Genomic DNA, 57,671 nt, shown 5'->3' with positions numbered 1-57,671 from the left:
CGCGCGACTTCGCGAGGTCGGTGACGACGAGCTCCATGTATGCGCAGCGGAGAATATCCGGCGCGGGAACCGAGGGGGTGGGGACCGGGTTGTCGGTCACGATCGGGGCTTCTTTGGTGACGTAGAAGCCGGAGGAGGTCTTCTCGCGACCCTTGAGTTCAGACATGCGTTGTCCTTTCTGATGGCCGGTTGGCGCGCTCGCCGCGGAGCGCGCCAGCCGGAATCTGTTGGTGTTGGCTGTGAGCCGTTACTTGCTGGGGCCCGCGCCGAACTTCGGCGAGTGCGCCTCGTTGAGCGTGATGTGCACGGCCTGCTGGTCGGTGTAGAAATCGATCGAGCGGTAGCCGCCTTCGTGGCCGAGACCCGATGCCTTCACGCCGCCGAACGGGGTGCGCAGGTCGCGCACGTTGTTCGAGTTCAGCCAGACCATGCCGGCCTCGACTGACTGGGAGAAGTTGTGGGCGCGCTTGAGATCCGAGGTCCAGATGTAGGCGGCGAGGCCGTACTTCGTGTTGTTCGCGAGCTCGAGTGCCTCCTCGTCGGTGTCGAACGGGGTGATCGCGACGACCGGCCCGAAGATCTCCTCCTGGAAGATGCGCGCGTCGGGCGCGACGTCAGCGAACACGGTCGGGGAGACGAAGTTGCCGACGGGGAAGCCCTCGGGGCGGCCGCCGCCAGCGACGAGGCGGCCCTCGGTCTTGCCGATCTCGACGTAGCTCATCACCTTCGCGTAGTGCTCGGGGTGCACGAGCGCGCCGACCTCGGTTGCGGGGTCAGACGGCAGGCCGACAACAACGTTCTTCGCGCGCTCGGCGTAGCGCTCGACGAACTCGTCGTAGATCGAACGCTCGACGAGGATGCGGCTGCCGGCGGTGCAACGCTCGCCGTTCAGGCTAAACACGCCGAACACGGTGGCGTCGAGGGCCGATTCGAGATCCGCATCCGCGAACACGACCGCCGGGCTCTTTCCGCCAAGCTCCATCGAGAGGCCCTTGAGGTACGGGGCCGCGTTGCCGAAGATGAGCGAGCCGGTGCTCGACTCACCCGTGAACGAGATGAGCGGCACCTCGGGGTGCTTGACGAGCGCGTCGCCAGCCTCCTCGCCGAGTCCGTTCACGAGGTTGAAGACGCCGTCGGGCACGCCGGCCTCGCGGAAGATCTCGCCCCAGAGCGACGCCGACAGCGGCGTGAACTCGGCGGGCTTGAGCACGACGGTGTTGCCGGTCGCGAGCGCGGGGCCAAGCTTCCACGACTCGAGCATGAACGGCGTGTTCCACGGCGTGATGAGGCCCGCGACGCCGATCGGCTTGCGGTTCACGTAGTTGATCTGGCGGCCGGGCACCTTGAAGGTGTCGTCGTGCTGCGCGACGATGAGGTCGGCGAAGAAGCGGAAGTTCTCGGCCGCGCGGCGTGCCTGGCCCTTTGCCTGCGTGATCGGCAGGCCCGAGTCGAAGCTCTCGAGCTCGGCGAGCTGCGCGTCACGCGACTCGACGATGTCGGCGATCTTGTGCAGGATGCGCGAGCGCTCGCGCGGCACCATCTTCGGCCACGGGCCGTCGGTGAAGGCGCGGCGGGCCGCAGCGACCGCGAGATCAATGTCGGCCTGCTGGCCGGCAGACGCGCGGATGTAGGTCTCGTTCGTGACGGGATCGAGGACGTCGAACTCCTCGCCGCCGACCGAGTCGACGAACTTGCCGTCGATGAAGTGGCGGATCTTGTCGGGAATGCCTGCGGGAATGTTCTGAGTCATGCTGTCGCCTCCGTTGGTCTGGGTGCTTGAATCTGGCTGATGTGTGGGTCTGTGAGGGGAGCTACGCGGCCGAGGCCGGGTGCTTCTGCTCGTCGGTGTGCGCGAGCACGGCGTCGAGGGTCTTCGTGCGGTGCTCGCGGGCGGCGAGTTCGATGTCGAGCGGGGACGCGCCCTGCTCGATGAGGGTGAGGATCCGCTCGTGCTCCTCGACCGACTCGCTCGCGCGGCCCGGCACGAAGCTGAACGAGGAGTTGCGGAGCACCTTCATGCGGCTCCAACCGCGGTGCACGAGGTCGAGAATGTGCGGGTTCGGGCACGTCTCGAAGAGCACGCTGTGGAACTCGAGGTTGAGCTCCGTGAAGCGCTGCGGGTCGAACGCCGAGAGCGACTCCCGCATCGTCTCGTTCACCGCGCGGGCGCGGGCGACCTGATCCGCCGTGATGAACGGGGCGGCGAGCCCCGTCGCCGATCCCTCGACGAGCGCGAGCGTCTGCATCGTGTGCAGGTACTCGGTCTCTTTCACGAGCGAGACCTGCGCGCCGACGTTGCGCTCGAAGGTAACGAGCTGCTCGGCCTCAAGGCGGCGGATCGCCTCGCGCACCGGCACCACCGACATATCGAGCTCGGAGGCGATCGGTGCGAGCACGAGGCGATGGCCGGGCATGTACTGGCCGGCGTCGATCCGCCCCCTGATGAGGCGGTAGGCCCGCTCCGACTTCGACTCTGCAGACACCGTTACGCCCTGCCGGTCTCGGTGCTTGCTGCAGTCCCGCTCGCGAGCTCTGCGTTGTAGCGGGCGCGCCACTCGGCGTTCATCGGGAATAGGCCGTCGACGGCGTGGCCTTCGGCAACGCGATCCGCAACCCAGCCATCCTCGACCTCCTGCGCGGCCGCCTCGGCTGCGACCTCGGCGAGCAGGAACGGCGGGATCACAATCACGCCGTCACGGTCGCCCATGATGATGTCGCCCGGCTGCACCGCGGCACCGCCGCACGCGATGGTGACGTCGGTCTCCCACGGCACGTGGCGGCGGCCGAGCACGCTCGGGTGCGCGCCCTGCGAGAAGACGGGGATGTCGAACTGCTGCACGGCCGCGAAGTCGCGCACGCCGCCGTCGGTGACGACGCCTGCCGCCCCGCGCACCTGCGCACGCAGCGCGAGCACGTCGCCGACAGTGCCGGTCGAGGGGACGCCGCGCGCCTCAACGACGAGGATCTCGCCCGGGTTCACGGTGTCGAACGCGCGCTTCTGCGCGTTGAAGCCGCCCGCGTGCTCCTTGAACAGGTCAGGGCGGAACGGGATGAACCGCAGCGTCTTCGCGGTACCGAGGATCGCGTCGCCCTCGTGGTTCGGGTACACGCCGTCGATGAAGATCTCGGTGTAGCCGCGCTTGCGCAGGGCCGCTGAGACTGTCGCGACGGCGACCCCCGCGAGCTGCTCGCGGATTTCGTCGGTGAGGGGGCCGGCGGTCGCTGCGGCAGTTCCCGCTGCGGCTGCGTCTGCTGCTTCGGTTGCGAGGTCCGTCGCATGGCCCGCCGCGCGTGCCGCGGCGAGATCCTGCTCGCTGCCCCACGCCTCGACCTGCTGCGCTTCGCTCAGCGTCGGGGTGTTGCCGTAGTCACCGAACTCGGTCTCGCCCTGCGTGACCGTCGTGACGAGGCGGCCCGTGGTCGGTGCGCCCTCGACGTTCGGCGCGTCGACCTCGACCTCGATCACGTCGCCGGGGAGCACCACGGAGGATCCCGCGGGGGTGCCGGTGAGGATCACGTCGCCTGGCTCGAGCGTCATGTGCTGCGAGAGGTCAGCGACGAGCTGGCCGAAGGGGAACTTGAGCGTGTCGCTCGTGTCTTCTTGCACGAGTTCGCCGTTTACCCAGGTGCGCACGCGCCAGTCGCCCTCGCCGATGCCCTCGGTCGGGATCGTCGCCGGGCCGATCGGGGTGAAGCCGTCGCCGCCCTTGTTGCGCACGTTCGAGCCCTTGTCGGCCGCGCGGAGGTCGTAGAGGCCGAGGTCGTTTGCTGCGGTGACCTGCGAGACGTAGTCCCAGCCGTCCTCCGGGGAGACCCAGCGTGCCTCTTCGCCGATGACGAGGGCGATCTCGCCCTCGAACGCGAGGAGCTCGGTGCCGGCGGGGCGCTCAACGGTGCCGCCGGTCGGTGCCAGCGAGGAGGCCGGCTTGAAGAAGTAGGAGGGGAACTCCGGGGTGCGGCCGCGCTGGTTGATGCGCGAGGGATAGTTCAGGTGGACAGCAATGATCTTGCCGGGGGTGTCGATTCCGAATGTGGGTTCGCTACCGTGCGTCATGACTACCTCGTCTCTTCTTTGTATTTCATATCGTATACGATCCATCGGGCGATGGGAAGTGTGGATCCTGTGCCTTCGCTGGGCTAGCCCGCCCGCCAGCCCGCCCGCCCCCAGCCAGCCAGCCCGCCCGCCGCTCAGGTCATGGCGACTCAGCGAGGTCATGGCTTCCCGGCGGTACAAAAGCCATGACCTCACTGAAAGCATGGCTGGTGAGCAGCGCGGGGTGCAGCACAGGGGGCGGCACGGGGTGCAGCGCGGGGTGCAGCACAGGGCACAGGGCGCAGGGCACGGGGTGCGGGGTGCGGCGCGGCAGGGCTTCGCCGGGGCTAGTAGCTTGCGCGGGGGGTGGGCTGGTCCGCAGTGTGCTGCGGGATGAACTGATCCACGAGGGCCTCGGTCGCGCGGGCGAGGATCGCGACATCGGCGCCCACCGCCACGAAGTTCGCGCCTGCCTCGATGTAGCGCTCGGCCTGCTCGGGCGCGAACGCGTTCACGCCAACAGGCTTCCCAGCGGCACGCGCCGCCGAGATGACGTGGAGCACCGCATCGATGACCGCGGGGTGCGACTGCTGCCCGAGCAGCCCCATCGACGCAGACAGGTCAGAGGGGCCGACGAAGATTGCGTCGACACCGTCAACGGCGAGGATCCGCGAAACATCACTCACCGCCGCCGCGCTCTCGATCTGCACGGTCAGGCTGATGGTCTCGTTGGCGCGAGCGAGATAGTTCTCCACCCGATTCCAGCGGGCTGAGCGGGCGAGCGCCGACCCGACGCCACGGACACCCTCGGGGGCGTAGCGCGTTGCGCGGACGATCTCCGTGGCCTGCTCGGCGGAGTCCACCATCGGCACGAGGAGGTTCTGCACGCCGATGTCGAGGTACTGCTTAATGGTGACGGTGTCGCCTGACGGTGCCCGCACGAGCGGCGCCACCGGGTACGCGCTCATCGCGTGGAGCTGCGCGAGCAGCGACTCGAGACCGTTTGGGGAGTGTTCGGCGTCGAGCAGTACCCAGTCGCAGCCGCTGCCGGCCACGATTTCGGCGGTGACTGAACTGCCAGCGGAGGCCCACAGGCCGATCAGTGGGCGGTCGGCCGCGGCGAGGCGCTCGCGGAAGGTCGGCGGAAGCTCTAGACGAATTGGCATGTGACTGACCCCAGCTCGTTGTAGTCGGCGTGGATCGTGTCGCCACGCTCCACCCACATTGGCTTCGTGAATGACCCCGCGAGGATAATCTCGCCCGCCTCGAGTGACTGGCCGTGCTGCGCGAGCTTGTTCGCGAGCCAGGCGACACCGAGCGCCGGGTGGCCGAGAACGGCCCCGGCGACGCCGGAATCTTCAATGGTCTGGTTGCGATACAGCAATGCGGGCACCCAGCTGAGGTCGACCGCGTCGACCTTCACGGGCCGGCCCCCAAGCACCATCGCGCCCATGGCGGCGTTGTCGCTGATCGTGTCGACGATCGTGCGGCCCTCGAGCTCGAGGTGGGAGTTGAGGATCTCGAGCGCTGGCACCACGTACGCCGTCGCGTCGAGCACGTCGAAGATCGACACGTTGGGCCCGGCAAGCGGCTTCGACAGTACGAAGGCGAGCTCGACCTCGACGCGCACGTTCGAGAACCTATCGAACTCGAGTGTCGCGCCCGATTCGAACACCATGTCGTCGTGGATGACTCCATAGTCGGGCTCGGAGATGCCGGTTGCGACCTGCATCACCTTCGAGGTAAGCCCGATCTTGTGGCCCACGAGGCGCGCGCCGTTCGCGATGCGGCGATCCGACCACTCTTTCTGGATCGCGTACGAGTCTTCAATGACCATGTCAGGGAACCGTGAGGTGAGCTTCGGCAGCACCGCGCGGTCGCGGTCGGCCTGCACGAGTTCTTCGGCTATGGATGCGATCTGAGAGGGGTCGAGCACGTGGCCTCCGCTTCGTTGGGGGTGTGGATCGGGGATCTGGCGAGGCGCGCAGTGTCCACGCGGGGCGCGCGCTCGATCGCCTCATCAGATCGTATACGATCCGACTGGGCGTGCGCTAGCGTGTCTCGGTGATGCCGAGTAAGTGGCGTACCTGATCGTGAGGAAGCGCGTAGCGGATCGCGCCATTGATCCCGACCATCGTGTCTGAAGCGAGCATCGCATTCACGATGGCCTCCTCGGTGGCTTCGATCGCGGCGTAGAACAGCGGATCGATGCGGTCGTTGCTCAATGCTGTGACGGGGTAGGTGACGGGAGCAGCGCTGCCGCTGAAAGTCGGCGGGATGCCACCGCCGGTCGAGAAGCACAGGGCGAGGTCCCCGCTCCCGTTCTCGCCAGCTCCACCAAGCCTGGCAATGCCGAGTGTGGCGCGCTGCGCGAGCCGGGCGCACTGATGCGGGAGGAGTGGGGCGTCGGTCGCGACGATCACGATGATTGACCCGCTGCCCTCGGGGAATCCCGTGGCGAACCGCGCGTCGGGAACCTCCGAGCCGCCGGTCTCCGCGTCGCTCGGGAGCGTGATGCGTGGGCCGATGAGTGTGCCGTCGATGGAGAACCTGTCGCGGCGTCCGTGATTCGCCTGCACCAAGACTCCGACGGTAAAGCCGCCGTCGTGTGTATTCACCACGCGGGAGGCCGTGCCGATGCCGCCCTTGAAGCCGTGGGCGACCATGCCCGTGCCGCTCCCGACGCTGCCCTCGGCGACGTGACCGCCGTGCGCGCTGTCGATCGCCGCGAAGACGTGCTCGGGCTTCACGTGGAAGCCGTTGAGGTCGTTGAGGGCGCCATCCCACGTCTCGGCGACCACTGGCAGTGACCAATACTCTTTCCCCGCTGGCTGCAGCCCCACCTCGTGGGCGACAAGAGCGTCGCGCACCACTCCGACACTGTGGGTGTTCGTGAGCCCGATGTAACTCGTGAGCTGGCCGGACTCTCGGATGAGCTCGAGGCCGGTCATTTCACCGTTGCCATTGAGCCGGTGCGGAGCCGCAAAGAGTGGCTGCCTCCAGGGCTCCTCGCCGGGGATGACGACGGTGACGCCGGTGCGCACGGGGCCTGAGCCCTGCACGAGTGGGCCATCGCCAGAAATGAGGGTGGTGTGCCCGACCCGTACTCCCGCCACATCAGTGATGGCGTTGTGCGGACCATTCGGCATCGATCCCATGTGGAGGCCCAGGTCTCGGGCCTTCCTGCCCGAGGGTGCTCCGTTGGCTGCGGGGAGGGGTGTTGAGGTCACAGGGTCCTTTCGGGCGATCAGGCAGGGCGTTGGCTGGTGGACCCAGTCTGCGTGAAAGGACTCTCAGGATCAATGCTTGCTGATGTTCCTTTGCGTATACCCCGAGGGTGTAGACTGATACGATGCCCTCTTCCGAGAACCCCGCGCCCGAGTCCGCAGACGAAACCATCGCTGCCGAGACCGCAACCGCTGACGCGCAGACTGAGACGCCAGAAGCGACTCCCGAGACTGCTCCTGTGACTGCTCCCGAAACTTCATCCGATTCATCTAACGATTCAGCTCCCGCGGCCGAGGCCGCTGCGGCTGAGCCCGCAGCAGCTGAGCCTGCTGCCACCGAGCTTGCTGCGGCCGAGCCCGCTGCAGAGAAGCCGGCTCCCGACGCTGACCGCGTGACCTTTGCAGACCTGGGCCTCGCGCCCAAGGTGCTCGAGGCGATCACCGCCGTTGGGTTCGAGACCCCGTCCGCCATTCAGGCTGCGACGATCCCGACCCTGCTCGAGGGGCGCGACGTTGTCGGCCTCGCGCAGACGGGTACCGGCAAGACCGCGGCGTTCGCGCTGCCGATCCTCTCGCGCATCGTGCCGGGGCAGGGTGTCCCGCAGGCACTCGTGCTCGCGCCGACCCGTGAGCTCGCGCTCCAGGTGTGTGAGGCTTTCGAGAGCTTTGCCTCGAAGCTTCCCGAGGTGCACCTCCTCCCCGTCTACGGCGGCCAGGCATACGGCCAGCAGCTCTCGGCGCTTCGCCGCGGCGTTGACATCGTCGTGGGCACCCCCGGGCGCATCATGGATCACCTCAAGCGCGGCTCGCTCGACCTCACGCAGATCAAGTACCTCGTGCTTGACGAGGCCGACGAAATGCTGAAGATGGGCTTCGCGGAAGACGTCGAGACGATCCTCGCCGACACCCCGAAGACCAAGCAGGTCGCGCTCTTCTCGGCAACCATGCCGAACCAGATCCGCCGCATCTCGCAGCAGTACCTCAACGACCCCCGCGAGGTGAAGATTGCGGGCAAGACGCAGACTTCCTCGAACATCACCCAGCGCTACCTCGTTGTGTCGTACATGCAGAAGCTCGATGCGCTCACCCGCATCTTCGAGGTCGAGGACTTCGACGGCATGATCGTCTTCACCCGCACCCGCGGTGACTCCGAGCAGGTCGCTGAGAAGCTGCGCGCTCGTGGCTACTCGGCAGCCGCGATCAACGGCGACGTGCCGCAGAACGTGCGCGAGCGCACCGTGCAGGCACTGAAGGACGGCACCCTCGACATCCTCGTCGCGACCGACGTTGCCGCACGTGGTCTCGACGTTGAGCGCATCAGCCACGTCGTCAACTACGACCTGCCGATCGATACCGAGTCGTACGTGCACCGCATCGGCCGTACCGGCCGCGCCGGCCGCTCGGGCGACGCGATCAGCTTCGTGACGCCGCGCGAGCGCCGCATGCTCGGTGCCATCGAGAAGGCGACCAAGCAGACGCTCACGCAGATGCAGCTGCCCCGCATCGACGAGGTGAACGCAACGCGTCTCACCCGCTTCGACGACGCGATCACCGCGGCGCTCGGCGAGACCAAGCGCATTGAGCGCTTCCGTGACATCATCGACCACTACGTGCGTCACCATGATGTTCCCGAAGCTGACGTCGCCGCTGCGCTCGCAGTCGTATCGCAGGGCAAGACCCCGCTGCTGCTTGACGAGGCCGACGACCAGAAGTTTGCTCGCGACCGCCAGCAGGCGACCCGCTTCCTTGAGGACAGCGGCGACCGTGGCGGGCGCGACGATCGCGGTGGCCGCGAGAAGCGTGAGCCCCGCGAGCAGCGCAGCGACCTGCAGATGTACCGCATCGAGGTCGGGCGTCGCCAGAAGATTCAGCCGGGCCAGATCATCGGCGCGATCGCGAACGAGGGTGGCCTCACCCGCGGTGACTTCGGACGCATCCAGGTGCGCGACGACTTCTCGCTCGTCGAGCTGCCTAAGGGCCTCTCGGAGTCGACGATGTCGGCGCTCGCAGCAACCCGCATCAGCGGCAAGCTCATCGAGCTCAAGCCTGACACCGGCGGCGCAGGCCGCGGCGGCTACGACCGCGGTGGAGATCGCGGCGGCGACCGTGGCGGACGCGGCGGGTACGACCGGAACGATCGCGGTGGCGATCGCGGCGGGTACCGTGGCGGCAGCGACCGCGGTGGTTCGGGCGGCTACGGTGGCAACCGTGACGATCGTGGCGGCGACCGCGGTGGATACCGTGGCGGCAGTGACCGCGGTGGATCGGGCGGCTACGGTGGTAACCGTGACGATCGCGGCGGCGACCGCGGTGGATACCGTGGCGGCAGCGACCGCGGTGGGTCCGGTGGCTACGGCGGCAACCGTGATGACCGCGGTGGCTTCGGCGGAAGCGACCGCGCCGACGGCAAGCGCAAGCCCCGCTGGTAATTAGCGTCAGCAACAAGCAAGGCCCCGGCCTCCGTAAGGAGTCCGGGGCCTTGCTGTTTCATCGACTCTACCCGTCGGCCACGGGGCTCAGGCGGCCCACGCGGCTCAGGCGGCTCACGCGGCTCACGCGGCTCAGACGGCTCACGCGGCTCAGGCGGTGCCCGCCCCGAGCCGTGCCGCGGCCCCCTGCAGCGCCTCGACGATGCGGCGGATCATGTCGTCGGTGATGCGGGCCGCCGGGCCTGACACCGAGAGCGCCGCAGGCGGCACCGCGCCCGGCACGGCCACCGCGATACAGCGCACGCCCACCTCGCGTTCCCCCTCGTCGAGCGCGTAGCCGCGCCGCCGGGTGTCGCGCAGTTCGGCGAGCAGCGCTGAGGTTGAGGTGATGGTGGTGTCCGTGAAGCGGGGGAGGCCCGTGAGCTCGGCGATCTCCCGCACGCGCGCCTCGCTGAGTGTGGCGAGCATCGCCTTCCCGGCGCCGGCGGAGTGGGGGAGGACGCGCCTGCCGACCTCGGTGAACATGCGCATCTGGTGCCGGGAGGGCTGCTGCGCGACGTACACCGCCATCGAGCCGTCGAGGATCACGAGGTTTGCCGTCTCCTGCGAGAGCTCTTCGAGTTCGTTGAGGAGCGGCTGCGCGCGCGCCGCGAGCTGGGGGGCTGCGCGGTTTCCGAGCGCGATGAGGCCGGGGCCGAGCCCGTAGCTGCGCGCGGCGGTTTGGCGCGCATAGCCGAGGCCCTGCAGCGTCTTCAGCAGGCGGTGGGCGGTGGGCTGGGCGAGGCCGGTGGCGGCCGCGAGGTCGGCGAGCGGGAGCTCCGACCCCGCCTCCGCGATGGCCTCGAGGAGCGCAAACGCGCGCGCGACCGACTGCACAGTGCCCTCTGCTGCGGTGGGAGAAATGCTCATGATTCCACAATACGGAACTAGCATTCCAAAACCAAGGGCAGTTCCCTACAGTGGGAATCGTGACCCGCTCGTGCGGGCCACCAGAATTTCCGAGCGAAGGATCCCTCCCCATGACCCACATCGAAGACCGCGCAGGCCTCGCCGTCGCCCAGCCCATCATCGAGTTCGCGGAGCAGACGCTCGCCGCCGACGGGCGCGACACTGCCGAATTCTGGGGAGGCGTCGCAGACATCGTGCGCGATCTCACGCCCGAAAATGAGGCCCTGCTCGCGAGGCGCGATGCGTTGCAGGAGCAGATCGACGCCTATCACGCGGAGCAGCCGGGCCAGCCGGATCCCGCGCACTACCGCGCATTCCTCGAAGAGATCGGCTACCTCGAGCCAGAGCCTGACGCAGTGCACGCCGATCCCGCGAACGTCGACCGCGAGATCGCCGAGCTCGCCGGCCCACAGCTCGTCGTGCCGCTCCTCAACGCCCGCTTCGCGCTCAACGCGGTGAACGCCCGCTGGGGCTCGCTGTACGACGCCCTCTACGGCACCGACGCGATCTCCCGCGAGGGCGAGCTTGCTCCGGGCACGGGCTACAACCAGGCCCGCGGCGCGGAGGTCATCGCTGAGGGCCGAAGGATCCTCGACGCCCACGCCCCGCTCGCCCGCGGTTCGCACACCGACGCGACCGGCTACACGGTCGAGGGCGGCGCGCTCGCGGTATCGCTCACGAACGGTGAGACGACCGCTCTTGCCGACCCCGCTGCGTTCGCCGGCTACCGCGGTGCTCCGGCGGCACCCGATCGCGTGTTGCTCGTGCACAACGGCCTGCACATCGACATCGTGATCGACCGCACGGGCACCAACGGCCAGACCGACGCCGCGGGCATCAACGACATCGAGCTCGAGTCGGCGCTCACGACGATCATGGACCTCGAGGACTCGGTCGCGGCCGTCGACGCCGACGATAAGGCGCTCGGCTACCGCAACTGGCGCGGCCTCATGGACGGCACGCTCGAGGAGCAGGTCACCAAGGGCGGCAAGACCTTCACCCGCGCGGCGAACCCCGACCGCGAGTACACGTCGCCCGACGGCGACACGCTCACGCTGCCCGGCCGCTCGCTCTTGTTCGTGCGCAACGTGGGCCACCTCATGCGCACGCCCGCAGTGCACGACGCGAACGGGGCAGAGGTGTTCGAGGGAATCCTCGACGCGATCATGACCGCAGTTGGCTCGCTCGCCGAGCTGCGCGGCGCCGCGCAGGGCCGCAACTCGCGCGAGGGATCGATGTACATCGTGAAGCCCAAGATGCACGGCTCTGCCGAGGTTGCCTTCGCGGCGAAGCTGTTCGCGCGCGTCGAGGCGCTGCTCGATCTCCCCGCGAACACGCTGAAGATCGGCATTATGGACGAGGAGCGCCGCACGTCTGCAAACCTCGCCGCGTGCATCAACGCCGCACGCGACCGCGTCGTGTTCATCAACACGGGCTTCCTTGATCGCACGGGCGACGAGATCCACACCTCGATGCGCGCGGGCGCGATGCTCCCGAAGGGGGCGATCCGCGAGCAGCCGTGGCTGCCGACCTACGAGGCGCGCAACGTCGCGATCGGCGTCGCGAGCGGCCTCGACGGCCGCGCGCAGATCGGCAAGGGGATGTGGGCGATGCCCGACCTCATGGCCGCGATGCTCGAGCAGAAGATCGGGCACGTCCGCGCTGGTGCCTCGACCGCGTGGGTGCCGTCGCCGACTGCCGCAACGCTGCACGCGCTGCACTACCACCAGGTCGACGCCTTCGCCGCGCGCCGGGGGCTGCCCGAGCTTGCCGCCGACAGCCTCGGCACGCTGCTCACGATCCCGCTCGCGACCGAAGGCTCGCTCACCCCCGAGGTCGTTGCGACCGAGGTCGAGAACAACGTGCAGTCGATCCTCGGCTACGTGGTGCGGTGGGTGGATCAGGGCGTCGGCTGCTCGAAGGTGCCCGATATCCACGATGTCGGACTCATGGAGGATCGCGCCACCTTGCGCATCTCGAGCCAGCTGCTCGCGAACTGGCTCATGCACGGCGTCATCACTGAGGCCGAGATCGACGCGGCGCTCGCAAAGTGCGCGGTCATCGTGGACCGGCAGAACGCTGCAGACGCGACCTACGAGCCGCTCGCCGGTGGCACCGGCACCGCATACGAGGCGGCCCGCAGGCTCATTCTTGACGGTGCGACGCAGCCGAACGGCTACACCGAGCCGCTGCTGCACGCGCTGCGCCTGCGAAAGAAGGCGGAGCTCGCGGGCTAATTTCCTGCCCCGTAACGCACGGGAGCCCCCGCGGTGAGTGGATCACCGCGGGGGCTCCCGTGTGTGCGCTGAGCTGCTGCGTGCTGTGCTGCCGCTTTTCAGGGCTGCCGCGTCGCAGCCGGAGCTAGCCGCTGATGACGTGCTGGTTCGCGACCGCCTTGAGGCCCTCGACGCCGAACTCGCGGCCGTACCCCGACTGCTTGATCCCGCCGAACGGAATCATGGGGTGCAGGCCGCCATGCGAGTTGATCCACGTCGTGCCGGCCTCGAGCCGCGCGGCGACCTCGAGGGCCTTCGCGCGGTCGCTCGACCACACCGACGAGCCGAGACCGACCTCGACCTCGTTCGCGAGCCGCACCGCCTCGTCGACGTCGGAGTAGCGGATGATCGGCAGGGCCGGGCCGAACTGCTCCTCGAGCACGAGCTCCTGGTGCGGGTCGATGTCGGCAATGAGCGTCGCAGGGTAGAAGAACCCGACGGCCTCGCGGTCGGGGGTGCCGCCGGTCACGACGCGCGCGCCCGAGGCCTTCGCCGACTCGACCAGGCGATCCACCACATCGAACTGGGCCTGGTTCTGCAGGGGGCCCAGCAGGTTCTGCTCGTCGAGCCCGACCCCCATCGGGGTGGCCTCGGCGACCTTCGCGAGCTCCTCGACGACCGCGTCGTAGATGGAGTCGTGCACGTACAGCCGCTTGAGCGCCGCGCACGTCTGGCCGGTGTTGATGAACGCGCCCCAGAACAGATCGTTCGCGATCGCCTGCGGGTCGGCGTCGGGGAGCACGATGCCCGCGTCGTTGCCGCCGAGCTCGAGCGTGAGCCGGGTGAGGTTCGGTACGGATGCCTCGACGATGCCCTTACCGACCTTCGTCGATCCCGTGAACATGATCTTGCCGATCTTCGGGCTGCGAGCGAGTGCGTCACCGACCGAGCGGCCGGGTCCCGGCACGATGTTCAGCACGCCCTCGGGGAGCACCGTGTTCATGACCTGCACGAGCGCGAGCACGGACAGTGTCGTCGTTTCGGCGGGTTTGATGACGACCGTGTTGCCCATGCGCAGCGACGGCGCGATCTGCCAGATCGAGATCATCATCGGCCAGTTCCACGGCGAGATCGCGCCGACGACACCGATCGGGCGATAGTGCATCTCGGCGTAGCCAGACTCGTCGTCGACGACAACCTCTGGTGCGAGCGGGGTGGCTGCCGCGGCGCGGGTCCAGGCGACGCAGCCGCCGACCTCGAAGCGGGCGTTCGGGCCGTTGAGCGGCTTGCCCTGCTCGCGCGACAGCAGCTCGGCAAGCGGTTCGGCATGCGCCTCGATCGCGTCGGCGGCGAGGTTCAGGTACTCCGAGCGCTTCGCCTCAGGCAGCGCCGCCCACGCCTTCTGGGCGGCCTCGGCGCGGTCGATGGCGGCCTCGAGCGCCGCGACATCCTGTACCGGGGCGACGCCGATGAGCTCGCCGGTGGCGGGGTCACAGACCTCGCGGGTGTGCTCTCCGGTTGTTCCTGCTGGCGCGGTGACGGCGGCGAGTAGGGTGTCGTAGCTCATTGATTGCTCCTCTTCGAAAAGATTCGTGTTCGGCCCCAGGCTATGCGGGGCACCTGTAGATGATGTGATCTGGGTGTGGGCGGATCAGCCGAGCTGCTTGCCGCAGCTGCAGTTCGCGCCACCGCAGCGGCAGGCGTCTCCGGCGCAGCAGCCGCAGCCGCCGGCCGCGCAACACCCGCCGGCGCTGTCGCCCGAAGTGCCCGATGCGCACGAGGCGCTCGCGCGGGCGTCGGCCGGGAGGTTCATCGCGGGGTTCTGGTCGAGGAAGCCGTGCGGCTTAAACCAGAAGCCCGAGTAGTCGACGGGCATGATCGGCCAGTCCTCGGTGCGCGGAATGTGCGTCGGGCCGAAGGAGTGCCAGAGCACAATGTCCTCGCCGTCGAGCGAGCGGTCGGCCGCCGTCCACGCCGGCAGGCCGTCGCCCGGCTGCCGCGAGTTCGGGGCGAAGCCAGCAGGGTACAGCTCCTCGGCGTCGTACTGGGTGCCCCAGAGGTGCTTCGTCGCGAACGCCGCGCGGCCGTGCACGGTCGCCTCCGGCTGCGCGGCGAGCAGCATCTTGCCCTCGGGAATGAGCCAGTACGCGGTCGGCTTGCCGACGTAGTTCGTGCGGTGCGCCGAGCGGACCTCCCACACGCGCGAGGCGAGCCCGTTCGCGATCCGCTGCGCCTCGAGCTCGCTCGTGAGCTGCGTGTTCGTCCAGGTAAACGCGTTGCCGTAGGGGTTCTCGGGGCCGGTCGGGATGCCGGCCGCCTCGATCTCGTGCAGCGTGTTGTCCTCACCGTCGATTGCGACGTCGATGCGTGCGCAGAAAATGTGCTGGTGCACGGGGGTGAAGATGCCCGGTGCGATCTCGGGCCCGTGCGGATCCTCACTGCCCGGGATCCCGGCACCCGCGAACACGATGCCTGTCGCCTTCGCCTCCATCTGGATCGAGCCGTCGAGGTAGAAGTACCAGAAGAAGCCGTAGTCGTAGTTGCCGATCGTCGTGAAGTAGCTCACCACGAGGCGGCGGCTGCGGCGGGTCTCGGCGTTGCCGGCGAGGTCCGTGTGCTTCCAGAGGATCCCGTAGTCCTCCTCGTGCATGCACACTGCCTGCGGGATGACGACCGGGTTGCCGTGGTCGTCGGGCACGAACGCGTCGAAGTAGTGGATCACGCCGAGGCAGTCGCAGCCGAGCGCGAGTGAGTTCGCGTTCTTGCCGAGCAGGTACTCGCCGGCGTCGAAGTAGCTGATCCAGTGCCTGCTCACCGAGGTGTCGCCGTACGGCACCACCATTTCGGGGACGCTTGCGCGGGTCGCGACCGAGCGATCCTCATCGCCATCGCGCCAGGTCACCTGGTTGAGGACGAGGCCCTCCTGCTGGTTGAAGCCGACCCGGAACTTCCAGTTCTCCCACTGCACCAGGCTGCCATCGACCGAGAACGACGGGCCCTCGGGCTGCGTGATTTCGATGGGCTTCAGTGAAGTGCGTGCTGGGCCCTGCACGTCCAGCGTGTAGTTGCCGTGCTGCTGCGGGACCGGGATATCGCCCTCGTCGTCGAGCTTGAACACGCGGCGCTCGGTGAGGTCGACGTGCGCGACGAGCCCCTCGATCGGGTGCGCCCACGGGCTGTCGCTCTCCGAGAACCGGAGGTAGGTGTGCGAGCGGATGATCCGCTTGCCGACCTCGTCTTCGCGGTCGAAGAAGCCCGGCGCGAGCGGCGAACAGAACGCGAGCTCCATGTGCTCCTCGAGCCCGCGGCGGCGCATCGCAGCCTGCCACTCGGGGGAGGCCTTCACGATCTGGGCGGCGTCGTCGTACTCCTCGAACAGGTACTGCGGCTGGCCGTACGGCGCCGATCCCGTGTCGAGCACGGTGAGCGAGTCGATCTCGCCGCGGCTCACCGACACGATCGCCTCCGAGGAGACCCCCGTCGTCCGATCGAGCAGGGTTACCCTGATGCGGCGATCCAGTGCGTCGCCCTCACGCCAGGCGGCCAAGACATCCTTCGGCGGATCGACGGGCAGCATTCGCGGCACGCGTGTGTGCTCCGTGAAATGGCCCGCGTCGGCAAGCAGCTGACGGGCGGCCGCGATCTCATCACCGGTCAGCGGATCCAGCGGGTGCCGTGCCTCGGCAGGGGTCGTGACCCGCTTGCCGTGCGTGTGCGTGGCATCGGGGGTATGAGAGTCGTGAACGTGCGTCATTGAATCGTCCTTGTCGCCGTTGAAAGATGGTGAACCACCCTGAGTATCGCTGGCGCTGCCGCCGGGAGTCTTGCACGAGGGCGCATCCCAGTTGACTCGCGGTGACCGAAGCGTCGCTAGCCTGCGCGCAGCTCGCTCGGCGAGACCCCGTACGTCGCCTTGAACACGCGACTGAAGTGCGCCGCGTCGCTGAAGCCCCAGCGCGCTGCGATGGCCGCGGCGGTGCGGCCGCTGAGTGCGGGATCGAGGAGATCGGCGCGGGATCGCTCGAGCCTGCGCTCACGGATGCGACTCGACACCGTCGTCCCAGCCTCGCGGAAAAGTACATGGAGGTGCCGCTTCGAGATGAAGTGCGCATCCGCGATGCTTCCGGGGGAGAGGTCGGGCGCACCGAGGTGTTCGTCGATGTGCTCATAGATGCGTTGCAGGAGCAGTTGGTGCGGATCCCGCTGCGCGGCCGAGGCATCGAGCACCTCGGCGCAGAGCGTGCTGATGAGATCGAGGCTCGTGTGCGCGAGCTTCGTGCGCACCCCCGCGGTGAGCGGATCCAGCTGGGCGGGAAACTGGGAAATGAAGCCCGCGATCACCGGCGCAAGGCCGCCGTGCTCGTGGCTGAGCGAGGCAGCCGAGAGTTGCTCAGTGAGGGAGACGGGGAGATCGAGTCGATCCTTGGAGAACATAACGATGAGTGAGCGAAACTCCTCGTCAAAGCCCAGCGTGTACGGTCTCGACGTGTCGTAGATTGCGAGATCACCGGGGCGCAGCAGCAGCTCGCGGCCGTCCTGCACGAGGTGGCCGGTGCCCGCGAGCATGAGGCTGAGCTTGTAGTAGCCGGAGCCGCCCGCGGCGATCGTCGCAGCGGTGCGCTCCACGATGTGCGGGGCCGCGTCGACCTCGGTGAACGTGATACCGTCGGCGGCAATTGAGGTCATGCACGCGCCGAACGCCGCACCGCGATCTCGGTGCTCCCGTGTCACCTCGAGCGGCACGAACGAGTCCGTCACCTGACCTCGAAACGCGCCGAGGCTCTCCGCTAGGTTCTGCCCCATCATGGCCACAGACTACATCGAATTGCTCCGAAACCAAGTCGCTGTGCGGAACCGCAGTGGGGCCCGGGGCGAGTCGGGGGTGCTTCGCGCGGGTGCCGCTCTCGGGCGCGGCACACCGTCGCAGCACCCGGGTGCCACCCCTGCGGAAGCAGGTACACACATTGCGTTATTTCTGTTGCAGCTCGGCGGAAACCGTGTGTTTCGTGTATTGTGATTCCCGAGCTGTGGTGTTCAAATACCGCACACGCTGTTCATTAAACGACAAAGGAGTCTCCTGGGTATGTCTTCCCCTACTGCTGCGCCCACATCGCAGCGCGAACTGCGGCGGGTTGCGGCCGCGACCGTCATTGGCACCACCATCGAGTGGTACGACTTCTTCCTCTACGCGAGTGCGGCTGGGCTCGTCTTCGCTGAGCTCTTCTTTAAGCCCGCCGGCGGCCAGGCCGGCACCATCATCGCCTTCGCCACCGTCGGCGTGAGCTTCCTCTTCCGCCCCCTCGGAGCGTTCCTCGCCGGCCACTTCGGTGACCGCATCGGGCGCAAGGCGATCCTCGTCGTCACCCTCATTCTCATGGGCGTCGCGACAACCCTCATCGGGGTGCTACCGACCTACGAGCAGGTCGGGATCCTCGCGCCGATCCTCCTCATGCTGCTGCGCATCCTCCAGGGGCTCTCGACCGGTGGCGAGTGGGGCGGCGCCGTCCTCATGGCCGTTGAGCACTCGCCCGAGGGCCAGCGCGGCCGCATGGGTGCCTTCCCGCAGATCGGCGTGCCGATCGGCCTGTTGCTCGCCTCGGGCATGCTCGCGCTCATGACCGGCGTCATCTCGCCGGGCGCGGCATTCCTTGAGTGGGGCTGGCGCGTACCGTTCCTGCTGAGCTTCGTGCTCATCATCGTCGGCCTCGTTGTGCGCCGCTCGGTCGAGGAGAGCCCGGTGTTCACCGAGATCTCGGAGCGCAAGGAGCAGACGAAGGTTCCCGTCGTCCAGCTGTTCAAGAAGCACTGGCTGCTCGTCATTCTCGCCGCGCTCACCTTCGCCGGCAACAACGCTGCAGGCTACATGACCACGGGTGGATACATCCAGAACTACGCCACCACCCCCGTCGCTGACGGTGGGCATGTGGGCATGGAGCGCACCCCCGTGCTGCTCGCGGTCGCGGCGGCTTCGATCGTGTGGCTCATCATGACATTCCTCGCAGGCGTGATCTCAGACAAGATCGGCCGCAAGAAGACGTACATCGCCGGGTGGATCGCGTTCCTTGCCGTCGTGTTCATCCTGTTCCCGCTCGTGAATACCGGAAACGTGTGGCTGCTCTTCCTCGGCCTCTCGCTCTTCGCGATCGGCAACGGGCTCACCTATGGGCAGCAGGCGGCGTACTTTGCCGAGCTCTTCCCGGCTTCGATCCGCTTCTCGGGCGTCTCGATCACCTACGCGATCGGTGCGATCATCGGCGGCGCATTCGCGCCCATGATCTCGACCTGGCTCGTCGCCGAGACCGGCACCTCGACGTCCGTCGCGATCTACATCGCGATCGTCATGGTGGTGGCCTTCGTCGCGACGCTGCTGCTGCGCGACCGCACGGACATCCCGCTCGGCCCCGAGCACGAAGAGCTCCAGCAGCGCGGCCACTTCATCTGGGAGAAGCCGGCCGTCTAGCGCCTCTGGCCCCCGCGCCCCGATTCGGCGCTCACTTGATATGTCCTCAGCGAGGTTAGGCCTTTTCCGCAGCGAAAAGCACCTGACCTCGCTGAGGACATACTGTTTCAGCGGCGCTTTGCGAGTGGTTTGGGAGCTGGGGCGGAGCTCGCCTGCGTAGGTGGGAGCGCAGCGACCGCGGCAGCGCAGAGGGTCGCTGCGGACGAATCCCCCTACGCCGACTCAGGGGAGGGCCGCGAGGAACCTTGTAGTCGCGGGACTGTGGACCAAGCTCGGCGTCCCGGGGAAGGTTACGCCGTGGGCGCTGAGGTGGGTGGCGAAGCGGTCGAGTGTGAGCACCTCGGGTACTCCCCAGCGGATGCATCGCATTCCGGTCGTTCCGGCGATCCAGTCCTGTCTGCGCTTTTCTTGGTAAACGATCTCTTCGGCTGAGGAACTGCCCACGAGCTCGCCGCTCGTGTACTTTGCTTTTCCATCGCACTCACCCCAGAACCCCAACTCGGGGAGCACGAAGTCGAGGCGGAGCTCCCCCTCCGCCTGGGCGGGTACTGGCACTTGTAGCTCGGGTACGAGCCCGAGCTGCAAGAACCGCAGCCTACTGAGCGATTCAAGGGGCAACTCCGCGCGGGGGTCAGCGAGTTCCGCGAGGGCCCGAACGGCCCGCACTCCTGAGTATCCGGGCATCGCCTCGGTACGCCGCTGCAGGCGGTCTTGCCAGCCCCGCCACACGGCGTCGCCTGCGCGGCGACGGGCGTTTGTGGCTCGGTGCAGGTGGGCATCCGCGCACGCGAGCGCAATCGGAAACGCGTCGCTTCTCGCGAGGTCCACGAGTGTCAGCTCCGTGCTGGTGACCGTGAAGTCTCCAACCCTCGTCGTGTCCTGCATGGACAGCGCCGAGATATGCCGGCGAAGCACACGTGTGGAAGTGGTGTCGGTGCCCCTGGCGACGGTGGTATGCACCCGCACCGGATCCTGCTCCGTGGGGCTCAGCCAGCCCGACCATGCGGGGAGTCCGTGGAGCACAGCAGCGCTGCGATGCGAGAACACCGGCGGTACCTCCGCCGCGTGGTGAGCAGCGTGCATCGCGAGAGCGTGACGGGCCTCGGGGAGTGCCGTGTCCCAGCAATCGCGCGGAACATAGCTCCCTGCCCTGATTCGAATGAGTTGGCCGGAGCGTTCCATCGCCGTAATTCGACGGTCGCCCAAGCCGGAGCGCTCAAGATCCCGCCGACTCAAGACATGCGTCGCCGCGGATTCGAAGAGAGCGCTGACGTCCATGCTGGGAGTGTGCCACGCCAAGCGCGTCTCCGGGAGAGGAAGCTGCAGATTGTGGATAACTCACGGCGTGGGAGAGCGGAGCTCCCCACGAGCGGAGCTCCCCACGAGCGGAGGTCACTCGACATCACTTCCGCGAGGTCGGGAGTGTTTTGCTGCAAAACATCCCCGACCTCGCTGAAAGCATGTCTGTCGAGCGACCCGGGAGGGGTGGAATGTAAGAGCTAGTGGGCCGACACCTCGAGGCCGTTCACCTTTTGCACCTCGCGCTGGTAGTCAGCGACGACGGTGCCCGAGACGCGCAGATCGAGGAGGATCGTGCCGCGTGAGCCCGCGGCGACCCAGGCCTCGAGCGCGCCCAGGTCTGCGAGCGAGCGCACGACCACGCCCTCGGCCCCGAGCGCCGACGCGACGCCCGCGAAGTTCGCCGTCGGAATGAGCATCGGCCCCTTGTCGAGCCCCATCTCGCCGTACAGGTGCACCTCGGCACTGTAGGCGCTGTCGTTCCAGACAACGATGACCTGGCTACGGGCGGTGCGGATCGCGGATTCGAGGTCTGCAATGCCCATGAGGCCGCCGCCGTCGCCGGTGGTGAGCACGATGGTCGACTCGGGGGCAGCCGCTGCGACGCCGGGCACGGTACTGAAGCCGAGCCCGATTGTTTGGTAGGCGGTGCCGACCATGATCATCCGCTCGGGTGAGGCCACAGGCCAGAACATGTTGGCCCACGCGAGGAAGTGGCCGCCGTCACTCGTGACATGGCGGTCTCCGGGGAGCAGCTCGGCGATGCGCGCAGCGGCCGCCCGGGGATCGAGGAGGCCGTCCGCGCAGAGCTCAGTGTCACCGACCGGGCGGGCGCGCAGGGTGCCTCCTGGCTCGAGGCCCTGGACCGTGGCGCGCCAGCCGCCGCCAGCTGCACCCGGGAGCGTCGCCGGGAGCGCTGCGGCGATGGCCCCAAGCGTCGACCGCGCGTCGCCCTGCAGCAGCTGATGGGTGATGGGGTGCTGGGTTTTCGGGGCGGCGACCTGCTCGGTGTCGATCCGGATCACGGTGGTGCCCGCACCGAACAGCTCCCCGAAACGCATGGTGAACTGGTTGAGCCCGGCACCGGCCACGAGCACGACGTCGGCCTGCTCGATCACGGCCATCGCTTCGAGCTGACCGAAGCCGCCGGCGACGCCGAGGTCATAGTGGGCGTCGGGGAAGATGGAGCGCGCAAGCGCGGTGGTTGCGGTGAGCGCGCCGAGGCGCTCGGCGAGTGCTCCGAGCTCGGCAGCCGCACCGGACAGGTGGGCTCCGCGGCCCGCGAGGAGGAGTGGGCGGGAAGCCGTAGCGAGCGCCTCGGCCGCTGCCTCGATGCGGTGCGCGGCGGGAACGGTGGATCCCGACACGATCGCCCCGGGAAGCATCGACGTGGGCGCGGCGGTGGCCGGCGCTGCCTGGGTGCCGTCGGCTGCTGAGTAGCTGAGTTCCGCGAGCAGCGCGGGATCGCTGAGGTCGATCTCCTCGGGCAGGCTCGCGGAGGGTGCCGCCAGCTCGGCAGCGGCGGCAGGCGACGCCTCAGCCACGGGAGTGGTGACCGGCGCGTTCACGAGGTCGTAGGGCAGGCCGAGCACGACGGGCCGGCGCATCCGCAGCGCATACGACACGGCGCGCTCCACGGTCTCCTCGACCCGTGCAACGCCGAGGGTGAAGAGCCGCACGCCGACCGCCGCGCTGAGCATCTCCTCGTCGACGTCCCAGGGCCTGGGCCCGCTGGAGGGGGTGTCGCCCACGACGACAAGCATCGGGGTGCGCGCCTGCGCGGCCTCGGCGAGCGCGGTGATGGCGTTCGTGAATCCGGCGCCGTAGGTGGTGGTCGCAATGGCGATCTTGCCGCTCACCCGGGTGTAGGCGTCTGCGGCGGCTACGGTCGCGGCCTCGTGGCGCACAGCCGTATAGCTGACGCCTGCGCGGCCGAGGTGGTCGATGAGGTGTGCGTTGCCGTTGCCCATGAGGCCGAAGCTGTGTGTGGCGTGCGCGGAAAGGGCGCGCGCGGTCGCGGCTGCGAGAGTCTGCGGGGTCGACGAAACTGGGTGCGAGAGAGACATCTGCGAAATCCTTCATTGGATCGAGCGGTGAATAGTGACCGTGTATGTCTCGCGATGAAACGCAGCAGCGCCCCTTTTTCGGGTGCCTTACCCGGGCACCCCGGGTGGACAATTTGTAGTGTAGCGGATCGAGCTAGCGGTAGCTTGCCAGCACCTCGCGGGCGGCGAGGTGGAGTCTCGCGGTGACGGTGTCGATCGACTCGGGCATCCGGAAGTGCACGATGGCGATGGCTGCGGGTGGCTCGCCGGGGATGCGCAGCGGCACCGCCACCGAGGTCACACCCTCGATGACTTCGCTCTCGCTGAGGGCGTATCCGAGCTCGCGCGCCGCGAGTGCGGCAGGGCTCGCGGCGGGGGATCCGAATGCCGCCTCCCGCTCTACGGGTGAGAGCGCGGATTCGATGGCGTGGCCGGGGGCACCGCGATCCCACGGGTGCCTGACGCCCGGATTGCGCGCGATGCTCGCGTCGACGTTCCCAGGCTCGACTGAGGCGAGCGTGACGATGTCGCCGGCGTCGAGCACGGTGAGGAAGGCGGTCATGCCGAGGTCGTGCGCGAGCTCGGTGAGTGCGGGGGCCGCTGCGGTGTTGAGCTGCGGGGCGACGCCGTGGGCGAGCGCGGCGATGCGGGGGCCGAGGCGAATGAGGCCTGCGTCGTCGCGGATCGCGAAGCGGTGTTCTTCGAGAGTGCGCAGGAGCCGGTAAGTGTTGGATCGGTGCACGCCGAGTTCCTCGGAGAGCCTGGCGATCGAGATGGGGGATCCTGCCTCCGCGAGCACCTCGAGTGCGCGGAGTCCGCGCGAGAGCGTTTGTGAGCCCGCGGTCGGGGTGGTGGCCATTGGGGCTCCTAATCGTTGGGTCAGATGTTGTGCGATGGGGCTCGCACCTCTAAGCTAGTGTGCAGTATTCGAATTCAGTGTTCAATAGTTGAACATGCAACTCTCAGGGCACAACGAAGTGAGGACTCCACATGCAGTTTCACCATCACGGCTATGTTTCCACGGATCCGCGCGTGCTGCCAGCCGAGGGTGTCGGCCTGAACCGGCCTGAGGAGCTTCCCGAGGAAGCCGACGTGCTCATCGTCGGCTCTGGCCCCGCAGGAATCGTCGCCGCGGCGCAGCTCGCGCAGTTCCCGAACGTCGTGACGCGCGTCGTTGAGCGACGCGATTCGCGGCTCGTGCTCGGCCAGGCCGACGGGATTCAGGCGCGCAGCGTCGAGACGTTCCAGGCCTTCGGGTTCGCCAAGCAGATCACTGACGAGGCGTACCAGATCACCGAGACCAACTTCTGGACCCCGGATCCCGAACACCCCTCGCAGATCGTGCGCAGCTCCGTCACTGACGACGACCCTGCCGGCATCAGCGAGTTCCCGCACCTCATCGTGAACCAGGCGCGCGTCATCGACTACTTCGCCGAGTACGCGAGGCGCGCGCCGGCCCGCGGTGACATCGACTACGGTTACGAGTTCGAGGACCTCGAGGTGGGCACGGGGGAGTACCCCGTCACCGTCACGCTCCGCGAGGTCACCGGGCAGCGGGGAGCCGGCATCAACGCCGCCGAAGCCGACTCGGCGACCGAGGGCGGCACGCGCACCGTGCGCGCGAAGTACGTCATCGGCGCCGACGGAGCGCGCTCACGCGTGCGCAGCGCAATCGGTGGATCGCTGTCGGGATCCACGTCGCTCCACGCCTGGGGCGTCATGGACGTACTCGCGGTCACCGATTTCCCAGACATTCGCAAGAAGTGCATCATCCACTCCGAGGCCGGCAGCATTCTGCACATCCCGCGCGAGGGCAACCACCTCTGCCGCATCTACGTCGACCTCGGTGAGGTTGCCGCAGAGGATGGCAAGAAGGTGCGCTCCACGCCGCTCGAGGAGATCGTCGCACGCGCGAACGCGATCCTCAGCCCGTACACGCTCGACGTGCGTGACGTGCCCTGGCACAGCGTCTACGAGGTGGGGCACCGCCTCACCGACCGCTTCGACGACGCCGAGACCGCGCCCGACGGGAAGGGCCGCGTCTTCCTTATGGGCGACGCCTGCCACACGCACAGCGCGAAGGCCGGTCAGGGCATGAACGTCTCGATGCAGGACGGCTGGAACCTCGGCTGGAAGCTCGGCTACGTGCTCGAGGGCCGCAGCCCCGAGTCGCTGCTCGCGACCTACTCGGAGGAGCGGCGCGTCACCGCGAAGAACCTCATCGACTTCGACAAGGAGTGGTCGACGCTCATGGCGAAGAAGCCCGAGGAGTTCGACTCGCCTTCGGAGCTCGAAGAGTTCTACGTGCAGACCGCGGAGTTCCCGGCCGGCTTCATGACCGAGTACACCGAGTCGATGCTCACGAGCGACCACGAGCACCAGGCGCTCGCCGCAGGCTTCCCGATTGGCAAGCGCTTTAAGTCGGTGCAGACGACCCGCGTCGCTGACGCCGTGCAGGTGCACCTCGGCCACCATCACCGCGCCGACGGCCGCTACCGCGTGTACGCCTTCGCCGACCGCTCGGGCGAGCAGCTCGCGCGCTGGGCTGAGTGGATGCTTGAGAACGAGGCGTCGCCGATCCGCCGCTTCACCCCGGCTGGCGCAGACATCGACTCGCTCTTCGACGTGAAGGCCGTCATGCAGCAGCCGCACCGCGAGGTGCACATCGAGGAGTTGTCGAAGCTGTTCCTCCCGGCTTCGGGGCTGCTCGGCATGACCGACTACGAGAAGATCTACGCCGCAAACCCCGGCGAGGACATCTTCGATATTCGTGAGATCAGCCGCGACGGCGTCGTCGTGGTGGTGCGGCCCGACCAGTACGTCGCCGCGATCCTCCCGCTCGCTGCCCCCGAGGCGCTCGGTGAGTTCCTCGGCCAGACGTTCCTCGAGCGCTAGCCGCGCTCGCTGGGGCCCCAGTGCTCCCGGTGCTCCCTGCGGCGCGGCGGCGGCATCAGCTAGAGCAGCTGGTGCTGCCGCCGCGAGATGAGCTCCCGCAGCCTGATGGACGTCGCCGTGCGGATCACGCCGCGGCACTTCATGATCGCCTGGGTGACCCGGTAGACGTCTTCGGCGTCGCGGGCGACGATCTCGATCGACAGGTCGCTCTGGCCTGAGACTGCGACGCACTCGATGATCTCGGGGATTTGTTCAAGGTCGGCGATCATGAGTTCGAGCCTGTCCTGGTTTGCCTCGGCGGTGATGTGCGCGCGCAGTGGCCAGCCGAGGGCAGTCGGATCGAGCCGCAGTGAGTGGTCTTTGAGCGCGCCGGATCGTTGCAGGCGGTCAAGCCGCGTGTGCACCGTCCCGCGGGCGAGGCCGAGTTGCTGGGCGATGCCCTGCACGGTTGCCCGCGAGTCTGCGTCGAGGGCCGCGAGGATGCGCCGGTCGGTGGCGTCGATGACATACATAATGATCAACATAGCGTCATTGGAATCGCTACGCATCGAACACAATGTTCAAGGAGCACGTGTTGACTTGTTTGAAGTGGCAGTTACCTGTTGAATTCTTGACATGACACGTGCATTTTCCCCCGCGACTTCGACCGGCACAACTGGTGACGCCTCGCAGACCCTGTTCGGCTTCAACCATGAACACCTGAACATCACCACCGGCCCCCGATCGGGCCTCACCATCATCATCGCCGTGCACAACACCGTGCTCGGCCCGGCACTCGGCGGCTGCCGCGTGTGGAACTACGCGACGACCGACGAGGCCGTCGCAGATGCGCTGCGCCTGGCGAGCGGAATGACCTCGAAGAACGCGCTCGCGGGCCTCGCGGCCGGCGGCGGCAAGTCGGTGATCGCGCTCGCTCCGGGCCAGAAGCTCACGGGCGAGCAGCGCCGCGACGCCTTCCTCGACCTCGGCGACGCCGTTGAGGCCCTGGGCGGGGCATACCTCACCGCTGAGGACGTCGGGACGACCGCCGACGATATGGCAGTCGTCGCGGAGCGCACCGCGCACGCCGTCGGCCTCCCCGCAGACCAGGGCGGCCTGGGCGACCCCGGCGACTTCACTGCTCGCGGCGTGCACGCAGCTCTCCTCGAGGCGCTGCGTCGCACCCACGGCGAGGCCGATGCGCGCGGCCGCAAGATCACCATCGTTGGGCTCGGCCACGTCGGCTCGGCGCTCGCGCGTCGGCTCGCTGACGAGGGCGCGGTGCTCACGCTCTCTGACATCAACGAGGGCAAGCGTGAGCTCGCCAACGACCTCGGTGCGAGCTGGGTACTCCCCGCAGAGGCGCACCGCGTGCCGGCGGACGTGTTCATGCCGGCTGGAGTTGGCGGGATGCTGTCCCCGACCGTCATCGACGAGCTCGACACCGTTGCCGTGGTGGGCCCCGCGAACAACCAGCTCGCCGAGGCGAACGGTGCCGAGCAGCTTGCGGGCCGCGGGATCCTCTACGCACCCGACTACCTCGTGAACGCCGGCGGCGTGCTCTACCTGGGCGCCGCTGGCGACCTCGAGGAGAAGCTCACCCGCATCGACGCGATCGGTTCGACGCTCGCGCAGGTGTTCGATGAGGCGAGCGCGCAGGGCATCACGACCGTTGCCGCCGCCGACCGTATCGTCGAGGGCATGCTCGCCAAGTAGCCGGATCCCAGCTTCGGCCGCGGGTCCGCCGCGCGCCGAGCATCCTTCCACCCCCGATTAATTCGAACTGAGCCCTGCACAGGCTGCAGAAGGCTCAGTTCGAATTAATCGGCGGTGTTTAGTTGGTGGGGGTGGTGCTGCGCCGCGGGGAATCGTAACGAGTGCGGCATTTCCCCACTCGCTGAAAGGCCAGAACCGCCAGAAGGGACGTCGACACGAGGGCGTGTTGAAGCAGCAGTGGCTTCGGCGTGAGTGCTGCGGGGCTCCCGCGCTCGCTACCCGGCTGGCGGGACCCGGTTGCTCTGGGCGGGTTCCTCCGCGCCATTGGACTGCGGCGAAGCCCCGTCTCGCTACGGCCACGGCTGTCCCCAGGAGACGGCACACCCCGCTTGAGTCGCTCAGAAGCTATGGCCTCAGCGAAGTCAGGGGTGATTTACCGCAAAAACACCATGACCTCGCTGAGGTCATGGTTGTTGAGCGCCCGTTGTCGCCGAGGGCTACACCTTCAATTGTGAAGAGCTTGATTGGCTGTTGGGGGTGGTGCTGCGCGGCAGGCGGCGGCCCACCGTCAGCAAGCTCTGGGAAACACTGAGGGCCCGGATCCAATTGGATCCGGGCCCTCAGCTATTCCGCAAGGGGTTTAGCCCCCGTAGTAGCGGAAGAGCTTCTTGTTAGCGAACTCGAGCATGCCGACCTTGCCGAGCTCACGCCCGTAGCCCGACTTCTTCACGCCGCCGAAGGGCACGTCTGCGCCCTCGAGGCCCGAACCGCCGATGAAGACCATGCCGACATCGAGCTGGTTGCCGACTTGCTCTGCGCGATCGAGATCGTCGCAGATGATGACCGAGCCGAGGCCGTAGGGCGAGGAGTTGGCGAGCTCAATCGCCTCTTCGTCGCTCGACACCTTGTACAGCTGTGCAACCGGGCCGAAGAGCTCCTGGCTGTAGACGTCCATCGCCGGGGTGATGTTGGTGATCACCGAGGGGGTGTAGAAGTTGCCCTCGGGAGTGTTGTCGCCCACGACGACCTCTGCGCCCTGGTCGATCGCGCCCTGCACCTGCGATGCGAGGTTCTTCGTTGCTGCCTCCGAAGACATGGGGCCGAAGTCGCCTGCCTCGTACGACTGGCCGGCGATGGCTGCCTTGAACTTCTCCGAGAACTCGTCGAAGTACTTGTCCATGACGACGATGCGCTTGGAGCCGTTGCACGCCTGGCCGGTGTTCTCCATGCGGCCGCCGACTGCGTGAGCGACCGCGTGGTCGAGGTCTGCTGAGTCGAGCACGAGGAACACGTCCGAGCCGCCGAGCTCGAGGACGCACTTCTTGAGGTGACGGCCAGCCTGCTCGGCGACGATTGCGCCTGCGCGCTCGGAGCCGGTGAGCGAGATGCCCTGCACGCGATCGTCAGCGATGATGTCGCTGACCTGGTCGTGCGTCGCGAAGACGTTGACGTATGCGCCCTTCGGGAAGCCTGCGTCGAGGAACAGCTGCTCGAGCGCGAGTGCCGACTCGGGGCACTGAGCAGCGTGCTTGAGCACGATGGTGTTGCCGAGGATGAGGTTCGGCACTGCGAAGCGCGCGACCTGGTAGTACGGGTAGTTCCAGGGCATGATGCCGAGGATCACGCCGGTGCCCTGGAAGCGGAAGAAGGTCTTCAGGCCGTCTTCAACCTCGAGGGGCTCGTCGGCAAGCCACTTCTCAGCGTTGTTTGCGAACGCAGCGGTGATCTGGCCCGAGAACTCTGCCTCGCCGATCGACTGATCCAGGGGCTTGCCCATCTCGCGGTTGATGATCGCGCCGAGCTCGTCCTTGCGCTCGTCGAAGAGCTCTGCTGCACGCTTCGCGAGAGCTGCGCGCTCTGCGACGGTGGTCTTGCGTGACCACTCCTGGTAGGTCTGGTGTGCCGACGCTACTGCAGTTTCAATATCAGCTGCGGTCGCGTCGGGGTACTCGGCGACGGTCTCGCCCGTAGCCGGGTTGATGACGGCGAAGGTGCCCATAGTTGACTCACTCCTTAGTGACTTCGTCGGTGTCTGGTTCAGGCTAGTCTTTCACACCTCGGGGCGGATCACTAGCGGCCCGCCCACAGCACTTTCACGCACGAAGCGGGCGAGTCTCTGAGTGATTCGTTAGGGCTTGTGGTCTGTGGCAACTGAATCCGTAGCTTCAGTACTCAGAGCTTTCTCAGGGGATTGATCGTTCCGGGCGCGTCGCCGCCGGAGGCGAATCGGGATGAGGATCGCGAGCGCGATCACCGCGAGCAGCACGAGCCAGGGGAGCGCAAAACCTGCCGAGACGACGAGGCCGACGAAGAACGATCCGATTGAGGCGAAGCCCGCGAGAATCGCGTCCCAGAATGTCTGTGGGCCGCCGCCCGGCAGCGCGCTTCCTTCGCGGAGCGATACCCACACGCTGGCCATCTCGACCTGGTCTGTGAGGGCCTCGAGCTGGGCATTCAGGCCATCAAACTCCATTTGCCGCTGTGCGAGTGCGCTTTCGGCCTCGATGAGTTCGCTCGTCGTCGCCGCGCCCTCCATGAGCTCAGTGAGGCGCGTGATTGACGCCGAAAGCGCTTCGACGCGCGCCTCGAGATCGACGTAGGAGTCGGTTACGTCGTCCGCCGAGCGGGTCTCTGAGCGCAGCTCACCGAGGCCTGCGAGTTCAGAGAGTGCGTCGGCGAGCTTTTCGGCCGGGACCCGGAGCGTGAGGTCAGCGTATTCCGCCGACTGGCCGTCGTTCGCGAGCGTCTGGGAGGCGACCGTGCCGCCCAGGTCTGCTGCGATCTTTGCCGCGTCGGCGGCGGCGGTTTGCGCCGACTTCACGGTGAGTTCGATACTTGCGCTGCGCACGATTGCGCGATCCTGCTGCGAGTCGCGGATCGCGGCGCTCAGGTCTGGCAGGGCAACACCGCCGCTCAGATCTTGGGACATCGCGCCAGACTGCCCCGTTCCGGGAGCGAGCTGCTCCGGCATGACTTCGACCTGCCCGGTGCTGCCGCCGTCACTCGGAGCGCTCGCGGAGCACCCGGCGAGCGTGATCGCGAGCAGTGCCGCGGCGAACGCCGCGCGGGTGTGTCTCTTCGTCATGCGTCCAAGATACTCGCCGTGGCCGCCCGCGCGGCGAGACGGAGCAGGATCGTTACCCGCGCCCGATCGATGAGGGCTCGTGCGCGGGGAGGGATCGTGCGCGGGGGGAGGGATCGACGCCGGGGAAGGATCAGGGAAGGGGCAGCGTAATCGTGCCGGTCTCAGGGGGCTGTTCGATGTCGAGGCCCTTGAGGTCGGGAACCCACTTGGTCGTGAAGACGGCGACGAGGCCGGCGACGGTGATGAGTCCTGCCGAGACGATAATCGCGCCCTGTGCTCCCATCGCGTCGATCGCGATACCCGCGACCGCGGATCCGGTCGCGACGCCGACGAGCTGGCCGGTGCCGATCCAGCCGAATGCTTCCGCGGTCTCCGAGAACTTGATCGTGGATCCGATCATGCTCGAAATACCGGCGAACGTCGGCGCGGTGCCGAGGCCGCCAATGAAGAGGACGATGGACAGCCACCAGATGTTCAGGCTGGCGAGCGCGGCGAGGGTGCCGGCGAGCACGATGCCGATGCGGATGGCGAGCGACCATGGGCGGAGCGGCCGGCCGCCAACAAACAGGCCTCCCACGAGTGAGCCGGCGGCGAAGATCGCGAGCACGATGCCCGACTCCATGCTGCTGTGGCCGCCGTCTCCCGCGGGGGCGAACGCGCGCACCACGCCGGCCTCGAGCGCCGCAAACGAGGCCACGAAGAAGAAGCCGATGATTGTCGCGATGACCACTGTTGGGCGCTTGAGCACCGCACCGAGGCTGCCGCGCGACGGCGGAATCTTCACGACGCCGACCGGGCGGCTGAGAATGAACCAGGCACCGCCGAAGAGCATGAACCCTGCGGCGACGGTGAGCCCGACCGAGGTGCCGAACTGCGCGCCGATGAATACGGCGACGACCGGGCCGAGCACCCAGATGAGCTCCTGTGCGGCAGCGTCGAGCGAGAACAGTGCTGAGATCTGCTTGCCGGGCACGAGCCGCGGGTAGAGGGTGCGCACCGCGGGGGTGATCGGCGGCGTGGTCAGGCCAATCGCGAACGAGATCAGCGCGGTGACCGCGAGCGGGAGGTGCACGAACGCGATGACGATGATGAAGCCGGTGCAGAGCACCGTCGTGATCCAGAGCACGCGGCGCATGCCGAACCTGCCCATGAGCCTGCTCGACAGCGGCCCTGAGATTGCCTGGCCGATGCTCTGCGCGGCGAGCACGATGCCTGCAGCGGTGTACTCACCGAACTGCTCCTGCATGTGCAGGAGCACGATAATCGAGAGCATCCCAAAGGGGAATCGGGCCGTCAGCTGCGAGAAAAGGATACGGAAAACGCCCTCGTTGCGAGCCAGCTCACGGTAAATGCCCATCAGGCGAGTCTACTGCTGAAACGGGGTGCGCAAGTACCGCGATGCTATGGTGAGCGGCACCAGACTGACTCTGTTGCGAAGGGGCTGCAACGCCTGACGAGCACGGCATTGTGTCGGGAGCGCAGGCGTCGAATCGGAACCAGACCCGGAGTTCTCCCAGCCGCTGAACGCAGTGAAGGATGCCGCTCTCGCATACCCCGCCGGCGGCGAAGCCGTCGACGCGGCCCTCAGCGATCTTTATGCACTCTGCACCGCACACGACGCGGGTATCGCGTCGATAGCGCGACCCGGTCAGGGCGGGTAGGTCGGAACCGCTACCCCTCGAGCACCTTTTGAATGCGTTTGAGGGACACGGCTTCGGCTGCGCGCAGCTGCTGCGCGAAGAGGCTCACGCGGAGTTCCTCGATGAGCCAGCGGGCGCGCTCGATGTGGTCGGGCGGGTCTACCGGCAGCGGGATCGTGCCGCCAGACTCCGAGAACAGCACGAGCGCGCGATCCACGTCGTTCTGCCAGGCACGATCGCGGCCCGGGTTATCGGTGAGCGAGCGCATCCGGTGCGCGAGGGCCTCGAGGTACACGGGCAGCCGTTCGAGCTGCGCAGCCCCCGTGCGAGAGACGAAGCCGTCGAACACGAGCCCGTCGAGCTGCTTCGCGGCGTCGGCGACCTGGCCGAGCACCTGCAGCGACTTCGCCTGGTCGATGGCCTTCTTCGCGAGGCGCGCCTTATCGAGCACCTTCGCGGTGAGCGCGATCGTGCCGTAGATTTCGTCGATGAGGCTGCGCGCGTAGTCGTTCGCGATCTGCTCGAAGTCTGCAGCGAGCCACACGAGCCCGTCGGGGGCGTGACGGCGGATCACGCGATCGGCGACCGCGAGCGAGACATCTGCGATTGCGGTGTCGAGCGAGCGGTAGGGCCCGGCGCCGAGCAGCAGCTTCTCCTGGTTCGAGAGGTGCTCGCGCACGTAGCTCGCGGGCGAAGGACTCGACAGGACGAGCAGGCGACGGATCCCGCGCCGCGACACCCGCCGCTGCTCGGCCTCGTCGGCGACGAGCACGAGATCGACGTTCGTGCGGCGATCGAGGATCGCAGGGTATGCCCGCACGACGCCGGCGCTGCCTGAGCGGCCCTTTGCGTAGCTCGAATCGACGTGCTTCGGGAGGTCACCGAACACCCAGGTTGTCGCCCCGGTGCGCTCGAGCTCGCTCTTCGGCAGCGACGCCTGCGCGACCTTGGCGACACCCTTCGTCGCCTGCTCCTTGTGCGTCGACTGCAGTTCGGCGAGATCCTTGCCGGTGCCGACCGTGCGGCCGCGCGCGTCGATCACGCGGAACGTGGGCGTGAGGTGTGCGGGGAGCCGCGATGGATCAAAGTCGCCCGGCGTGACCTGCTGGCTCGTGCGGCGGCGGATCTCGTCTGCGAGCAGCTGCGTGAGCGACGCGTCGGACCCTACTGCCTCGGCGTCGTCGAGCTTGGGCCCGACGACACCGAGCAGCGTGCGCGCCCAGTCTGCCGCGGGCACGACGTGTTTGCGGATCGCCTTCGGCAGCGTCTTGATGAGCGCCGTCACGAGCTCCTCGCGCATGCCGGGCACGAGCTTCTCGAAGTCGCCCTTGGCGAGCCGGGGGAGCAGCGGCAGCGGCACGTTCACCGTCACGCCGTCGTCCTCGCTCGTCGGATCGAAGCGGTACTTGAGCTTCAGCGACTGGTCGCCGTGCTGCCACTGCCTCGGATACTCCTGCTCGTCGACCTCGACGGTCTCTTCCTCGAGCAGGTCGTCGCGCCGCATGTGCAGGTACTGCGGGTCGTCGCTTCGCTTCTTCCGCCACCACCCCTCGAAGTCGCGGGTGCTCGCGACGTCCTTCGGAATGCGGGCGTCGTAGAACTCGAACACCGCCTCGTCGCCGTCGAGGATGTCGCGGCGGCGCGTGCGCTCCTCGAGCTGCGCGAGCTCCCGCCTGAGCTGGTGGTTCGCGCGGTCGAACGCCTGCGGCGAGTCCCAGTCGCCGTCGACGAGGGCATGCCTGATGAAGAGGTCGCGCGCTTCCACGGGGTCGAAGCGGGAGAGCTGCACGCGGCGATCCGTCACGATCGGCACGCCGTAGAGCGTGACGCGCTCGGTCGCGACCGCCGCGCCCTGCTTCCGCTCCCAGCGCGGCTCCGACAGCTGCCGCTTCGCGAGGGGACCGGCGAGCTCCTCGGCCCACTCGGGGTCCACGACCGCGTTCGACCTGGCAAACAGCCGGCTCGTCTCGACGAGCTCGACGCTCATCACGACCTCGGGCGGCTTCTTCGCGAGCACCGACCCCGGGTACAACACGAAGCGGGTGCCGCGGGAGCCGAGGTACTCCTGCGCTGGCTTCCGCTTCACCGCGCCCGCAATGTCGCGGCCGCGGGACGGCTCGCGCCGATCCTGCCTGTCGTCGCGCGAGCCCAGCTGCGAGAGGAGGCCGGCGAGTACCGAGCGGTGGATCAACTCGGCCGATCCACCGGTGACCTCCTGCACCTGGCCCTTGACTCCGGCCGCCTTCGACAGCTGCCTGACGAGATCCATCCACTCGCGCACGCGCAAGAAATTGACAAACTCGGCCTTGCAGAGCCTGCGGAACGCGCTCGAGGAGAGCTCGCGCTGCTGCTTCTGCAGGTGATTCCAGAGATTCAAGAGCGTCATCAGGTCGCCGAGCGGGTCGTTGAAGCGCGCGTGGAACTGGTCGGCCTTCGCGCGCTCAGCGACGGGCCGCTCGCGCACGTCCTGGATCGTGAGGCCCGCAACGATCGCGAGCACCTCGGGCACGACCTCGTGCCTGCGCGCCTCGATGACCATGCGCGCAAACCGAGGCTCGATCGGGAGACGGGCGAGCTCGCGGCCCGTTTTCGTGATCGTGTGGGTTGCGCCGGTCGCGGCCTTGTCGGCGCTGCCAGGCGCGTTGCTGCCGCGTTCTTTCTCGCGTTCACTGCCGCGCTCGCTGCCCTTGCCCCGCTTCACCGGGCGCACAGCGCCGAGCTCCTCGAGCAGCCCGATCCCGTCGCGAATGCCGCGCTGATCCGGGGGAGTGAGGAACGGGAACGCGGCGATGTCGCCGAGGCCGAGCGACAGCATCTGGAGAATGACGCTCGCGAGCCCCGTGCGCCTGATCTCCGGCTCGGTGAACTCGGGGCGCGAGCCGAAGTCCTCCTCGCTGTACAGCCTGATCGCAATGCCGTCGCTCGTACGCCCCGAGCGGCCCGAGCGCTGGTTCGCGCTCGCCTGCGAGATCGCCTCGATCGGGAGGCGCTGCACCTTCGAACGCGCCGAGTAGCGCGAGATACGCGCGGTGCCGGCGTCGATCACGTAGCGGATCCCCGGCACGGTGAGCGAGGTCTCCGCCACGTTCGTCGCGAGCACGATCCTGCGGGCGCCGGCGTTTGCGCCCGTGCGCCGCTCGAAGACGCGGTGCTGCTCGGCTGATGAGAGCCTGCCATAGAGCGGGAGGATCTCGGTGCGGTTCGCGGGGCCGCCGCGCTGCACGCGGCCCGAGAGCGCATCCGCCGCGTCGCGAATCTCAGCCTCGCCCGACAGGAACACGAGCACGTCGCCGCGCGACTCTTTCGCGAGCTCGTCGACCGCGTCGCCGATCGCGTCGAACATGTCGCGCTCAATCTTGCGGATCTTCGGCTGCTTGGTCTTCGGATCGATGACCTCGCGCTCCTCGACGAGCGGCCGGTAGCGCACCTCGACAGGGAAGGTACGGCCCGACACCTCGATGATCGGCGCCGGCTTGCCCGTCTTATGGTCGGCGAAGTGCTTCGCGAAGGACTCGGGGTCGATCGTCGCCGACGTGATGATGACCTTCAGGTCGGGACGGCGCGGCAACAGCGTCTGCAGGTACCCGAGCAGGAAATCGATGTTCAGCGAGCGCTCGTGCGCCTCATCGATGATGATCGTGTCGTACGCCTTGAGGTCGCGGTCGCGGTGGATCGCGTTGAGCAGGATTCCGTCGGTCATCAGGCGGATCTTCGTGTCCTTCGACGCCTGATCCGTGAACCTCACCTGGTAGCCGACGAGGCCGCCAAGCTCGGTGCCCGTCTCCTCCGCGATGCGTTCGGCGATGGTGCGGGCGGCGATCCTGCGCGGCTGCGTGTGCGCGATGCGCTCCCGGCCGAGCGCGAGCGCGATCTTCGGCAACTGCGTCGTCTTGCCCGAGCCGGTCTCACCCGCAACGATGACGACCTGGTTGTCGCGGATCGCGGCCTGAATCTCGTCGCGCATCTGCGAAACGGGGAGCTCGGCGGGGAACTCAATGCGCGGGGTGAGGCTCTCGGCCTTCGGGGGATTCGACATAACAGCATCCATTATCGCGCGAGTCATAGACTGTGAGCGATTCGACCCAAAGGAGTGCACATGAGCAAGCTCACTATCCCCAACATCACCCTCCACGACGGCACGGAGATCCCGCAGCTCGGGCTCGGCGTCTTCAAGGTCGACCCGGGCGAAGCGCAGCGCGTCGTCGCCGACGCGCTCGCCGCAGGCTACCGCCACATCGATACCGCTGCGATCTACCGCAACGAGGCCGAGGTCGGAGCCGCGATCGCCGCGAGCGGCGTGCCCCGCGACGAGCTCTTCGTCACGACGAAGCTCTGGAACAGCGACCAGCTGCGTGGCGAGGAGGCGTTCCAGGAGAGCCTCGACAAGCTCGGGCTCGACCGCGTCGACCTCTACCTCGTGCACTGGCCGCAGCCCATGTTTGGCGAGGCGCTCACCGCGTGGCGCTCGCTCATCAACATCCACGAGTCGGGTCGCGCGACCTCGATCGGCGTCTCGAACTTCGAGATCTCCGACCTCGAAGAGATCATCGCCGAGACGGGCATTGTGCCGACCGTGAACCAGATCGAGCTGCACCCGCTGCACCAGCGCCGCGAACTCGTCGAGTACTGCAATGCGAAGGGGATCCGCGTTGAGGCGTGGGGGCCGCTCGCGCAGGGCAAGTCCGACCTGTTCGAGCGCCCGGCGCTCACCGAGCCCGCAGCAGCGCACGGCAAGACCCCGGCGCAGGTGATCCTCCGCTGGCACGCGCAGCAGGGCCGCATCGTGTTCCCGAAGACGGTGCGCGCCGAGCGCATGATCGAGAACGCGCAGATCTTCGACTTTGAGCTGTCGGACGCCGAGATGGCGGCGATCGACGCGCTCGACGTGCAGCAGAACTTCGGCACGAACCCGCACGAGATGGACGTGCGGTAGTTCGAACGAGGCTTTCCATGCCCCCGCGCAAGCGAAGCGCGCTAGCGTGGAGGCATGGAAAGCCTCAAGCTGATTGATTCCTGGCCCGTCGACAACGCCGCGGTCGCGGTGATTGCCCGCGACGGCCGTGTCCTCGGCACTCGCGGAGATCAGGATCGCCAGTTCGCCCTCGCCTCGGTGACGAAGCTGTTGAGCGCGAGCGCGATCCTGCTCGCGATCGAAGAGGGCGCGATCGAGCTCGACGACCCGGCGGGCCCCGAGGGTTCGACCGTGCGGCACCTGCTCGCCCACGCTTCTGGGCTCGACTTCTCGGAGGACGTCGTGCGCGGCCGCCCCGGCCAGCGCCGCATCTACTCGAACATCGGCATCGACATGCTCGCCGAGACCTTTGCCGAGCGCGCCGAGATGCCGTTCGAGGAGTACCTGCGCGAGGGACTGCTTGAGCCGCTCGGCATGACGTCGACGAAACTGCTCGGGAGCCCGGCGGCGGGTGGGGCCTCCACTGCGGCCGATCTCGCGCGCTTCGCCGCCGAGATCCAGAACCCGCAACTGCTGCACTCGGACACGATCGCGCAGGCGACGCAGGTCGTCTTCCCCGGTATCGACGGTGTGCTGCCCGGTTTTGGTCGGCAGCGGCCGAACGACTGGGGGCTCGGCTTCGAGATTCGGGGCGGCAAGACTCCGCACTGGACCGGCTCGCGCAACAGCCCGGAGACCTTCGGGCACTTCGGCCAGGCGGGCACGTTCGTGTGGGTGGATCCGGTTGCGCAGATTGCCTGCGTGGGCCTCGCCGACCGCAACTTTGGCGAGTGGGCCGCCGAGGCCTGGCCCGTGTTCTCGGATGCCGTGCTTTCGGAGGTCGCCGCCGCCTAGCGGTTCCTGTCAGTCTGCTGGGGTGGCTCCTTCCGCGGGGTATCGGTGCGCGAGCGTCGCGGGTAGCCTGAGCTGACGAGCTACGCGCGACGAATGGAGCTGCTGTGAACGGAACGATTTCGAGCGGGGATCGCCGGAGCCCCATCACGGTCACCATCACGGGAGCCGGTGGGCAGATCGGCTACGCCGCACTGTTCCGCGTCGCGTCCGGTGCCCTGTTCGGGCCGGAGCAGCCGGTTGCGCTCCGGCTGCTCGAGATTCCGCAGGGAGTGAAAGCTGCGGAGGGCGCAGCGCTCGAACTCATCGACTGCGCCTTCCCGCTGCTTTCAAGCGTCGACATCGCGACGACTCCAGAGGCCGGGTTCGAGGGCGCCAACGTCGCGCTGCTCGTCGGTTCACGCCCGCGCACCGCAGGCATGGAGCGCGGCGACCTGCTCGCCGCGAACGGTGCGATCTTCGGCCCGCAGGGTCGGGCGATCAACGACCACGCGGCAGACGACGTGCGGGTGCTCGTCGTCGGCAACCCCGCAAACACGAACGCGTTCATCGCCCAGCAGCACGCGCCCGACGTGCCAGCCGAGCGCTTCACCGCGCTCACCCGGCTCGACCACAACCGAGCCGTTGGGCTGCTCGCCGAGCACGCTAGGGCGCGGGTTGATGAGATCGATGGTGTCACGATCTGGGGCAACCACTCAGCGACCCAGTACCCCGACCTCAGCCACGCGACCATCGCGGGCCGCCCTGCGCTCGACGTCGTTGGTGAGGAGTGGGGCCGTGGCGCATACGTCGATCGCGTCGCGAACCGCGGTGCGGAGATTATTGAGGTGCGCGGGGGATCCTCCGTCGCCTCAGCCGCGAACGCCGCCATCGACCACGTGCGCGACTGGTTCGCCGGGACGCACGGTGTACGCACCTCTGTCGCGCTGCCCTCGTTGGGCGCGTACGGGATCCCGGAGGGGCTCATCGCGTCGGTGCCCGTGCGGGCGGAGAGCGGATCCTGGCAGGTCGTCGAGGGGCTCGAGATCGATGCGTTCTCGCGGGAGCGTATCGACGCCTCGGTGCGCGAACTCACGGCCGAACGCGAACAGGTCACGGCCCTCGGGCTGATTCCGGGGGCGTAAGCGTTCTGCCGCAGGCGTGCGAGACCCTAGGATAGAGAGCATGTCCAAGGTTCTTTCTTCTCTCCCCGTTGGCGAGCGCGTCGGCATTGCCTTCTCTGGCGGTCTCGACACCTCCTGTGCTGTCGCGTGGATGCGCGAAAAGGGCGCGATCCCCTGCACCTACACCGCAGATATCGGCCAGTACGACGAGCCCGATATTGACGGCGTCGCAGACCGCGCGAAGGAGTACGGTGCGGAGATCGCCCGTCACGTCGACGCGAAGCGACCCCTCGTGGAGGAGGGCTTCGTAGCTCTCCAGACCGGCGCGTTCAACGTGCGCTCGGGCGGAAAGACCTACTTCAACACGACGCCGCTCGGCCGCGCCGTGACCGGCACGCTGCTCGTTCGCGCGATGAAGGAAGACGGCGTCGACATTTGGGGCGACGGCTCAACCTACAAGGGCAACGACATTGAGCGGTTCTACCGCTACGGGCTCATGGCGAACCCGTCGCTGCGGATCTACAAGCCGTGGCTCGACGCTGACTTCGTCACCGAGCTCGGCGGCCGTCACGAGATGAGCGAGTGGCTCGTCGAGCACGGCTACCCGTACCGCGACTCCGCCGAGAAGGCGTACTCGACCGACGCAAACATCTGGGGTGCAACCCACGAGGCGAAGACCCTCGAGTTCCTGAACGCCGGTCTCGACGTCGTCCAGCCCATCATGGGTGTCGCCGCATGGCGCGACGACGTTGAGGTCGCAACCGAGGAGGTGTCGGTTCGGTTCGAGGCCGGCCGGCCCGTCGCGATCAACGGCGTCGAGTACGACGATCCCGTAGCGCTCGTCTTCGAAGCCAACAAGATCGGTGGCCGCCACGGCCTCGGCGTTTCCGACCAGATCGAGAACCGCATCATCGAGGCGAAGTCGCGCGGCATCTACGAAGCCCCGGGCATGGCGCTGCTGCACATCACCTACGAGCGCCTCGTGAACGCGATCCACAACGAGGACACCCTCGCGAGCTACCACAACGACGGCCGCAAGCTTGGGCGTCTCATGTACGAGGGCCGCTGGCTCGACCCGCAGTCGCTCATGCTGCGCGAGTCGCTGCAGCGCTGGGTTGGCTCGGCGATCACGGGTGAGGTCACGCTGCGCCTGCGTCGCGGCGACGACTACACGATTCTCAATACCGAGGGCCCCAACCTCTCATACCACCCCGAGAAGCTCTCGATGGAGCGCACCGTTGGTGCTGCCTTCGGTCCCGAAGACCGCATCGGCCAGCTCACCATGCGCAACCTCGACATCGCAGACTCGCGCTCGCGCCTCGAGCAGTACGCACAGATGGGTATGGTCGGCGGCGCGGTTGCTGACCTCGTCGGCGAGCTCGAGAAGGGCGGCGCGGAGGAGATCGCCGAGGCCGTCACCGGCATCAGCGAGGAGGGCGACTCGCTCGGCCTCGCAGCTGCGTTCGACTCCGGCACCGACTAAGTAGCCGAGCGATGGCCCCGGTTCCCGTCTTGGGAACCGGGGCTCTTGCGATTCTTGCTCGGTGCTGCAAGCTCGATCGCTGACGGGGTGCCCTTTCCTAGGCATCCTCCCTGTCCCGATGTATTCAGACCGACACTTGCGAAGGCCACACACGGGTCGGTTAGATTACACGGGGCTTGACAGCTGGGTGAGTGGCGTCGTGCCTTCCCCGACAGCTGCCCTCACGACTGGTCGCGGACCCCCGAGACCGCGGGGACGCTTTGCGTGTTCGAGGCCTCCTGAGAACCGGGTCAGAAGGGGTGAACGTTGCTGGTATTGGTGCTGGCGTCGTTACACGCGCGGTTCGCTTCTGCGGAGAAGCGCACCCGGCTCTTGCGAGAGGGAGCCGCGGAGCGCGCCGCAGCGGGCGAGCTGAGGTGTTTTCGCGTTGACGCGGGTTCACTGCCGGTTCTGTGCTCGGGGAGTAGATCCGGTGGTCGGGTGGCGTGTTTTCGCCCGGTTGGTGAGGTCCACTCAAGGACTCCTTTGGGGTCTTGCCGAACTGTCCATGCTGTTTCACCTTTGAGTGTGTGGTGCATGCGGCAGAGGTGTGCCAGGTTGTCGGTTGCTGTGGGGCCGCCAAGCGCTGCGTCTCTCGTGTGGTCGACGTCCGACCGGAAGACGGGTTGTCGGCACCCCGGCCAGCGGCAGTGTTGGTCGCGGGCCGCCAGGAATCGTCTCTGTGCAAAGCTCGGCTTGTAGCTGTCTGTACGGATCACGGTTCCTGTGTGTTCACACACCGTGACGAGATCCCAACGGTGCGCGGCACCAACGAGGGGTCTGACTGAGTCGAGATCTACGGGGCCGTACCCCTCAAGTGCGCACTCGACGCCCCCGGCGGGAACTGCAGAATCGAGGATGACGGTGCCAGCTGCGGCCTCGCGAAGACGTTCGAAGCCTGCGGGGGTGACGACGAGTTGGATGCGGCCCTGCAGCTGCACCTCGGGGGCTGCTGCAGCGTCAAACGGGTCGCGGGAGAGGAGATCTATGAGGACATCCACACGGAGCGCATCGAGGCGACGCTCATCCGTTTCTGATGCTTGGGCAATGCTCGAAGCTGGTGCGTCGCCGGTAGCCGCATGAGAAGCTGAGTCTTCTGAGTTCGGCGGTGCGGGGACGAAGCCTCGCTGCGCAGCCTTCGCGATTCTCGTCAACCGGTCGTGAAGGCCACGCGCCTGAATCACCGGCATGAATGCTCGCAGCTCGGCCATTCCGTCTTCGAACTCGACCACTGAGATTCGGCGCTCGCTGGTAGCGCGCTTTTGCCTGACTGCGATGGGGTCGATTGCCCACTTCTCGGCAAGCCTCCTGGCAGTTCGTTCGAGCTGATTGGCTGGCACTTCGCGCGCGGCCTGCACGACCTCGCGCTCGTAGTGCTGCCTGCGTGACTCGGCGAGCTCGTCGAGCTCTTTGAACTGCTCGATCCTCCCTGCGTCAGCGTCGTTCGCACTAAAGCTCGTGATCGCCCGCCCTGCTCGTTCGATGACTTCCGCGTGGGCGAGCGTCAACGCGCCGGATCGCACGAGTTCGCCGGTCTCAACGTACAGTTCAGCGAGCTGCATGCCAAGGCCGAGCATGAAGCCGATCTTGCCGCTGGAGTAGCCAGTCGCAAGGGCGGCCTCAGCCAAGAACCCCCGTCGGGCCAGTTCACCCCCGCGCACTGCGTTGTACCCAGCCACGAGGTGGTCGAGACGACGCGCTTCTGCTGCTCGAATAATGCGCGTCTCAAGCTCGAGGCCGGTGAGGGCCTCGTCTTGGAGCTTCAGCGCTTGGTTCATGAAGGCAGTCAAACACGAGCCTCTGACATTCAGGCTTCAGGTGTGGCCCAAGCTCGAAGAGTCTCGAGAACTTTTTGAACACTCTCTGTTCTTCGAAAATACGAGGGAAAGGGCTGCCGGTACTTCCGAAGGGCCATGATGGCAGCGGCGCGAAATGCTCGCGGCAGCCCCGCATCCTGAACGCCCCATGTAATCCGTTGCGCCCCGTTTACGGCGTCCGCAAGACTCGACCTCAAACACTGGGGTCGGTGAGGACACGAGGGGGAGGCTCCCCGCGAAGATCCGGGGGCCCGCACGGGGCCGCCAGGGCAGACGTAAAGGTCCCCGGCACCCGAAAGGGTGCCGGGGACCTGAACTGTCCGCAGAAGGCGGAATTAGGACGCTCGGCGTGCGCGTGCTGCGCGGCGCTTGAGTGCGCGGCGCTCATCCTCGCTGAGGCCGCCCCAGACGCCCGAATCCTGACCGGTATCCATTGCGTACTGGAGGCACATCTCCGTTACTGGGCAGCGGGCGCAGACGGCCTTCGCCCGCTCGATCTGGTCCACTGCCGGTCCGGTGTTTCCAACCGGAAAGAACAGCTCGGGATCTACGGTGAGGCACGCTGCCTGTTCACGCCAATCCATTACTTACCTCCTCTGCGTCGCACGTGCGATGCTCAATCTGTACACGCGCTAATCAGCAAAGGCCAGGTAGCCTGAGAGAGATCGCGCGGTGTCTTTTGCCAACGTGACTGAGAATGCTCACACCGGCGTGCGCGAAACTCTGATGAATATATGGTTCCACGGAAATGAATGAAAGACAATAGGCTTTTTGCTGTTGTTTCAGGAAAAGAATAGGTACGGTGACGAATATGCGCTCTCGCTCGGCTTGGACGGCGCTCACGGCGGTGCTCGCGGTCGAACTGGTCCTCGGAGCGGTACTCGTCGTCACCATGATTCCCACCTTCCCCGCAGCCGGTCCGGAGCGTGAGGCGCTCGCACCGCTCTGGGTGAGCCTGTTCGTCAGCGCCATTCTCTGTTGCGTGTGGGTTGCGGCAACACTCGTCGGGGTGATTCGCCGCCGGGGAAGCTGGGTGCGCGGTTCCGCGGTCACCATCCATGTGCTGCTGCTCGCCGCCGCCATGGGGGTGTTTCAGGGGATCCTGGGAACGCCGGCTATCGGGGCGCTCCTCCTGGTGCTCGCAGTCGCGGGGTTCGCTGCTGCCATCCTCGTCGGGCCAAAACGCAAGGGCGCAGCCGCGGCGGCTCCCCAAGCGCAGGCCTAAAGAAGCCCAAGCGCAGGCCTAACGAAACCCAGGCGCAGGCCTAACGAAACCCAAGCGCAGGCCTAACGAAACCCAAGCGCAGGCCTAAAGAAGCCCAGGCGCGGACTGGGGGCCTCCCAGACGCGGGCCCAGGAAGCCCTGGCAGGCTGCCAGGGCCGCCAATAGCCGTGCCGGGTGGTTCGTTACGCGCCGAGGAGCTTGCGCACGCGTGCGACGTGTCCCGTCGCCTTGATGTTGTAGAGGGCGTGCTCGATCTTGCCGTCTGCGTCGATGACGAACGTCGAGCGGATCACACCCTCGACAATGCGGCCGTAGCTGTTCTTCTCGCCGAAGGTGCCGTACGCGCGGTGTACGGCGGTGTCGGGATCGCTGAGCAGCGGGAACTCGAGACCATCACGGACTGCGAAACGGCCCAGCTTGTCGACCGCGTCGCGTGAGATGCCGATGACCCGGTACCCGGCCGCAGCGAGCGGCTCGGTGGACTCCTGGAACTCGCAGGCCTCAGTGGTGCACGCGGGGGTCATCGCCTGCGGGTAAAAGAATATGACGAGCTTCTCGCCGCGGAAGTCGCTGAGTTTGCGCTCTGCGCCGTCTTGGTCGAGGAGTGCAAAGTCGGGGGCGGGCATACCTGGCTCAAGAATTACGCGTTCAGTCATGCCTCCCAGCCTAGCGGCGGCAGGTGACAGCGGGCACGGGCGGCGGATGGCCCCGCCGGCCGTCACCGGGGCTCCGCCGGCCGTCACCGGGGCTCCGCCGGCCGTCTCCGGAGCCCCGCCGCCGAACAGCCCTACGGCTGGGTCGGAGGGCCAGCGAGCGGCGGAGCAAACTGCGGCTGCTGCGGAGCGAACTGTTGCGGCACGGCAAACTGGGCGAGGTGCGCGTGCTCGTTGGCGAGCTGTCCCTGTTGGAGCGCCCACAGCGCAGATGCTCCGGCGGTCCCGTAGGTGCGCTCGACGCGACGGACACTCATTGCCTGGGAGAGCCCAGTCACGGGGACGAGGATGACACAGACGATGAAGAGCCCGATCATCGGGAGGCCGTTGACGGAGATCCCAGCAGCGGGATATTGCGTCATGAGTGGGGCAATGGTGATCAGCACAAAACCGATGCTGGGGAGCACGAGTCCGATCCAGAGCAGCGCAGCGATGTAGCTCCCTGCCGCCAGGAAGTTCTTCACCATTCGCCTGACGATGAGCGTGCTTGTGGCGACACCTCCGGCCATGCAGAGCCAGCCGATGAGCGCCGTCATGAGCGATACCCCGACGAGCCCCGAGAGCGCCGCAAGCGCGATGCCGTAGGCCCCGATGACGAAGAGGCCAACGCAGGGAAACACGATGCCAAACACGGGCTGCGCGAACGACCGGAGCGACAGGTAACCGCGCGCGAGGTCGGGGAGCGGTTTGAAAGGTGCCTGCTGCACGTGCTGCGGCGGGTACGCGACCTGCGGGCCGGGCCACGGCGCGCCCTGCTGCTGCTGTTGCTGCTGCTGGTACGGGGGCTGCTGTGCTGGATGCTCCGACATACTCCCAGTGTACGGGCCGAGAAACCGCGTGCTATTTCATGAGGCGGCGCAGCGATTCAACTCGCCGGGCACCCGATGCGTCGAGCCTGCCGTCTGCGATCGCGAGGTCGAGCTCACAGTCGGGCGCGTCCTCGGTGTGCGAGCAGCCGCGCGGGCACGAGTCGAGCAGCGGCACGAGGTCGGTGAATCCGCGGAGGATCCCGTCAGCCGTCACATGCCCGAGCCCGAATGAGCGTACGCCCGGGGTATCGATGACCCAGCCGGTCTCGCCGGCGGCGGCACCCGGGGTGCGGGCCCGCAGCGCGACGGACGAGGACGAGGTATGCCGCCCGCGCCCGGTCACTTCGTTGACGTGGCCGGTCGCGCGATCCGCCTCGGGGACGAGCGCGTTGATGAGCGTCGACTTTCCGACGCCGGAGTGCCCGACGAACACTGTGGTCTTCCCGGCGAGCGTCTCGCGGATCTGTGAGAGCACCCCTTCGGGGGAGTCGTCCTCCCACGCACCAGGGGCGGAGCGAAACACCGGCACCTCGAGGGCCGAGAAGTTCTCGAGGAAGGGCTCTGGGTCGGCCAGGTCGATCTTGGTGAGGCAGATGAGGGGCTGGATCCCCGCGTCATAGGCGGCAACCAGGTAGCGGTCGACGAGTCGCACCCTGGGCTCGGGGTTGGCCGCGGCGACGACGATGAGCATCTGCTCTGCGTTGGCCACCATGATTCGCTCGACGCGGTCGCTGTCGTCGGCGCTGCGGCGCAGCAGCGTCGTGCGCTCCTCGACGCCGACGATGCGCGACAGGCTGCCCTCGTCGCCGGAGACATCGCCGACGAGTTGCACGCGGTCGCCGATCACGATGGGCGTCTTCCGCAGCTCGCGGGCGCGCGCTGCGACGACGACGCGTTCGGGCTGCGCTTTCGGGCCGCCCTTCACCTTCGCGACGGCGGGAACGAGGGCGGTGTACCGGCCACGATCCACCGCTGTCACCATCCCCACTACGGCGTCGGAGTGCTCCGGACGCCGCTTGGTTCGGGGCCGGTTCGCCTTCGGGTTCGGCCGCGCGCGCACCTCGTGGTCGGCGTACTCGCCGTAGGGGGCGTCGTCATCGTCGTCGACGTTGAACCAGCTCACGCGGTCAGATCCCCTCGAGGAAGCCGCGCGCGATGCGGCCGAGGCCACCCGCGATCTGGCTGCCCGCGACGGCCCCCTCCGAGAGGAGGTCGGTGCCGGCGTCCACCGGGCTGCCACCGCTTTCGCCGCTGAGCATATCGGCCCACAGCTTCGGGAACTCGGGCAGCGTCTTTGAGGTACAGCCGATGTCGTCGACCAAAACGCCGGGCACGACGAGCCCAATGAGCGCGCCGGTCGTCGCGATGCGGTGGTCTGCGTAGGCGTGCCAGAGGCCGCCGTGCAGCGGCGCGGGGTGGATCGCGATGCCGTCGGGCAGTTCCTCCGCGCGGCCGCCGAGCGCGTTGATCTCGGCGACGAGCGCGGCGATGCGGTCGGTCTCGTGGTGCCTGGTGTGGCCGATGCCGGTGATCTCGCTTCCCTCACCGGGCGTGCCATCGGGGCGCGGCAGCGCGGCAAGCGCGGCGAGGCCCACGAGCGTCGGGGAGAGCTCGCCCGCGTTCGGAATGTCGATCTTCACGCCGCGCAGTGTGCCGGTTCCGGTGACGGTGAGCGCGCCGCTTTCGAGCGTGGCGGTGCCGCCGAACTCGGGGAGCAGCTCGCGCAGGTGGTCGCCGACCTGCGTGGTGTCCGAGGGCCAGTGGGGGATCGTGACCGAACCACCCACAGCGAGCGCCGCCGCAAGGAAGGGCGCGGCGTTCGACAGGTCTGGTTCGATCGTGATCTCGCGCGCGCCGATCGGCCCTGGCTGCACACGCCATTCGCCGGGTGCTGGCGAATCGGCGTCGACGCCGCGCGCCCGCAGCGCCTCAAGCGTCATCTCAATGTGCGGCACGCTCGGGAGACGCTCGCCAGTGTGCACGACGTGCACACCCTCCGCGAACCGTGCCCCTGAGAGCAGCAATGCTGAGACGAACTGGCTAGAGAGGGAAGCGTCGAGCTCGACACGGCCTCCGCGCAGCGAGCCGGTGCCGTGCACCGTGAAGGGGAGCGCGCCGCGGTTCTCGTCAGAGATATCTGCCCCGAGCACGCGCAACGCGTCGAGGACCGGCCGCATCGGACGCTTGCGTGCGTAGGGATCGCCGTCGAAAGCGACGGGCCCAAGGGCGAGCGCTGCGACAGGAGGCACGAAGCGCATCACCGTTCCCGCGAGCCCGCAGTCGATGCTCGTGGAACCCGTCAGCTCGTCCGTCGGGGTAACCCGCAGATCCGGCCCGTACGGGTTCTTGCCCTTGAGCGCTTCGATCGAGGTGCCAAGCAGCCGCAGCGCCTCAACCATGAGGTCGGTATCGCGGGAGTGCAGCGGCACGCGGAGGATGCCCGGGCCGTCGGCAAGCGCCGAGAGCACCAGCTCGCGCCCGGTCAGCGACTTCGAGCCGGGAAGTGGTACATATGCAAGCACCCCCGCAGGCGGAGCGTCCGACCCAGTGTCGGCGGCCACCGTCGGGGCAGGCCAGGCCGCGACGGCCTCGTCAGGGACATCTCCCGACCGGGTGCCGTCGTCATCATTTCCGCGGTTCAATCTTGCTGCCAACATCACTCTGAGCTTACCCGGCTTCCCGCTTCAAACGTCTGGTGAATAGCAGATAGCGGATTTCTAAGGTGCAATGGTTAGGATCGAAGAGTGAAGAGCAGTGAACAGGACGACGCGTCCTCGATCCTCAAGGCCCGATTCGCCGACGAGGCGTTGCCGCTCCTTGATCAGCTCTTTGGTGCGGCGATGAAGATGACGCGCAACCCGCAGGATGCGCAAGATCTCGTGCAAGAAACGTACCTCAAGGCGTTTCAGGCCTTCTCCTCGTTCACCGAGGGGACAAACCTCAAGGCCTGGCTGTACCGGATCATGACGAACAGCTACATCAACACGTACCGGAAGAAGCAGCGGCAGCCCTTCCTCGGCGCGGTCGAGGAGCTCGAAGACTGGCAGCTTGGCGGCGCGGAGTCGACGACGGCGATGTCGTCGCAGTCTGCCGAAGCCGAAGCGATCGACCGCACGCCAGACTCCGTCGTGACGAACGCCCTCAATGACCTTGCCGAGGACTTCAGGATGGCCGTGTACCTCGCCGACGTTGAGGGTTTTAGCTATCAGGAAATCGCAGACATCCAAGAGGTTCCGATCGGCACAGTGATGAGTCGACTGCACCGGGGCCGTTCAAGACTTCGCCAAGCGCTCGGGGAATACGCGCGCGAGCAGGGCGTTGGACTTGATAGAGCCGAACCGGCATCGACTACGAAGGGAGCCGCGCGATGAGCGACTGTGGATGCGACAAAGCACAAGCAAACATTTATGAGTTGCTGCGTGGTGAGCTGTGCGCAGAAGAGTCAGCCCCGATCCGGGAGCACCTCGCGCACTGCGCCGACTGCCAAAAAGAAGAGAGCGTCTGCGCTCGCCTGACGACCGCCGTGCGGCGCGCATGTGAAGAAGAGCGCGATGGGGCGGCCCCGGCTGATCTCCGTGACGCGATTCTCCGCGGGCTCACGTCGAGCGAACTCGCCGTCTGAACTGTGTACGCAGCGGGCAGGCTCGCCGGCTGAACGAACGCAGCGAGCTCTGACGCAGCGCTTGTGTACCTGATCCTGACACCCCCGTTTAATCCATTCCGACCCGTTTTCGGCCCTCGCAAGAGTCGGTCTGAATTAATAGGGACGGAGAGGATGTAAAAGGTGACGCACGCGGGATGGGAAGTGCGGGGGCACAGGGCGCGGGGCCGGAAGCGCGAGGCGCGGGCCAGGAAGCGCGGGGCACGGGCGGCGGCGCACTGCGCGCGCCGTCAGCCGCGATGCGGTCGCTTACGCGTCCTCGCGCCAGCCCGCGCAAACGTCGACCCAGCCGAGCGCATCGCTGAGATCCTCGAGCTGTTCGAGCGTCAGCTCGACCGCAGAGGTCGAGCTGCCCGCCGCGGGAAAGACCGTCGGAAAGCGCCTGAGCGACTCGTCGAGATACACCCGCGCGCCCGCGGGGTTCGCGAACGGGCAGACGCCGCCGACCGCGTGCCCGGTCGCTTCCTCGACATCTGCGTGCGCGAGCATGCGCGGCTTTGCGCGGAACTCCCGCTTGAACAGCCCGCCGTTGACCCGCGCGTCACCCGCGGCGACAATGAGGATCGCGCCCGGCTCCGTCGCCGGGTCGGTGCTCGAGAACGCCAACGTCTTCGCGATGCGCCCGGGCGTCGTGCCCGCCTGCTCGGCGGCGAGCTCGACGGTTGCGCTCGACTCGGCGAATTCGAGGATCGTGCCGGTGAAACCCTGGGCTGCAAGGTCGGCGCGAACGGTTTCGATGCTCAAAGTGTGCTCCTAACGACCGTGATACTGCGAGGATACAGCTAGCCGCGCCACGTGGTGGGCGGCAGGGTGAGGCGCGAGGCGACGAGTTGCTGCGTGTACGGGTGACTTGGCTCCGTGAGAAGCTCCTGCGTCGGCCCGTCTTCGACGATCTGGCCGCCCTGCATCACGATGGTGCGTTCCGCGAGCTGCGGGACGATGCCGAGATCGTGGGTGATCGTCACGAGGGTGAGCCCGAACTCGTCGCGAAGCTCGGAGAGCAGGCTTAGTACCCGGGCGCGCACGAGCACGTCGAGGGCGCTCACTGGTTCGTCACCCACAAGCAGTTCGGGGCCGTGCACGATCGCTCGGGCGACGGCGATGCGCTGCCGCTGCCCGCCCGAGAAGGCGTCGGGGTAGCGCGAGGCCGCGTCGGGCGGTAGCCCGACCCGCTCAAGCACCGCGCGCACCATCGCACGGTGGTCGCCCGCGATTTGCCCGCCCTCGAGGGGCTCTGCGACCGACTGACCGATCGTGCGCCGCGGGTTGAACGACGAGTAGGGGTCTTGGAAGACGAGCCCGGTGCGGCGGCGGAGCCACCCCAGGTCGCCTGACTTCGCGTGCACCTCGCGCCCGTCGAAGCGCACGGTGCCCGACGACGGCGTGCTCAGTCCGAGCATCTGCCTGATGAGGGTGGTCTTGCCCGAACCGGACTCACCGACGATCGCGATGCTCTCGCCGCGCTCGACGGTGAGGGAGGCCCGATCGAGCGCGTGCACGGTCTGTGAGCGTTCGAAGAGCTTGCGGGGCGGGGTACGGAACTCCTTTGAAACGTTCTCGAGCTCCACGAGCGGGGGCCGCGGTGAATCGGCATGCGCGGCGTCGTGAGCTGCGCGCGCGGCTCGCTCAGCGACGGCTGCAGCGTTGATCTCTCCGGTCCACGGGGTCGCGCCCGTCCACCGCGGGGTCTGCCCGGTGCCCGGCTGCGGCTCGCTGCGCTGCGCGCCTGCGCCCGCCCCTGCGCCCGCACCTGCGTCCTGCTCGCGCTGTGCTCCTGCGTCGTGTGGGTTCATACGGCGTCCCCTCCGGCTGCGGCGACGAGCGCCTGCGTCACGCGATGCTGGGGCCGTTCGAGAATCTCGCGCACGCTGCCCGCCTCGACGATCTGGCCGTCCTCGAACACGATGACCCGGTCGGCGACCTGGTTGACGACGGCGATGTCGTGGGTGATGCAGACGAGCGAGCACTGCGCGCTGTCGGTGATTTCGGTGAAGAGCTCGAGGATGCCGCGCTGCACGGTGACGTCGAGCGCGGTCGTCGGCTCGTCGGCGAGGAGCAGGCCGGGGTTCGCGGAGATCGCGGCCGCGATGGCTGCGCGCTGCCGCTGCCCGCCGGAGACCTCGTGGGGGTAGGCCCGCACCATCCGCTCCGGGTCTTTGAGACCCACCTGCTGTGCGAGTCGCAGCGCTGCGTCGCGCCGCTCCGCGCGGTCGAGCCGGTAGTGGATCGCGAGCGCCTCGGTCATCTGTGCACCGAGCCGGCGGAAGGGACTCAGCGCGGTCTTGGGTTCTTGGAAGACCATGCCGATGCGGTCACCGCGAATCACAGCGAGCTCGCTGTCGGAGAGGCCGAGGAGCTCGCGGCCATTCATCCGCACGGAGCCGCTGACGGTGGCCTCGCGGGGGAGGAGGCCCGCGATTGCGAGGGCCGTGATGGTCTTGCCTGATCCTGATCCACCGATGATCCCGAGCCGCTCGCCCGCAGCGAGGCTGAAGCTCACCCCGCGGATGATTTCGGTTCCACCGATCGACACCCGCAGGTCTTCGACCTCGAGCGAGCTCGCGCCGGTTTCGCCGGCCTGTTGGGTGGTACTCATCGCGTCACCTCCGCCGTTTCGTCGCCGGGGTCGCGGGTGTCGAGCGCGTCACGGAGCTGGTCGCCGAACAGGAAGAACGCGAGCACCGTGATGGTGATGGCGAGCCCCGGCCAGACCACGGCCTCGGGGTAGATGGACACGAAGCGTTGGGTGGAGGCGAGCATGCCGCCCCACGACGGGACGTCTTTCGGGGCACCGAAGCCGAGGTAGCTCAGGCTTGCCTCGGCGAGCACGGCAGTTCCCATGGTCCAGGTGACCTGCACGATGTAGACGGGCAGCACGCTCGGAATGAGGTGGCGGAAGAGGATCCGGGTGCGTGAGAGCCCCGCGACCTGAGCGGCGACGACGAAGTCTGCGCCCGCGACCTGGCGGAACTCTGCGCGCAGCACCCGCCCCATCGAGACGCCGAAGGCGATGCCGAGGGCGGCGATGACGATCGGGATCCCGCTGCCGAACACCGCGGTGAGCATGATGGCGAGGAGCGTGGTGGGGAAGGCGACGAGAACGTCGATGCCCACCGCGACGACCTCGCGCACGGGGCGCTTGCCGAGCCCGCCGAGGAGAGCGAGTAGGAAGCCGATGAGGCTCGCGAGCAGGCCCGTGCCGAGCGCGACGCCGAACGAGACCCGGCTGCCGGCGATCAGCCGCGACGCGGTGTCGCGGCCGCTGCCGTCGGTTCCGAGCCAGTGCTCGGCCGACGGCGATAGCCAGATGTCGCCGCCCGCGTGGTTTGGATCCTGCGGGAGCCAGAAGAAGGAGACGACGGAGACGAGCGCGACGAGCGAGAGCACGCCGAGCGCGAAGGCACCGACGGGCTTTCTGAGGACTCTGCGGAGCGTGTTCATTCTTCGCCCTCCGCCCGGAGCCTGGGGTCGATGAGCCGGTGGATCACGTCGACGAGCGCCCCCATGACAAGGATGACGCTCGTGAGCACGAGCAGGGTGGACTGGACCTTCGGCAGGTCGCGCTCACCGACGTCGGACACGAGCATGCTGCCGAGGCCGGGGAGGCTGAAGAGCTGCTCGACGACGACTGCCCCGACGAGGAGCGCGGCCGCCTGCAGCCCGAGCATCGAAATGATCGAGAGCCCAACGCCCGGGAGCCCCTGCGTGAGGAGCGCCCGAAGCCGCGAGTTGCCCTGTGACATCGCGGTGCGCACGTGGTCGGCGTCGAGGGCGCGCAGCGTCGCGCTGCGCACGAGGCGGAAGAGGATCGCGCCCTCGATGAGCCCGATCGTGAGCGCGGGAAGAATCAGTGACCTGACGGCCTGGAAGGGTTCGGCCCAGCCATCTCGCGGAAACCCCTGCGAGGGGAGCCAGCCGAGCCACGAGGAGAGCAGCAGCGTGCCGAGCAGGCCCGCCCAGACGACCGGGATCGCGGAGGCGAGCACGCTCGACGCCGAGACGAGCTGACCGAGTGGCGTGTTGTTGCGGTACGCCGCGAACACGCCGAGGGGGATCGCCACGAGCAGCACGATGGCGAGTGACATGAGGGTGAGCGGGATCGTGACCTCTGCCTTTTCGGCGAGTTCCGCCGAGATCTCCGTGCCCGTCACCACGGAAGAGCCGAGATCGAACCGGAGCACCCCGCCGATCCACTCAAAGTACTGGGTGAGGAGCGGCCGGTTCAGGCCGAGGGCCTCGCGAAGGTTCGCGATCTGCGCGGGAGACGCCTGGGTGCCGCCAATGACCTGCGCGACGTCGCCGGGCAGGATCCTGAGCGTGGCAAAGATGAGCACGCTCGCGACCAGCCAGGCGAGCGCCAGGAAGCCGGCCCGGTTGAGAATGAAACGCGTCACGGTACGAGACTACTCACTCTCAGGCCTCCTGCGGGGTTGTGTGGCGAGCGTGTGTGGGCTCGAGGTGGCCGGCGTGGGCCGGCTGCCTCGAGCCCGAACTGTGCCCGAGCCTAGCTTGACTTGTCGAAGCCGACCGTCGCGAGGTTCACCCGCGAGTTCGTGTTCACGTCGGGGAATCCGGTGACAAGGGAGCTGACGACGTTCGTCGGAGTCGCGTTGTAGAGCCATTTTGCCGGCGCGTCGGTGGCGACGAGAGCTGCGGCCTGCTGCAGCAGCACCTCTTCAGCTGCCGGGTCGATGCTTGAGATTGCCTCGGCGTAGAGCCGCTGCACCTCAGCGCTGTCGTACCCGAAGTAGTAGTCCGGGTTCGCGTAGTTTGCGAAGTCGCGTGCCTCGGCGTGGTCGACGTAGCTCAGGTCAAAATCCTGGTTCTTGTAGACGTCGTTGAGCCAGGTGGCGAACTCGACGGGCTTCACCTTCGCCACAACGCCGACCTCCGCGAGCTGGCTCGTCACGATGTCGAGCGACGTGGTGTCGTAGAAGTTCGGGGCGGTGATTGTCAGGCTGAGGTTCTGCTGGCCGGCCTCGGCGAGGAGCTCGCGGGCGCGCTCGGGGTTGTACGCGTTGACTCCGGTGAGGTCGGTGTAGCCAGGCTCGAGCTCGGTGATGGGGCTGCCGAGCTGCTTTGCGTCGCCGTTCTGGTTCGCGACGAGCTGCTCGCTGTCGATGGCCATGCTCAGCGCCTGGCGCACGCGGGGGTCGTCGAACGGTGCGCGGCTGTTGTTATAGGCGAGGGTAAAGACGTCTGAGCTTTCGGCGCGATTCATTTCGAAGTTCGCGTTGCCCTCAAACTCTGCACGCAGCTGCGGCAGCAGCGCGGTGTGCGCGTCGATGTCGCCGTCCTTGAGCGCGTTGACCGCTGCCCGGCCCTCGGGGAAGAAGCGGAAGACCGCGCTCTCGAGCTTGGCGGGCTCGCCCCAGTACTCGGGGTTCTTGTCAAGCGTGATGCTGTCGCCCTGCTTCCAGCGCGTGAACTCGAAGGGGCCCGTGCCGTTTGCGGAGTTCTGCAGGCCGTCGGTTGCGCCCCCTTCAAGAATGACGCCCGCGGAGCTTGCGAGATCCCAGAGCAGGAGCGAGTTGGGCTGCTCGAGCGTGAGCTTCACCTGGTTGTCGCCGATGGCCGAGAGCTCGACGGAGTACCCGACGGCCTCGGGAACAAACGCGGGGGCGAGGGAGTCGACGACGTCTGCGGTCGTGAGCTCGGCTCCCGAGTGGAACTTCACCCCTTCGCGCAGCGTGAAGAGGTACTCAAGCCCGTCATCGCTGACCTCGGGCATCTCGGTTGCGAGCACCGGCACGATGTCGGCGACGCTTCCCGGCTTGATGCCCACGAGCCCCTGGTAGACGTTGTCGATGAGCACCTGACCGGTCGCCACTCCCGCGTCGTTCCGCACGTCAAGGCTTGTCGGTTCGAGCACGAGCCCGACCGTGAGGGTGCGCTTCGCCTCGTCGCCCGCGGTGGGACGGGTCATCGTGAAGTACGCGGCGATTGCGGCGATCAGACCGACGACGATGACCAGGGCGATAATCATCGGCACCTTCGAGCGCTTGCGCTTCTCGTAGTTGGGCGGGGTCGAGTTCGACTCACTCACGGGGACTCCTTGGGGTTCAATCTGCGCGTGCAGATAGGCAGTGCTTGGAGTCTGCGATGACGCAAGGTAATCACAGACGGACTCAGCTCCGACGGTGTCGGGCTGAACGCCTGCGCCTCGCTGCGCGGGTGTCGAGGATCGAGACTACGCTGCGCTCGGCGCAAGCGGCCTAGCGGAAGTCACGTTGTTGCACGGTTGTTACGAACCGCTTGTCTGGTTGGTGTGCGGAGCCGGAGCGCGGCGAATGTATCCGCCATCGACAAGCCCGGCCTCGATCTCGAAGCGGTTGCGCAGCGGGTTGCGCCCGGCTAAGAAGTACAGCAACGGCATTGCAAGGCCGTACCTCCGCCACTGCCGGCGGTGAACTTGCTCGTGTCGAAGCACCGCGGGGTTCACATTTTCGTCCGTGAGATAACACGATCCGACGCAGCTTCCGCCGCGGCCGAACGTCCACTTCGGCATACCCCGAAACACCCACAACCCGTCGATCCGCTCGACCTCGCCGGTCGACCAGATCGACCCCCACACGAAGCCGACGGCGGTTGCGTAGGCGTAGCCGAACCAGGCCAGCGGCAAGTTACGCGGGCGCTTCGCTGCCCCGCTCACGCGGTGCCTCCGGACACGAGCGCGGCGAGGATCCGCAGCACCGTCGGCGCATCCTCAGCAGCCGTCGCCGCGCTCCCCGGCGCGAACTCGCAGAGCGCGGCTCCGGTCAGCGGCGCGACGGCGACTGCCGCCCGGATCGCTTGGGTGAGCGCCGCAACGGTCAACCCGAACGGCACAGCCTGGTGCACCGAGGCAAACTCCGCGGGGTCGAGCACGTCGAAATCGACATGGATGTAGACGCTGCTTGCCTCGCGCTCGGTGAGCCACGCGGCGATCTGCGAGGCGAACGCGGCAGCGGCAGCGGCATCGGCAGCGTCGCCGGCAGCGTGGCCGGCAGCGTCGCCGGCAGCGTGGCCGGCAGCGTCGCCGGCAGCGACTGGCTCGATCCCCGCCGTCGCGGGGAGCAGGCGAACCCCGAACTCCGCGATCGCATCCTCCTCCTCGGGGTCGATCTCGCGCGCCCCGATGCAGAGCACCCGAGCAGGGTCGAGGGGGTGCTCGCTGTTGAGGTCTTCCGCGCCGCGGCCGAGCGCATGCCGCAGCGCCATTCCCGAGGCCGCGCCAGACGGCGACGTGCTCGGGTGCTGCAAATCCGGGTGCGCGTCGAACCAGAGCACTGCAACGCCAGGATCCGCAGCGACAGCCCGCTCGACGCCCGCGAGCGTCGAAGCACAGTCGCCGCCGAGGGTGATCGCCGGGGCAGTGTGGGAGCGCAGGATCTCGCGTGCCCCGTTGCGCGCCGTGAGGAGTGAGCTGAGCCTCGCGATCGGGGTACCGAGCGAATCTCCCGCGTGCGCGGGCACGGGCACGTCAAAGCGAGAACTCGGCGGCAGATCTTCGCGCAGCAGCTCGGCTCCATCAGTGAGGAGCATGGCGCGAGACGACGCCGACCCCTGCCACTCAGGCATGACGAGGAAGATCGGTTTGCTCGGCTCAGGCATCGCACTCACCTTCGATAACGTGACCAGTCCAGCCTACGCTGAGCCAGCTGACCTGCACCCGAAAGTCGTGCATGACTACTGACCGACCGACACGAAATCGATGAGCTCTTCGACCCGGCCGACCAGCTGCGGTTCGAGGTCGCGGAAATTGCGCACCCGAGCCCGGATGCGCTGCCACGCGTCAGCGGTGTCGGCGAGATCCTCCGATGGCCAGCCCAGCGCGCGGCAGATGCCAGTCTTCCAATCGATCCCGCGGGGGATCTTCGGCCACGCGGTCATCCCAAGCCGCTCCGGCTTCACCGCTTCCCAGATGTCAATATATGGGTGGCCGACAATGAGCACGTTCGCGCCGTGCGGGCCGCGGGCGATGGCATCCGCGATCCGCGTCTCCTTCGACCCCTTCACGAGGTGGTCGAGCAGCACGCCAGCGCGGCGCCCGGGGCCCGGCTGAAACTCGGCGAGCACTCGCTCGAGATGGTCCGCGCCGTCGAGCAGTTCGACCACGATCCCCTCGACGCGCAGATCGTCACCCCAGACTTGCTCGACGAGTTCGGCGTCGTGCTTACCCTCCACGAAGATTCGACTGGGCATCGCCACACGGGCGCGCTCCTGCGGGGCCGCGAACGAGCCCGACGCGGTGCGCTGCCGCACCGGCGCGCGCTTCGGAGCAACAAACTTCACAGGCTCCCCGTCGACGAGAAACGCGTCAGCGAGCGGAAACGAGCGCACAGCGCCGTCGAAATCCTCGAGCCTGAGCACGCCCTCGCGCGCGTCGACGACAGCCCCGCAGAACTCGGTCAGGCTGTGCTCGACCACGAGCCCCCGCACGAGCGGAACCTCCTTGCGCTGCACCGGGCCACGGCGCGGCTTCATCCGGGCAATCGGGTCGTTGTCATAGCGGTTATCGAACACGCATCCGAGCCTAGCGAACTGGCAGAGCCAAGATGCACGCGCGAATGTCGGCCCCGGCTGCTAGCGTGGCGATATGGACGCTGCAGTTTCTGAATCGCTCATTCTCGCTCGCCGCACTGGCGCGGTCACGAGAATCACGCTCAACCGGCCGCGCGCGATCAACGCGCTGAACATCGAGATGTTCGGGGGGATCCACGCCGCGCTCGACACCGTAGCCGGCTCGACCGCGATCGTGCTCGACGGCGCAGGCGAACGCGGCTTTTGCGGCGGCGGTGACATCAAGGAGATCGCGTTCGGCAACGACCCGCGTGAGCTGTTCCGCGCCGAGTACCGCATCGATCACCGCATGAGCGAATCACCTGTGCCCGTCGTCGCCATCATGGGCGGCATCGCCATGGGCGGCGGAATCGGGCTCGGCGGCCACGCGGCCTTCCGCATCGTCACCGAGCGCAGCCGACTCGCGATGCCTGAGGTCCGCATCGGGATCCTGCCTGACGTCGGCGGCCACCTCCTGCTCTCCCGGGCACCCGGCCGACTCGGC

Annotated in this window: 47 protein-coding genes (1 of these 47 running past the window's edge); 13 read left to right on the top strand and 34 right to left on the bottom strand. The window is 67.5% G+C overall.

Annotated features, from left to right (window positions below):
- From hpaD to ACI1US_RS02615, 7 genes are all read right to left on the bottom strand, one after another.
- A protein-coding gene (gene hpaD, locus ACI1US_RS02645; protein WP_416550178.1) for a 3,4-dihydroxyphenylacetate 2,3-dioxygenase crosses the window boundary here: on the bottom strand, positions 1–166 show its 5' portion. 977 nt of this gene lie to the left of the window's left edge; 166 of the gene's 1,143 nt are visible here — the first part of the coding sequence; the start codon lies at positions 164–166; the stop codon falls past the left edge of the window.
- A gap of 81 nt (positions 167–247) precedes the next feature.
- Positions 248–1,750 (bottom strand): 5-carboxymethyl-2-hydroxymuconate semialdehyde dehydrogenase, encoded by a 1,503-nt coding sequence (gene hpaE / locus ACI1US_RS02640; protein ID WP_416550177.1) that lies wholly within the window; start codon positions 1,748–1,750, stop codon positions 248–250.
- 61 nt (positions 1,751–1,811) lie between these two features.
- Positions 1,812–2,483, bottom strand: a complete 672-nt coding sequence (locus ACI1US_RS02635; RefSeq protein WP_416550176.1) for a GntR family transcriptional regulator — start codon at positions 2,481–2,483, stop codon at positions 1,812–1,814.
- A gap of 2 nt (positions 2,484–2,485) precedes the next feature.
- The gene (locus ACI1US_RS02630) at positions 2,486–4,054 is read right to left on the bottom strand and encodes a fumarylacetoacetate hydrolase family protein (protein ID WP_416550175.1); all 1,569 of its coding nucleotides are present in this window, start codon (positions 4,052–4,054) and stop codon (positions 2,486–2,488) included.
- A 326-nt stretch (positions 4,055–4,380) separates the two neighbouring features.
- The gene (locus ACI1US_RS02625; RefSeq protein WP_461637951.1) at positions 4,381–5,199 is read right to left on the bottom strand and encodes an HpcH/HpaI aldolase family protein; all 819 of its coding nucleotides are present in this window, start codon (positions 5,197–5,199) and stop codon (positions 4,381–4,383) included.
- Positions 5,184–5,969: a 2-oxo-hept-4-ene-1,7-dioate hydratase gene (gene hpaH, locus ACI1US_RS02620; protein ID WP_461637949.1), complete on the bottom strand. Its 786-nt coding sequence runs from the start codon at positions 5,967–5,969 to the stop codon at positions 5,184–5,186. The genes ACI1US_RS02625 and hpaH overlap by 16 nt, the downstream gene beginning before the upstream one ends.
- A gap of 115 nt (positions 5,970–6,084) precedes the next feature.
- On the bottom strand, positions 6,085–7,263 hold the full coding sequence (locus ACI1US_RS02615) for a DmpA family aminopeptidase (protein ID WP_461637947.1): 1,179 nt from the start codon (positions 7,261–7,263) through the stop codon (positions 6,085–6,087).
- A 122-nt stretch (positions 7,264–7,385) separates the two neighbouring features.
- Here ACI1US_RS02615 and ACI1US_RS02610 point away from each other — a divergent pair, with 122 nt between their 5' ends.
- Positions 7,386–9,689 carry a DEAD/DEAH box helicase gene (locus ACI1US_RS02610; RefSeq protein ID WP_461637945.1) on the top strand — a complete coding sequence of 768 codons (2,304 nt, stop codon included), beginning with the start codon at positions 7,386–7,388 and terminating at the stop codon, positions 9,687–9,689.
- Between the two features lie 150 nt (positions 9,690–9,839).
- Here the strand turns inward: ACI1US_RS02610 and ACI1US_RS02605 are convergent, their stop codons facing one another.
- Positions 9,840–10,598, bottom strand: coding sequence for an IclR family transcriptional regulator (locus ACI1US_RS02605; protein ID WP_461637943.1), 759 nt, complete (start codon positions 10,596–10,598; stop codon positions 9,840–9,842).
- A gap of 110 nt (positions 10,599–10,708) precedes the next feature.
- Between ACI1US_RS02605 and ACI1US_RS02600 the strand changes: the two genes are divergently transcribed.
- The gene (locus ACI1US_RS02600; protein ID WP_461637941.1) at positions 10,709–12,874 is read left to right on the top strand and encodes a malate synthase G; all 2,166 of its coding nucleotides are present in this window, start codon (positions 10,709–10,711) and stop codon (positions 12,872–12,874) included.
- 124 nt (positions 12,875–12,998) lie between these two features.
- On the opposite strand, the gene ACI1US_RS02595 is transcribed toward ACI1US_RS02600, so the two are convergent.
- The 3 genes from ACI1US_RS02595 to ACI1US_RS02585 all read right to left on the bottom strand — a co-directional run bounded on the left by ACI1US_RS02595 (position 12,999) and on the right by ACI1US_RS02585 (position 17,659).
- The gene (locus ACI1US_RS02595) at positions 12,999–14,420 is read right to left on the bottom strand and encodes an aldehyde dehydrogenase family protein (protein WP_416550172.1); all 1,422 of its coding nucleotides are present in this window, start codon (positions 14,418–14,420) and stop codon (positions 12,999–13,001) included.
- Positions 14,421–14,504: 84 nt separating this feature from the next.
- Positions 14,505–16,607, bottom strand: coding sequence for a primary-amine oxidase (locus ACI1US_RS02590; protein WP_416550171.1), 2,103 nt, complete (start codon positions 16,605–16,607; stop codon positions 14,505–14,507).
- 116 nt (positions 16,608–16,723) lie between these two features.
- Complete coding sequence (locus ACI1US_RS02585) at positions 16,724–17,659, bottom strand: AraC-like ligand-binding domain-containing protein (RefSeq protein ID WP_461637938.1); 936 nt, start codon at positions 17,657–17,659, stop codon at positions 16,724–16,726.
- 277 nt (positions 17,660–17,936) lie between these two features.
- Here ACI1US_RS02585 and ACI1US_RS02580 point away from each other — a divergent pair, with 277 nt between their 5' ends.
- Positions 17,937–19,313, top strand: coding sequence for an MFS transporter (locus tag ACI1US_RS02580; protein WP_461637936.1), 1,377 nt, complete (start codon positions 17,937–17,939; stop codon positions 19,311–19,313).
- 222 nt (positions 19,314–19,535) lie between these two features.
- Here the strand turns inward: ACI1US_RS02580 and ACI1US_RS02575 are convergent, their stop codons facing one another.
- From ACI1US_RS02575 to ACI1US_RS02565, 3 genes are all read right to left on the bottom strand, one after another.
- On the bottom strand, positions 19,536–20,591 hold the full coding sequence (locus ACI1US_RS02575; RefSeq protein ID WP_461637934.1) for a hypothetical protein: 1,056 nt from the start codon (positions 20,589–20,591) through the stop codon (positions 19,536–19,538).
- 221 nt (positions 20,592–20,812) lie between these two features.
- On the bottom strand, positions 20,813–22,678 hold the full coding sequence (locus ACI1US_RS02570; RefSeq protein ID WP_461637932.1) for a thiamine pyrophosphate-binding protein: 1,866 nt from the start codon (positions 22,676–22,678) through the stop codon (positions 20,813–20,815).
- A gap of 133 nt (positions 22,679–22,811) precedes the next feature.
- A complete protein-coding gene (locus ACI1US_RS02565; RefSeq protein ID WP_416550168.1) occupies positions 22,812–23,516 on the bottom strand; it encodes an IclR family transcriptional regulator in 705 nt (234 codons plus the stop codon).
- A gap of 131 nt (positions 23,517–23,647) precedes the next feature.
- On the opposite strand from ACI1US_RS02565, the gene ACI1US_RS02560 reads away from it, so the two are divergent.
- The gene (locus tag ACI1US_RS02560; RefSeq protein WP_416550167.1) at positions 23,648–25,552 is read left to right on the top strand and encodes an FAD-dependent monooxygenase; all 1,905 of its coding nucleotides are present in this window, start codon (positions 23,648–23,650) and stop codon (positions 25,550–25,552) included.
- Positions 25,553–25,611: 59 nt separating this feature from the next.
- Here ACI1US_RS02560 and ACI1US_RS02555 read toward each other — a convergent pair whose 3' ends face one another.
- Entirely contained in the window at positions 25,612–26,076 is a 465-nt protein-coding gene (locus ACI1US_RS02555) for an Lrp/AsnC family transcriptional regulator (protein ID WP_416550166.1), read from the bottom strand.
- Between the two features lie 91 nt (positions 26,077–26,167).
- Here ACI1US_RS02555 and ACI1US_RS02550 point away from each other — a divergent pair, with 91 nt between their 5' ends.
- Complete coding sequence (locus tag ACI1US_RS02550) at positions 26,168–27,247, top strand: Glu/Leu/Phe/Val dehydrogenase dimerization domain-containing protein (RefSeq protein WP_461637929.1); 1,080 nt, start codon at positions 26,168–26,170, stop codon at positions 27,245–27,247.
- 640 nt (positions 27,248–27,887) lie between these two features.
- Here the strand turns inward: ACI1US_RS02550 and ACI1US_RS02545 are convergent.
- From ACI1US_RS02545 to hrpA, 4 genes are all read right to left on the bottom strand, one after another.
- Positions 27,888–29,246 (bottom strand): NAD-dependent succinate-semialdehyde dehydrogenase, encoded by a 1,359-nt coding sequence (locus ACI1US_RS02545; protein WP_416550165.1) that lies wholly within the window; start codon positions 29,244–29,246, stop codon positions 27,888–27,890.
- Positions 29,247–29,375: 129 nt separating this feature from the next.
- Positions 29,376–30,332: a DUF4349 domain-containing protein gene (locus ACI1US_RS02540; RefSeq protein WP_461637926.1), complete on the bottom strand. Its 957-nt coding sequence runs from the start codon at positions 30,330–30,332 to the stop codon at positions 29,376–29,378.
- A gap of 130 nt (positions 30,333–30,462) precedes the next feature.
- The gene (locus tag ACI1US_RS02535; protein ID WP_461637925.1) at positions 30,463–31,689 is read right to left on the bottom strand and encodes an MFS transporter; all 1,227 of its coding nucleotides are present in this window, start codon (positions 31,687–31,689) and stop codon (positions 30,463–30,465) included.
- Positions 31,690–32,003: 314 nt separating this feature from the next.
- The gene (gene hrpA, locus ACI1US_RS02530; RefSeq protein WP_416549418.1) at positions 32,004–36,008 is read right to left on the bottom strand and encodes an ATP-dependent RNA helicase HrpA; all 4,005 of its coding nucleotides are present in this window, start codon (positions 36,006–36,008) and stop codon (positions 32,004–32,006) included.
- A 60-nt stretch (positions 36,009–36,068) separates the two neighbouring features.
- Here hrpA and ACI1US_RS02525 point away from each other — a divergent pair, with 60 nt between their 5' ends.
- The 4 genes from ACI1US_RS02525 to argG all read left to right on the top strand — a co-directional run bounded on the left by ACI1US_RS02525 (position 36,069) and on the right by argG (position 40,361).
- A complete protein-coding gene (locus ACI1US_RS02525; RefSeq protein WP_416549419.1) occupies positions 36,069–36,905 on the top strand; it encodes an aldo/keto reductase in 837 nt (278 codons plus the stop codon).
- Between the two features lie 54 nt (positions 36,906–36,959).
- Entirely contained in the window at positions 36,960–37,778 is an 819-nt protein-coding gene (locus ACI1US_RS02520) for a serine hydrolase domain-containing protein (RefSeq protein WP_416549420.1), read from the top strand.
- A 104-nt stretch (positions 37,779–37,882) separates the two neighbouring features.
- Entirely contained in the window at positions 37,883–38,899 is a 1,017-nt protein-coding gene (locus tag ACI1US_RS02515; protein WP_461637921.1) for a malate dehydrogenase, read from the top strand.
- Positions 38,900–38,939: 40 nt separating this feature from the next.
- On the top strand, positions 38,940–40,361 hold the full coding sequence (gene argG, locus ACI1US_RS02510; protein WP_416550163.1) for an argininosuccinate synthase: 1,422 nt from the start codon (positions 38,940–38,942) through the stop codon (positions 40,359–40,361).
- Positions 40,362–40,651: 290 nt separating this feature from the next.
- Here argG and ACI1US_RS02505 read toward each other — a convergent pair whose 3' ends face one another.
- Together ACI1US_RS02505 and ACI1US_RS02500 are read right to left on the bottom strand one after the other, a co-directional pair.
- Positions 40,652–42,178 carry an HNH endonuclease signature motif containing protein gene (locus tag ACI1US_RS02505; RefSeq protein ID WP_461637919.1) on the bottom strand — a complete coding sequence of 509 codons (1,527 nt, stop codon included), beginning with the start codon at positions 42,176–42,178 and terminating at the stop codon, positions 40,652–40,654.
- A gap of 374 nt (positions 42,179–42,552) precedes the next feature.
- A complete protein-coding gene (locus ACI1US_RS02500) occupies positions 42,553–42,801 on the bottom strand; it encodes a WhiB family transcriptional regulator (protein ID WP_042543325.1) in 249 nt (82 codons plus the stop codon).
- Positions 42,802–43,028: 227 nt separating this feature from the next.
- Here ACI1US_RS02500 and ACI1US_RS02495 point away from each other — a divergent pair, with 227 nt between their 5' ends.
- A complete protein-coding gene (locus tag ACI1US_RS02495) occupies positions 43,029–43,442 on the top strand; it encodes a hypothetical protein (protein WP_461637992.1) in 414 nt (137 codons plus the stop codon).
- A 182-nt stretch (positions 43,443–43,624) separates the two neighbouring features.
- On the opposite strand, the gene bcp is transcribed toward ACI1US_RS02495, so the two are convergent.
- The 4 genes from bcp to aroA all read right to left on the bottom strand — a co-directional run bounded on the left by bcp (position 43,625) and on the right by aroA (position 47,621).
- Positions 43,625–44,098, bottom strand: coding sequence for a thioredoxin-dependent thiol peroxidase (gene bcp, locus ACI1US_RS02490; RefSeq protein WP_461637917.1), 474 nt, complete (start codon positions 44,096–44,098; stop codon positions 43,625–43,627).
- Between the two features lie 131 nt (positions 44,099–44,229).
- Complete coding sequence (locus tag ACI1US_RS02485; protein ID WP_461637915.1) at positions 44,230–44,964, bottom strand: hypothetical protein; 735 nt, start codon at positions 44,962–44,964, stop codon at positions 44,230–44,232.
- A 31-nt stretch (positions 44,965–44,995) separates the two neighbouring features.
- Positions 44,996–46,087 carry a ribosome small subunit-dependent GTPase A gene (gene rsgA / locus ACI1US_RS02480; RefSeq protein ID WP_416549423.1) on the bottom strand — a complete coding sequence of 364 codons (1,092 nt, stop codon included), beginning with the start codon at positions 46,085–46,087 and terminating at the stop codon, positions 44,996–44,998.
- Between the two features lie 4 nt (positions 46,088–46,091).
- On the bottom strand, positions 46,092–47,621 hold the full coding sequence (aroA, locus tag ACI1US_RS02475) for a 3-phosphoshikimate 1-carboxyvinyltransferase (protein ID WP_416549424.1): 1,530 nt from the start codon (positions 47,619–47,621) through the stop codon (positions 46,092–46,094).
- Between the two features lie 87 nt (positions 47,622–47,708).
- Between aroA and ACI1US_RS02470 the strand changes: the two genes are divergently transcribed.
- Together ACI1US_RS02470 and ACI1US_RS02465 are read left to right on the top strand one after the other, a co-directional pair.
- Positions 47,709–48,335: a sigma-70 family RNA polymerase sigma factor gene (locus tag ACI1US_RS02470; protein WP_416549425.1), complete on the top strand. Its 627-nt coding sequence runs from the start codon at positions 47,709–47,711 to the stop codon at positions 48,333–48,335.
- Positions 48,332–48,586, top strand: a complete 255-nt coding sequence (locus ACI1US_RS02465; protein WP_461637912.1) for an anti-sigma factor family protein — start codon at positions 48,332–48,334, stop codon at positions 48,584–48,586. Before ACI1US_RS02470 ends, ACI1US_RS02465 begins: the two co-directional genes overlap by 4 nt.
- Before the next feature lie 288 nt (positions 48,587–48,874).
- Here the strand turns inward: ACI1US_RS02465 and ACI1US_RS02460 are convergent, their stop codons facing one another.
- From ACI1US_RS02460 to ACI1US_RS02420, 9 genes are all read right to left on the bottom strand, one after another.
- A complete protein-coding gene (locus ACI1US_RS02460) occupies positions 48,875–49,369 on the bottom strand; it encodes a YbaK/EbsC family protein (RefSeq protein ID WP_461637910.1) in 495 nt (164 codons plus the stop codon).
- Between the two features lie 38 nt (positions 49,370–49,407).
- Positions 49,408–50,418 carry an ABC transporter ATP-binding protein gene (locus ACI1US_RS02455; RefSeq protein WP_461637908.1) on the bottom strand — a complete coding sequence of 337 codons (1,011 nt, stop codon included), beginning with the start codon at positions 50,416–50,418 and terminating at the stop codon, positions 49,408–49,410.
- Positions 50,415–51,221, bottom strand: a complete 807-nt coding sequence (locus ACI1US_RS02450; protein WP_461637906.1) for an ATP-binding cassette domain-containing protein — start codon at positions 51,219–51,221, stop codon at positions 50,415–50,417. Before ACI1US_RS02450 ends, ACI1US_RS02455 begins: the two co-directional genes overlap by 4 nt.
- Positions 51,218–52,066, bottom strand: coding sequence for an ABC transporter permease (locus ACI1US_RS02445; protein ID WP_461637904.1), 849 nt, complete (start codon positions 52,064–52,066; stop codon positions 51,218–51,220). Before ACI1US_RS02445 ends, ACI1US_RS02450 begins: the two co-directional genes overlap by 4 nt.
- Entirely contained in the window at positions 52,063–53,019 is a 957-nt protein-coding gene (locus tag ACI1US_RS02440; protein WP_461637902.1) for an ABC transporter permease, read from the bottom strand. The genes ACI1US_RS02445 and ACI1US_RS02440 overlap by 4 nt, the downstream gene beginning before the upstream one ends.
- 110 nt (positions 53,020–53,129) lie before the next feature.
- Positions 53,130–54,671 carry an ABC transporter substrate-binding protein gene (locus tag ACI1US_RS02435; RefSeq protein ID WP_461637900.1) on the bottom strand — a complete coding sequence of 514 codons (1,542 nt, stop codon included), beginning with the start codon at positions 54,669–54,671 and terminating at the stop codon, positions 53,130–53,132.
- Between the two features lie 198 nt (positions 54,672–54,869).
- Positions 54,870–55,277: a Fe-S oxidoreductase gene (locus tag ACI1US_RS02430; RefSeq protein WP_461637898.1), complete on the bottom strand. Its 408-nt coding sequence runs from the start codon at positions 55,275–55,277 to the stop codon at positions 54,870–54,872.
- On the bottom strand, positions 55,274–56,218 hold the full coding sequence (locus tag ACI1US_RS02425) for an arginase family protein (RefSeq protein ID WP_461637896.1): 945 nt from the start codon (positions 56,216–56,218) through the stop codon (positions 55,274–55,276). Before ACI1US_RS02425 ends, ACI1US_RS02430 begins: the two co-directional genes overlap by 4 nt.
- Before the next feature lie 75 nt (positions 56,219–56,293).
- Positions 56,294–57,130: a DUF3097 family protein gene (locus tag ACI1US_RS02420; protein ID WP_461637894.1), complete on the bottom strand. Its 837-nt coding sequence runs from the start codon at positions 57,128–57,130 to the stop codon at positions 56,294–56,296.
- 73 nt (positions 57,131–57,203) lie between these two features.
- Between ACI1US_RS02420 and ACI1US_RS02415 the strand changes: the two genes are divergently transcribed.
- A partial coding sequence (locus tag ACI1US_RS02415) for an enoyl-CoA hydratase/isomerase family protein (protein ID WP_461637893.1) occupies positions 57,204–57,671 on the top strand: 468 nt, incomplete at its 3' end.

Source organism: Leucobacter sp. BZR 635, assembly GCF_048061935.2.
Classification (GTDB): domain Bacteria; phylum Actinomycetota; class Actinomycetes; order Actinomycetales; family Microbacteriaceae; genus Leucobacter.
This window is presented reverse-complemented; position numbering and strand designations above follow the sequence as displayed.

What these genes read in the sequence shown, in the direction of transcription:
- ACI1US_RS02465 (WP_461637912.1), top strand. Translation starts at nt 48,332, where the DNA reads ATGAGCGACTGTGGATGCGACAAAGCACAAGCAAACATTTATGAGTTG.
- hrpA (WP_416549418.1), bottom strand. Translation starts at nt 36,008, where the DNA reads ATGTCGAATCCCCCGAAGGCCGAGAGCCTCACCCCGCGCATTGAGTTC.
- ACI1US_RS02540 (WP_461637926.1), bottom strand. Translation starts at nt 30,332, where the DNA reads ATGACGAAGAGACACACCCGCGCGGCGTTCGCCGCGGCACTGCTCGCG.
- ACI1US_RS02485 (WP_461637915.1), bottom strand. Translation starts at nt 44,964, where the DNA reads ATGTCGGAGCATCCAGCACAGCAGCCCCCGTACCAGCAGCAGCAACAG.
- ACI1US_RS02520 (WP_416549420.1), top strand. Translation starts at nt 36,960, where the DNA reads ATGGAAAGCCTCAAGCTGATTGATTCCTGGCCCGTCGACAACGCCGCG.
- ACI1US_RS02595 (WP_416550172.1), bottom strand. Translation starts at nt 14,420, where the DNA reads ATGAGCTACGACACCCTACTCGCCGCCGTCACCGCGCCAGCAGGAACA.
- ACI1US_RS02545 (WP_416550165.1), bottom strand. Translation starts at nt 29,246, where the DNA reads ATGGGCACCTTCGCCGTCATCAACCCGGCTACGGGCGAGACCGTCGCC.
- ACI1US_RS02525 (WP_416549419.1), top strand. Translation starts at nt 36,069, where the DNA reads ATGAGCAAGCTCACTATCCCCAACATCACCCTCCACGACGGCACGGAG.
- ACI1US_RS02445 (WP_461637904.1), bottom strand. Translation starts at nt 52,066, where the DNA reads ATGAACACGCTCCGCAGAGTCCTCAGAAAGCCCGTCGGTGCCTTCGCG.
- argG (WP_416550163.1), top strand. Translation starts at nt 38,940, where the DNA reads ATGTCCAAGGTTCTTTCTTCTCTCCCCGTTGGCGAGCGCGTCGGCATT.
- ACI1US_RS02500 (WP_042543325.1), bottom strand. Translation starts at nt 42,801, where the DNA reads ATGGATTGGCGTGAACAGGCAGCGTGCCTCACCGTAGATCCCGAGCTG.
- ACI1US_RS02585 (WP_461637938.1), bottom strand. Translation starts at nt 17,659, where the DNA reads ATGATGGGGCAGAACCTAGCGGAGAGCCTCGGCGCGTTTCGAGGTCAG.
- ACI1US_RS02425 (WP_461637896.1), bottom strand. Translation starts at nt 56,218, where the DNA reads ATGCCTGAGCCGAGCAAACCGATCTTCCTCGTCATGCCTGAGTGGCAG.
- bcp (WP_461637917.1), bottom strand. Translation starts at nt 44,098, where the DNA reads ATGACTGAACGCGTAATTCTTGAGCCAGGTATGCCCGCCCCCGACTTT.
- ACI1US_RS02600 (WP_461637941.1), top strand. Translation starts at nt 10,709, where the DNA reads ATGACCCACATCGAAGACCGCGCAGGCCTCGCCGTCGCCCAGCCCATC.
- ACI1US_RS02535 (WP_461637925.1), bottom strand. Translation starts at nt 31,689, where the DNA reads ATGGGCATTTACCGTGAGCTGGCTCGCAACGAGGGCGTTTTCCGTATC.
- ACI1US_RS02495 (WP_461637992.1), top strand. Translation starts at nt 43,029, where the DNA reads ATGCGCTCTCGCTCGGCTTGGACGGCGCTCACGGCGGTGCTCGCGGTC.
- ACI1US_RS02610 (WP_461637945.1), top strand. Translation starts at nt 7,386, where the DNA reads ATGCCCTCTTCCGAGAACCCCGCGCCCGAGTCCGCAGACGAAACCATC.
- ACI1US_RS02565 (WP_416550168.1), bottom strand. Translation starts at nt 23,516, where the DNA reads ATGGCCACCACCCCGACCGCGGGCTCACAAACGCTCTCGCGCGGACTC.
- ACI1US_RS02550 (WP_461637929.1), top strand. Translation starts at nt 26,168, where the DNA reads ATGACACGTGCATTTTCCCCCGCGACTTCGACCGGCACAACTGGTGAC.
- ACI1US_RS02505 (WP_461637919.1), bottom strand. Translation starts at nt 42,178, where the DNA reads ATGAACCAAGCGCTGAAGCTCCAAGACGAGGCCCTCACCGGCCTCGAG.
- ACI1US_RS02570 (WP_461637932.1), bottom strand. Translation starts at nt 22,678, where the DNA reads ATGTCTCTCTCGCACCCAGTTTCGTCGACCCCGCAGACTCTCGCAGCC.
- ACI1US_RS02630 (WP_416550175.1), bottom strand. Translation starts at nt 4,054, where the DNA reads ATGACGCACGGTAGCGAACCCACATTCGGAATCGACACCCCCGGCAAG.
- hpaE (WP_416550177.1), bottom strand. Translation starts at nt 1,750, where the DNA reads ATGACTCAGAACATTCCCGCAGGCATTCCCGACAAGATCCGCCACTTC.
- ACI1US_RS02605 (WP_461637943.1), bottom strand. Translation starts at nt 10,598, where the DNA reads ATGAGCATTTCTCCCACCGCAGCAGAGGGCACTGTGCAGTCGGTCGCG.
- ACI1US_RS02450 (WP_461637906.1), bottom strand. Translation starts at nt 51,221, where the DNA reads ATGAGTACCACCCAACAGGCCGGCGAAACCGGCGCGAGCTCGCTCGAG.
- ACI1US_RS02455 (WP_461637908.1), bottom strand. Translation starts at nt 50,418, where the DNA reads ATGAACCCACACGACGCAGGAGCACAGCGCGAGCAGGACGCAGGTGCG.
- ACI1US_RS02580 (WP_461637936.1), top strand. Translation starts at nt 17,937, where the DNA reads ATGTCTTCCCCTACTGCTGCGCCCACATCGCAGCGCGAACTGCGGCGG.
- ACI1US_RS02575 (WP_461637934.1), bottom strand. Translation starts at nt 20,591, where the DNA reads ATGGACGTCAGCGCTCTCTTCGAATCCGCGGCGACGCATGTCTTGAGT.
- ACI1US_RS02555 (WP_416550166.1), bottom strand. Translation starts at nt 26,076, where the DNA reads ATGTTGATCATTATGTATGTCATCGACGCCACCGACCGGCGCATCCTC.
- aroA (WP_416549424.1), bottom strand. Translation starts at nt 47,621, where the DNA reads ATGTTGGCAGCAAGATTGAACCGCGGAAATGATGACGACGGCACCCGG.
- ACI1US_RS02590 (WP_416550171.1), bottom strand. Translation starts at nt 16,607, where the DNA reads ATGACGCACGTTCACGACTCTCATACCCCCGATGCCACGCACACGCAC.
- ACI1US_RS02625 (WP_461637951.1), bottom strand. Translation starts at nt 5,199, where the DNA reads ATGCCAATTCGTCTAGAGCTTCCGCCGACCTTCCGCGAGCGCCTCGCC.
- ACI1US_RS02560 (WP_416550167.1), top strand. Translation starts at nt 23,648, where the DNA reads ATGCAGTTTCACCATCACGGCTATGTTTCCACGGATCCGCGCGTGCTG.